We start from the raw sequence: 53,428 nt of genomic DNA on the forward strand, positions 1-53,428 counted from the left end.
TAAGGCGGCGCGGCGAAGGTCGGCAGGAAGGTGAGGTTCACGCCGAACGGCTTGTCGGTCATATCGCGACAGCGTGCGATCTCTTTTGCCAGCAGCTCCGGCGTCTTCTGTGTGAGACCGGTGATGATGCCGAGCCCGCCGGCATTGGAGACGGCAGCCGCCAGCTCGGCAAAGCCGACGAAATGCATGCCGCCCTGGATGATGGGGTGCTCGATGCCGAACAGTTCGGTGATCGCGGTCTTCACTTAAATTACCTCCCGGGCTTTTGCTTGACGCTCGGAGCAGTCTAGCCGGACTTTTGCGCCGCGGTCACCATTTCTCTCCGAACGGCCGTTGGCTCAATGCCCCCGCGCGGGAGCGCCCAGCTTGATCGGGCGCAGCACCGCGGCGGTCGGGATCATCAGCACCGCGATGATCGCCAGCGTCCAGAACACGTCGATATAAGCGAGCAAATCGACTTGGTGCTGCAAAGTGCGGCCGACCCAGGCGACCGCCTGCGCGGCCGCATCGCTGGCATTCGAGCCCTGAGCCTGAAAGAAGCGGGTCATCGTCTCGATGGTCTGCTGATAGCCGAGATCCGACGGCGCGGCGTGCTCGATCAGGCGGCTCTGGTGGAATTGCTGGCGCTGCGCCAGAATTGTCTGCGCCAGCGCGACGCCCATGGAGCCGCCGATATTGCGTGCGACGTTGATCAGCGCCGAGGCCTGGTTGGTCTTGTCGGGCGGCACGCCGTCATAGGACGCGGTCGTGACCGGCAGGAACAGGAAAGGCAGACCGAGGGCGAGAAAGATGCGCGACATCGCGGCGTAGCCATAGGTGATGTCGCCGGTGAGACCCGTGAGATGCCACATCGAGAACGCGACGATGGCGGCACCGAACATGATGAGGTATTTCGGCTGCACGCTGCTGACGAGACGCCCCACCACCGGCATCAGCACCAGGGTCGCGATTCCGCCCGGTGACAGCGCGAGACCCGCCAGCATCGCGGTGTAGTTCAAATCGCTCTGGAGCAGCTGCGGCAAAAGCTGCGTCGTCGAGATCAGCACCGCGCCGGTCGCAAGCATGACCAGAAAGCAGGCGGCGAACTGGCGGCGGCCGAGCAGGCGGAGATCGACGATGGGATCCTCGCGCGTCAGCTCCCACGGGATCAGCGCAAGCAGGGAGACGGCCGAAAGCACCGCGAAGAACACGATCATGTTCGAGCCGAACCAGTCGCTGCGCTGGCCTTCGTCGAGCACGTATTCGAGCGAGCCGAGCCCGATCGCGACCAGCAGGAAGCCGACATAGTCGATGCGCAGGCCCTTGCTCAGCAGCTTCTCCCTCTCCTCCTCCGCGCCCGACGGCTCCTTGACCAGCGTGCCGACCAGGAACAGCGACAGCAATCCCATGGGAACGTTGATCAGGAACACCCAGTGCCAGGTGTAGGTGTCGGTGATCCAGCCACCGAGCGTCGGACCGACCACGGGCGCGACCACGACCGCGACGCCATAGATTGCGAAGGCCTGGCCGCGCTTGTGCGGCGGGAAGGAGTCGGCGAGGATCGCCTGCTCGCTGGTCGCCATGCCGCCGCCGCCAAGGCCCTGAAGGATGCGGAACAGCACCAGCGCCTGCAAATTCCAGGCGAAGCCGCACAAAAGCGAGGAGACCGTGAAGATCGCAACGCAGATCATGTAGAAGCGCTTGCGACCGATCACGGTCGACAGCCAGCCCGAGATCGACAGCACGATGGCGTTGGCGACGAGATAGCTGGTGATGACGTAGGTGCTCTCGTCGATGCCGACGGCGAGCCCACCGGCGATGTGGCGCAAGGCGACGTTGGCGATGGTGGTGTCGAGCACCTCCATGAAGGTCGCGATCGAGACGACGAATGCGATGAGGTAGGGATTATGACCGCCCGCCGCCGAGCGCTCGGGCGACCAGCCGCCCGCGGACGCGCCGCCCTGCGCCGTGTCGGTCATCGCACCCTGGTCCAGGGTACGACCGACATGCCGGGACCAACGGGCAAATCGGCCGGCCAGCTGTCGACCACGATCTTCACCGGCACGCGCTGTACCACCTTGACGTAATTGCCGGTGGCGTTCTCCGCCGGCAGCAGGCTGAACGCGGTGCCGGAGCCCGGCTGCACGGACTCCACATGGCCGGTGAGCTTGCGCCCGGGATAGGCGTCGATGCGGATCTCGACCGACTGGCCCGGCCGCATGTCGTTGAGCTGCGTCTCCTTGTAGTTTGCGACGATCCAGACCTCGTCGGGCACGAACATCATCAGGCTCTGGCCCGCATTGACGAAGGTGCCCTTCGCGCCGCTGAGTTTGACGACGCGGCCGGACTGCGCCGCAACGACACTGGTGTATTGCAGGTTCAGCTTGGCCTGATCGAGCTGCGCCTGCGACTGCTCGAGCTGCGCCCGGGCGCCCTCAAGCTGCGCCTGCAGCGTCTTGATGCCGACTTGCGCGGCCGTTACCGCAGTCTTCGCGCGTTCAGTGTTGGCCTGCTGCGCCTGAAGATCGGAGCGGGTCTGCTGCTGGCGCTGCACTGTGCCGGCGCCCTTCTCGACCAAATCCTGGGCGCGCGCGAATTCTTCCTGCGAGAACTGAAGCTGGGCCTGGGCCTGTTCGAGCTGCGCCTCCGCCTGCTTGATCTGCTCCTGCTGCGAAACAATCTGCGCCTCGACATTGGCGATGTTCGCCCTGGCGACCGCGACCTGCGCATTGGCTTGATCGATGGCGATGCGATAATCGCGCTCGTCGATCTTGGCGAGAAGGTCCCCGGCTTTGACGTGCTGGTTGTCCGTGACCGGGATGTCGGTCACGTAGCCGCCGACCTTGGAGGCAACGGAAAAGCTGCGCGCGGCGACGAAGGCATCGTCGGTGGATTCATAGTGGCGTATCTGAAGCCAATAGAGCAATCCGCCGATCAGCGCCGCGAACAAGACGATCGCGCCAACGCTTGCCACCAACCAATGCTCGCGAATCCGGTCTCGCAGCGACGGCGCCTGCGCCGGCTTCGCGTCCTGGGCGTCGGGGGCCTGATCAGGAGATGTCTTCGGAGCTTGCTTCGCCCTCTGCGGCTGCTCCGCGGACGGTCCACGCTCCCGTGTTTGAGCATCCACGGTGAACACCTTTCTCGGGGATCAAACTGGCGGCAGAGCCGCCAAAGCCGGCACACGCGCCGCGAGCCCAACTGCAACTCCTGATCATGGTTCCGCTTGTGTTGCGAGCACCATCGCGTTCGTGAACGCCTGCTCAACAAGCGAGCGCGGCACACTGGGTGCCGCGCACGCCTCTCACGGGAAATGCACCGGGAGTCAGTACGTCTTCGTCGCGTGCCACTTCTCGAGATCGGGCTTCACCTCGTCCGATCCCTGCTCCTTTTCCGGAGTGCCCTTCCAAGGCTTGTCCGTCTGCTTGTGCGAACCCCAGTCGCTCTGCTGCCGAGGATCGTCGTTAGGCCGTTCCTTGCTCATCGAGCTTCCTTTCGGCGGAAACGCTTACGCGAAGGGGACGCCGTAATACGAGTTGATGCCGCGAACCGCGGCGTCATCACCCCAGTTCCAATCACTCCGTTCGCCGTATTTCGGCGCGCCTTCCAGTTCCTTGGTGGTGATGCCCGTGACGTAACCGCCGAGCTCCGTGTCGTATTTCAGCGACTGCCACGGCAGCGGATAATGGTCGTTGCCGAGGCCCAGAAATCCGCCGAAGCCGAGTACGGCGTAGGACACCTTGCCGCTGACCTTGTCGATCATCACGCGTTCGATCGAGCCGATTTTGTTGCGATCGGCGCCGTAGACCGATGTTCCCTCGACCTTGTCGCTACCGATCAACCGACCCATTTCGTCTCGGTCCAGTTCACCCCGATTCAACATCTCAATTCTCCACTCAACCAGTGTGGAGACAACCCGATGAGGTGCGCGATCGTTCCGGCATGTTCCGTCAGACTTGAGGAACATCGCCGGAAACGGGCGGTTCTCTCAGCTTAAAATCCCGGAAACCAAATACCGGAAAACGAAGGGCCGCCCTCGATGTCCCAGACCGTCTCCGACTTCATCGTTCAACGTCTGCATCAATGGGGCGTGCGCCACCTCTTTGGCTATCCCGGCGACGGCATCAACGGCGTATTCGGCGCCCTTCAGCGCGCTGAGGGCAAGATCGGCTTTGTCCAGGCGCGGCACGAGGAAATGGCCGCCTTCATGGCGACGGCCTATGCGAAGTTCTCGGGCCAACTCGGGGTCTGTATCGCAACTTCGGGCCCGGGCGCCTCGCATCTGATCACCGGGCTCTATGATGCCCTGCTGGATCACCAACCGGTGCTCGCGATCGTCGGTCAGCAGGCACGCAATGCGCTCGGCGGGCACTATCAGCAGGAACTCGACCTCGTCTCGATGTTCAAGGACGTGGCTGGCGCCTACGTCATGCAAGCATCCTCGCCGGCGCAGATCCGGCATCTGATCGATCGGTCGATCCGGATCGCGTTGGCTCGGCGGACGCCAACGGTGATCATCCTGCCCAACGATATCCAGGAGGAGCCCTACGAGGATCCGCCGCGCGCTCACGGCACCCTGCACTCCGGCATCGGCTATAGCGCGCCAAGCATCAAGCCTCGTGACGCTGACCTCGACCGCGCCGCCGAGGTGCTCAACGCCGGCAAGAAGGTCGCGATGCTCATCGGCGCCGGCGCGCTCCACGCCACCGAGGAGGTAATCGCGGTCGCCGACCGCTTGTCCGCCGGCTGCGCCAAGGCGCTGCTCGGCAAGGCAGCGCTCCCCGACGATCTGCCGTGGGTCACCGGCTCGATCGGCCTGCTCGGCACCGAGCCCAGCTACAACATGATGCTGGAATGCGACACGCTGCTGATGGTCGGCTCCGCCTTTCCCTATGCCGAATTCCTGCCAAAGGAAGACGCGGCGCGCGGCGTGCAGATCGACATCGACGCCAGCATGATGTCGATCCGCTTTCCCATGGAGGTCGGCCTCGTCGGCGATGCCGCCGAGACGCTGCGCGCCCTTCTGCCGCGACTAAAACCCAAGAGCGACGGCGACTGGCGTCAGGGTATCCAGGACGACGTCGCGAAATGGTGGAAGACGCTCGATGATCGGGCACATCAGCCCGCAGCACCGGTCAATCCGCAGCTCGTCGCCTGGGAGCTGTCTCCGCGCCTGCCGGACCGTGCCGTCATCACCAGCGATTCCGGCTCCTGCGCCAACTGGTTCGCGCGCGACCTGAAGATGCGCCGCGGCATGACGGCCTCGCTCTCAGGCGGCCTCGCCTCGATGGGTGCCGCGGTGCCCTATGCGCTCGCCGCGAAATACGCCCATTCCGACCGGCCGGTGATCGCCCTCGTCGGCGACGGCGCGATGCAGATGAACAACATGGCGGAGCTGATTACCGCCGCCAAGTATTGGCGCGACTGGACGGATCCGCGCTTCATCGTCTGCGTCTTCAACAACGAAGACCTCAACCAGGTGACCTGGGAGCAACGCATCATCAACGGCGATCCGAAATTCGAGGCATCGCAGCGCATCCCGAACGTGTCCTATTCGCGGTTTGCCGAGCTGATCGGCCTCTCCGGCATCTACGTCGACAGCCCGCAGCTACTAGGCTCGGCTTGGGACCAAGCGCTCGCGAGCCAGATGCCGGTGGTGCTGGAGGTGAAGACCGACCCCGAAGTGCCGCCGCTGCCGCCGCACATCACCTTGCAGCAGGCCAAGAACTTCTCTCTTGCGCTGATGAAGGGCGATCCCAACGAGAGCGGAGTGATCAAGGGCGCGGCGCGGCAAGTGCTGGAAAAGATCCTGCCTGGAAGCGAATGAGGTGAAGCATGAGCGATTTCCGCGATATCCAGCACGGCGTCAACGATCCCGTCGATGGCCTCGACGTGAAGCGACAGATCAACGACAACCGGACGCCGCATGAACGGGCACAAAGCCATGCAGACGTACGTGCCGAGGCCACCGCCACCCCGACCGAGCCGTTTCTGCCCGAACGACTTCGGCGCAAGCCGACCGATCCGATCAATCCACGGACCGGGCGGAGACCGACGGATTAACCGTTAGGAACTCCGGCCCCTGCAGCGTGTTGGTGGGCGCAACGTCGCGCGGCCAGAGGCTGCGCGCCCATTCAAAGGGATCGGACCATGAAACGTACCATCATCGCAGCTGCCTGCGTGCTGCTCGCAGGCCCCGCACTCGCCCAGTCGCTCGGCGAGAAAACCGGCGTCAACTCGGCGCTCGGCGTCGCGCCTGCCACCGCCGACTTCGTCAAGGAAGTCGCCATCAGCGACATGTTCGAGATCGAATCGAGCAAACTTGCCGAGCAGAAGGGCAACGCGCAGGAGAAGACTTTTGCGCAGCAGATGGTGACTGACCACACCAAGACCAGCAGCGAACTGAAGGGCCTCGTCAGCGGCGGCAAGGTGCAGGCGACCCTGCCGACAGCGCTCGACAGCTCGCATCAGAGCAAGCTCGACAAGCTCAAGAGCGCGAATGGCAAGGACTTCAGCTCGGATTACAACTCGTACCAGGTCAGTGCCCACGAGGACGCGGTCTCGCTGTTCGAGCGTTACGCCAAGGGCGGCGACAATTCCGACCTGAAGGATTGGGCCGGCAAGACGCTGCCCGCGCTCAAGCACCATCTCGACATGGCCAAGGAGCTCGGCAAGGCGCCGAGCGTCGGCCAGACCAAGTAAACATCTTCCGAGGACGCCGGCCTCCTGGTCGGCGTCCTCCCGTTTGCAACGATGCCTCTCTCCGCGCATTGAGATCGCGATATCGCGGAGACCGTCATGACGCATCCAGACAAGACTTCAGTATCCCGCCGGCACGTCGTCCAAGCGGCGAGCGCAACGCTTGCTGCTGCTTCGCTGGCCTCTTCGACAGCGAAAGGAGACGCCTCCATGGCCGAGCAGAAAATGGCCGAGCAGAAACTGGTCGATCCCGTCACCCGCTTTCCAAAGCCGCCGTTCAAAAAACAATCGCAGCCCTGGCCTGGCCTCGCCGGCAAGATGGAGCCGCCTCCGGATCACGGCGAGACCAGCTACAAGGGCTCCGGCCGGCTCGCCGGCCGTAAAGCGCTGATCACCGGTGGTGATTCAGGTATGGGCCGCGCCGCTGCGATAGCCTACGCGCGCGAAGGCGCCGACGTCGCCATCAACTATCTGCCGGCGGAAGAGCCCGATGCGCAGGACGTTATCGCGCTGATCAAGAAGGAAGGGCGTATCGGGCTCGCGATCCCCGGCGACCTCAAGGATGAGGCTTTCTGCAAGAAGCTGGTCGAGCAGGCCACGCAGGGGCTAGGCGGCCTCGATATCATCGTCTGCAACGCCGCACGCCAGCAGAGCCGCGAATCGATCCTCGACGTCTCCTCCGAAGATTTCGATGCGACGATGAAGACCAATATCTACGCGCCGTTCTGGATCATCAAGGCGGCGCTGCCGCATTTGAAGCCCGGTTCGTGCATCATCGGCACGACATCGGAGCAGGCGTACGACCCGTCACCGGAGCTCTACGACTACGCGCAGACCAAGGCAGCGACGATGAACTATGTCAAATCGCTGGCAAAGCAGTTGGGTCCGAAGGGCATCCGCGTCAATGGCGTCGCACCGGGACCGATCTGGACGCCGCTCCAGGTCTCCGGCGGCGCCACCATGGAGAAGCTCGAAAAATTCGGCGGCATGACGCCGCTCGGCCGTCCCGGCCAGCCCGCCGAACTGGCCTCGATTTACGTGCAGCTTGCCGCAGCCGACGCGAGCTATGCGACCGGCCAGGTGTATGGGTCCGCGGGTGGATCGGGACAGCCGTAGTCCGGCGCTGCAGGTTGATGCCACGAGGCAAAGCCCAGGAACCTTCTTTGTCTCCCGGCTTTACAAAACTGTCACAAAGGACATCACGCTTGCAGACCGATGGCATTGGTAGAGGTCAAACCCAGCCGGATCGATACCGCGATCGCGGATACAATCGCTGATCACACCAATTCAGGCGTCGAGCACACGGCGCAGACATTGACCTGGGCCGCCGACGAGCACGTGCTGCTCGCGCTGGCCGCAATAGGGTGGCTGTACACTCACATTCGGCAGCCGCAACAGCGGCCCGTGGCAAATCACATTCTGGCCGTGTCGCTGGCGACGGCCGTCCTGCCGCATGTCCTGAAATCCGTATTCGATCAGACCAGGCCAGACCGGCTGACCATACGCGGACACCGACATGGAGTACCCATCTCAGGACAGGCGCGCGATGCCTTCCCGTCCGGTCACGCGGTTCATATGGGCGCACTTGCCTCGGCGGCGGGCTTGCTGCCAAAGACGCCGCGCCGATTGCTGCGCACGGCAGCGATCGCGCTGTCGCTGACACGGATTGCGGTGCTCGCGCACTGGGCAAGCGACGTGGTCGCAGGCTTCGCGCTTGGCGCCGCCGTAGAGAGACTCGTGCGGCCATGGACACTGACGCAATCGTTCCGCAAGCAAGTCAATCGGCGAGAAAAGCCGTGACCGAATATATCGTGCGCTTCATCGCCGGTGGCATCATCGTCTCGGCTTTTGCGATCTTGGGGGATATGCTCAAACCCAAAAGCTTTGCGGGGTTGCTCGGCGCGGCACCGTCGGTCGCATTGGCGACGCTCGGCATCGCCGTTGTCCAGCACGGCCTGCAATATGCTGCGGCCGAAAGCTGGACGATGATCTATGGCGCGGTCGCGCTCGGCTGCTACAGCGTCGTCGTCTGCCATCTGCTGATCAGATACCGTGTGTCCGCGCTGCCCGCGACCGTCCTCGCTGTGATCGTGTGGTTGGCGGTTGCCTTCGGCCTGCTCGCCGGCTTCGGAGGTGCGGCCTGATGCCGGTCAAGCTGTCATTCGCAGCGCTCAAGCAGACACGCTGGTACGAATACGGCATTCGTTTCCTGCTCGGTGGCCTGGCGACCGTGCTCACGGGGGTTCTGGGAGCGCGCTTCGGCGTGTCCGTCGGCGGACTGTTCCTTGCGCTTCCCGCCATCTTCTGCGCGAGCGCGACGCTGGTCGAAAGCCATGAGCGCCGCACCAAGGAGAAGGCCGGCCTCAGCGGCACGCGCCGCGGGCAAGAGGCTGCCGCGCTCGACGCAGCTGGCGCCGCCTGGGGAAGCATCGGCCTCGTCGCATTCGCCGCCGTCTTTCATTGCACCGTGGCCGCGAGCGTTCCGGGCGCTTTCGCTGCCGCGTTGATAGCCTGGGCCGTCGTTTCGGTGTTGGCCTGGTGGCTCAGGCGCAAGCTGCGCATCGTCTCCCGCAAACCGCACCGGTCAGCCCATTCGCTATCGGCCAAGGGCTCTTCCCTTGCGAAGCGCTAGCCCGCCTTGGCATGCGTTGACGGCTGCAATCTCGGCGGTTGAAGGCCCGGGCTGTTGGCCCAGCGCTCGACCTGCTCGATGACCTTCTGGTGGCTGAGGCGCACCGGCTTGGGTGCCTCGCTGTCTTCGATATGTATGCGGGGCAATCTGACTTCGCTCGTCATGACGTCTCTCCCATTTGCCGGGAGCATACACCTGCCCAATGGCCTTTGCATCATATAACTTATTGATTTTGTTGCATTTTTTTGCTAACTTGGCGCCATAGCCGCATCTTGTGGAACCGCGGCCGAATGAGTTCGTTGAGTAAACTACTCAACTTGCTCATTTTGGGTGATTGATCATGAACGACCTTCGCGCCGAGCGGCTCCAGGTCATGCTATCACCGGAAGAACTGGCCGCGGTGGATGACTTCCGGTTCAAACATCGCATGCCGACGCGAGCCGCAGCCGTGCGCGAGCTCCTGAAGCTCGGACTCGCCACCGCAGCGGTCGATGCAGGGGCGAATGTCAAATCGAGCAGGTTCGGAGTTTTCGGCCGCGGCCCGGACGGCCATACGCAACCCCATTCGCAGCGCGATGCCGAGGATTAGTCCAGCCTGATGCTCAAGCAAACGGCCCCGGCACGGGGTGCCGGGGCCGTCCTTGGAGATTACTTCCGGATCACCGGGGGCATGACAACCGGAAGCAATCTCTCGACTCTTTGCGGGCGGTTTCGTTCCTGATGGATTAGCCGCTCGGCGCGTCGCCGGAATCATCCGGCGCCATGCCGGAGCCGGGCGTCTTGCTATTGTCGTTCAGCTTGGGATCGCGCGTGGCCTCACGAGAGGGCGAGCCCTTTGGCTCCGACTTGTGTACGGTCTGCGCGCGCTGCTTGTCCCGCGGCTGCTGTTCACCGCGCTGATCTCTGATGATGCCTTGGTCGGAATGGGCCATGATAGCTCTCGCCTCTTTGCTGTCTCGAAGCGCTTACGCGCCTGAGCGTCGAAGGTTCCGACCCGCGAGATCAGACTGCTAACTGTGCGCTGAGTGCACCGGGGCCGATGCATTTTCATGATGCACCTGCCGCACCGTCGTCACGGTGGCGAACGCGACCGACACGCCAAAGGCGAGAATGAGCGAGAGTAGAGCCAGACGTGGAGCCATTGCAAAAACCTCCCGGAATAGGAAATCAACGCGATCGACTGTTACGAATGATCCTGCTTGCCGTCCGTGAGCAGTCTCACACGCATATCCACGAAACGAGAGCGTTACGCATCCTGCTTTTGACGGATGCGGGCTGGAACGGGCGGCACCTCGCCATCGAGCCAATCCTGCTCGTTGGCGAGTGCCGTCCACGCGTTCGCCATGCGCAGAAAACGATTGTGTGACGGCTGTCCTTCAGCGCGCTCAGCGAGCTGGAGGCAGTTGTCGGCGTTATCTCTGAAGATCTCGGACTGTTTCATGAACATGAATTGGGGACGGAACCGTCGCGTCGCAACTGCCCTTACCGGATCGTAACATCTGCGGAACTTTCGCCCGCCATCCGCCATTGGATATCCATGCGGATTCTTCTCGCGGTAGTTTTGGCGTTCATCAGCACTGCAGCGCTTGCCGACAGCACCGGGGAGCGAAGGCCGGCTGGCCGCACGCCGACCGCAACCGAGACCATCAGCGACCTCTACAGCTTCAGCCGCTTCCAGCAGGGTCTGCTGGAGAGCACCGACCTCAAGGGTAATGCCGAGGTCAAGAACCTCGCCGCCGTGCGCGCCGAAGAAGCGGCCCGGCGGGACAAGGCCCTGAAGGAGATTCAGGAGGCGATCGGCACCGAACCGCGCGTCCCAAAGACGACTCCGGCGAGCGCGAGCCTGGTCGAACCCGAAACCTCGGACGGACCGACTTTCGTCAGAAGCTTCTATGCCGCGCAAATTCCCGAATATGAATCGGTGATCGACCTGCTCGAGCGCTATCTGAAGGGGCCCGACAATGCCGCGCTTGCAGCCTTCGCGCGCGAGCAGCTCCCGATGTTGCGCTCGCAGGTCAAGGACGCCGAGCGCACCATGGCGGACAAGTAGGGCTGCCAAGCAATCCGTTACTTTTGCCGGCCCTCCGGCCGCGCGCTGCGGTTGCCCTCCAGCATCTTGTCTCGGCCGGCATCCCCATTGTCATCCTTGCCGCCCGAACTCGACGTGCCGCTACCGCTGGGATTAGACCGGGTCGACGTACCCGTGGTTGGTGTGTCCGCGCGTGGGGTGGCGGAGCTTGCGGCTGGATCGCCGGTCACGGCACCACGGCCGCTGGGCGCGCCGCCCTGCGCCAACGCCGATCCGGCCAACAACATCACTGTGCCGATGACGGCAAACCCTGCTTTCATGTGCGCTCTCCCTGTATCTGCGGGCTAACGGCACGCCCGGCGCTCCGTTCCGGAAGGCAGATGACGGTGGCCCGAAAGCGGCCTCGTATCTTCTCTTCCGCCCGGAAAAAACTGGGAACCGGATGGAACCATTCCGAGGGATCGCACTTGTGTTAATCGGGCTGAGCAAGCAGGTTCCACTTCCTGGCGCCGTCACGTTGGCGCTTGATTTCGAATTTGGCTGACGCTCTATTTTGACAATCGCGTCTTGCCTGGGAATCGGCCGACGCCTGCGGGGGACAAATTATGAGCGACCTCGATCCCGGATCTGCATCACGTTCCGGTCGTCGCGTTCCAAAGCCAAAAACCAACGGCATGTCGGAGCCCGATTCCCGGGCAGAATTGCTGCTCGTCCTGCAGGCCATGCGCAACGGCGATTTCTCCGTGCGCATGAGCGGCGACTATCTCGGCATCGACGGCAAGCTCGCCGACACTTTCAACGACATCATCGCCGCCAATCAGCGCATGGCGCAGCAGCTCGAGCTGGTCGGCCAGGTGGTGGGCCGCGAGGGCAAGACGCGCCAGCGCGTGAAGTTCGGGCTGGCCTCCGGCTCCTGGGCCGACATGGAAGGCTCCGTCAACACGCTGATCGACGATTTGCTGTGGCCGACCCGCGAGGTGACGCGCGCGGTCGCAGCCGTGGCACAGGGCGACCTGCTCCAGACCGTCAAGCTCGACGTCGATGGGCGTCCCCTGCGCGGCGAATTCCTGCAGTCGGCGACCATCGTCAACACCATGATCAAGCAACTCGGCGTGTTCACCTCCGAAGTGACGCGCGTGGCGCGCGAGGTCGGCACCGAAGGCAAGCTCGGCGGCCAGGCCCAGGTGCCGGAAGTGACCGGCGTCTGGAAGGATCTGACCGAGAGCGTCAACTCGATGGCGAACAACCTGACCAACCAGGTTCGCAACATCGCCGAGGTGACGATCGCAGTTGCGAACGGCGACCTCTCGAAGAAGATCACGGTCGACGTCCGCGGCGAGATCCTTCAGCTCAAGGAAGCCATCAACACGATGGTGGACCAGCTCCGTTCCTTTGCCTCGGAAGTGACGCGCGTGGCGCGCGAGGTCGGCACCGACGGCAAGCTTGGCGGCCAGGCCATCGTGCCCGGCGTCGCCGGCACCTGGAAGGATCTCACCGACAGCGTCAACGCGATGTGCGGCAACCTCACCGCGCAGGTGCGCAACATCGCCAACGTCACCACCGCCGTGGCGCGCGGCGACCTGTCGCGCAAGATCACGGTGGACGTACGAGGCGAAATCCTGGAGCTGAAAGACACCATCAACACCATGGTGGACCAGCTCAACTCGTTCGCCTCGGAAGTGACGCGCGTCGCGCGCGAGGTCGGCACCGAAGGCAAGCTCGGCGGCCAGGCCCAGGTGCCGGGCGTGGCCGGTACCTGGAAGGACCTCACCGACAACGTCAACTTCATGGCGTCGAACCTCACCGCGCAGGTCCGCAACATCGCCGACGTTGCCACCGCCATCGCGAGCGGCGATCTGTCGAAGAAGATCACGGTGAACGTCTCGGGCGAAATCCTTCAGTTGAAGGAAACGCTCAACACCATGGTCGACCAGCTCAACGCCTTCGCCGGCGAAGTCACGCGCGTCGCGCGCGAGGTCGGCACCGAGGGCCGGCTCGGCGGTCAGGCCAACGTGCTCGGCGTCGCCGGCACCTGGAAGGACTTGACCGAGAGCGTCAACTCGATGGCCTCGAACCTCACCGCGCAGGTCCGCAACATCGCCGAGGTGACGACCGCGGTCGCGGGCGGCGATTTGTCGAAAAAGATCACCGTCGATGTCCGCGGCGAGATCCTGGAGCTGAAAGACACCATCAACACCATGGTGGACCAGCTCAACGCCTTTGCCGGTGAAGTCACGCGCGTCGCCCGCGAGGTCGGCACCGAAGGCAAGCTCGGCGGCCAGGCCCAGGTGCGCGGCGTCGCCGGCACCTGGAAGGATCTCACCGACAGCGTCAACTCGATGGCCTCGAACCTGACCGGCCAGGTCCGCAACATCGCCGAAGTCGCGACCGCGGTCGCCAAGGGCGATTTGTCGAAGAAGATCACCGTCAACGTGTCGGGCGAAATCCTTCAGCTGAAGGAAACGCTCAACACCATGGTCGACCAGCTCAACGCCTTCGCCGGCGAAGTCACACGCGTCGCGCGCGAGGTCGGCACCGAAGGCAAGCTCGGCGGCCAGGCCGAAGTCCCCGGCGTCGCCGGCACCTGGAAGGACCTCACCGACAGCGTCAACTCGATGGCGGGCAACCTCACCGCCCAGGTCCGCAACATCGCCGAAGTCGCGACTGCGATCGCCGGTGGCGACTTGTCGCGCAAGATCACCGTGGACGTGCGCGGCGAGATCCTTCAGCTCAAGGACACGCTGAACACGATGGTCGACCAGCTCAACCGCTTCGCGGGCGAGGTGACGCGCGTCGCGCGCGAGGTCGGCACCGAAGGCCGGCTCGGCGGCCAGGCCAACGTGCCCGGCGTCGCCGGCACCTGGAAAGACCTCACCGACAGCGTCAACTCGATGGCGGGCAACCTCACCGCCCAGGTCCGCAACATCGCCGAAGTGACCACTGCCGTGGCGCGCGGCGACCTCTCGCGCAAGATCACCGTCGACGTCCGTGGTGAGATTTTGGAGCTGAAGAACACCATCAACACCATGGTGGACCAGCTCAACGGCTTTGCCGGTGAAGTCACGCGCGTCGCCCGCGAGGTCGGCACCGAGGGCAAGCTTGGCGGCCAGGCCGAAGTGCCCGGCGTTGCCGGCACCTGGAAGGATCTCACCGACAACGTCAACTTCATGGCATCGAACCTCACCGCGCAGGTCCGCAACATCGCCGAGGTCGCAACCGCGATCGCCGGCGGCGACCTGTCGAAGAAGATCACGGTGGACGTGCGCGGCGAAATTCTGCTGCTCAAGGATACCTTGAACACCATGGTCGAGCAGCTCCGCTCCTTCGCCGCGGAAGTGACGCGCGTCGCACGTGAGGTCGGCACCGAGGGGCGGCTCGGCGGCCAGGCCGTCGTGCCCGGCGTCGGCGGCACTTGGAAGGACCTCACCGACAACGTCAACCTGCTGGCCGCGAACCTCACCACCCAGGTCCGCAACATCGCCGAAGTCACCACCGCGGTGGCGCGCGGCGACCTGTCGCGCAAGATCACCGTCGACGTGAAGGGCGAAATCCTCGAGCTCAAAAACACCATCAACACCATGGTGGACCAGCTCAATGCGTTCGCCGGCGAAGTCACGCGTGTTGCCCGCGAAGTCGGCACCGAAGGCGAACTCGGCGGCCAGGCCCAGGTGCCCGGCGTCGCCGGCACCTGGAAGGATCTCACCGACACCGTCAATTTCATGGCGGCGAACCTGACCGAGCAGGTCCGCGGCATCGTCAAGGTGGTGACCGCGGTCGCCAACGGCGATCTCAAGCAGAACCTCACCGTGAAATCGAAGGGCGAGGTCGCGGCGCTGGCCGACACCATCAACAACATGACCGAGACGCTCGCGACCTTCGCCGACCAGGTGACGTCGGTGGCGCGCGAGGTCGGCGTCGAGGGCCGGCTCGGCGGTCAGGCCGACGTGCCCGGCGCCGCCGGCACCTGGAAGGATCTCACCGGCAACGTCAATTTGCTGGCGGCCAACCTCACCTCGCAGGTGCGCGCGATCGCGGAAGTGGCGACCGCCGTGACCAAGGGCGACCTGACGCGGTCGATCCAGGTCGACGCCCGCGGCGAGGTCGCGGAGCTGAAAGACAACATCAACACGATGATCACGAACCTCCGTCTCACGACGGACGTGAACACCGAGCAGGACTGGCTGAAGACCAATCTGGCGAAATTCACCAACATGCTTCAGGGCCAGCGCGACCTCACCACCGTCGGTCGCCTGCTGCTGACCGAATTGTCGCCGCTGGTGAATGCGCATACCGGCGTGATCTATCAGGTCGAGAACGAAGACAGTCCGCGGCTCCTGCTGCTTGCCTCCTACGCCGGCGATGGCGTCTATCCGTATCCGCGCGTGCTGCCATTAGGCGACGGCCTGATCGGCCAATGCGCGCTCGACCGGCGCCCGCGCGTGATTGCGGACATTCCGCCCGACGTGGTGCCAATCAATTCGGCATTGCTTCGCGTCGCGCCGAAGAACCTCGTGGTGCTGCCGGTGCTGTTCGAAGGCCAGGTCAAGGCGGTCATCGAGCTCGCCTCGCTGACCTCCTTCACGACCTCACAGATGACCTTCCTGGAGCAGCTCACGGACTCGATCGGCATCGTGCTCAACTCGATCGAGGCGACGATGCAGACCGAAGGCCTGCTCAAGCAGTCGCAGCAGCTCGCTGGCGAGCTCCAGACCCAGCAGCGCGAATTGCAGCAGACCAACGATCAGCTCGAACAGAAGGCGCAGCAGCTCGCCGAGCGCAACGTCGAAGTCGAGCGCAAGAACCAGGAGATCGAGCAGGCCCGCCGCGCACTGGAGGAAAAGGCGACCGAGCTCGCGCTGACCTCGAAGTACAAGTCCGAATTCCTGGCCAATATGAGCCACGAGCTGCGCACGCCGCTGAACTCGATCCTGATCCTCGGCCAGCAGCTCACCGACAATCCGGACGGCAATCTTACCGGCAAGCAGGTCGAATTCGCCCGCACCATCCACGGCGCCGGCACCGACCTGCTCAATCTCATCAGCGACATTCTCGATCTCTCCAAGATCGAATCCGGTACGGTGACGGTCGACGCCGAGGAAATCCTGACCGCGAACCTGCTCGAGACGGTCGGGCGGCCGTTCCGTCACGAGGCGGAGAACCGCAACCTTTCGTTCAAGATCGACGTCGATCCGAACCTCGCGCGCAGCCTCGTCACCGACTCCAAGCGCCTGCAGCAGGTTTTGAAGAACCTGCTCTCCAACGCCTTCAAGTTCACCGCCGAGGGCGAGGTGCGCCTGAAGGTCGCCGCCGCGGTCGGCGGCTGGGGCACGGATCATCCCGTGCTGAACTCTGCGCCGGCGGTGATCGCATTCGAAGTGTCCGACACCGGCATCGGCATTCCCCTGGAGAAGCAGAAGCTGATCTTCGAGGCGTTCCAGCAAGCGGATGCCGGCACCAGCCGCAAATATGGCGGCACCGGCCTCGGCCTTGCGATCAGCCGCGAGCTCGCAAGCCTGCTCGGCGGCGAGATCCACCTGCGCAGCTTGCCGGGCAAGGGCTCGTGCTTCACGCTTTACCTGCCGCTGAAATATTCCGGACCGACGCTCGCGCCCCGCGCGACGCCTCAACAGAGCCAGCCGCCGGCGCTGCAGCCCGCGACAGCCGAACCGCAGCGCGTGATCGAGCAGCTTCCCGACGACCGGCTCAACCTCGAACCCGGCGACAGCATCCTCCTGATCGTCGAGGACGACCCGCACTACGCGCGTGTGCTGGTCGATCTCGCGCGCGACAAGGGCTTCAAGGTGCTGGTCGCCGCCCGCGGCGCGGAGGCGCTGGAGCTTGCAAAGCAGTACCAGCCGAGGGCTGTCTCCCTCGACGTATTCCTGCCCGATATGCTCGGCTGGACCGTGCTGAGCCAGCTCAAGCACAATCCGCTGACCCGCCACATCCCCGTGCAGATCATCACGCTCGACGAGGACCGCCAGCATGCGCTGGCGCGCGGCGCCTTCTCCTTCGTCAACAAGCCGACGACGACCGAGGGCGTCTCGGCCGCGCTGACGCAGATCAAGGAATATGCGCGGCCGCGGCGCAAGCGGCTGCTGATCGTCGAGGACAACGAGGCCGAGCAGCTCTCGATCCGCGAGCTCCTGCACCACGACGACATCGAGATCGTGACGACCGGCACCGGTGCCGACGCGCTCTCGATGCTGCGTGAGAACCCCTGTGATTGCGTCGTGCTCGACCTGCGCCTGCCCGACATGACCGGCTTCGAGGTGCTGGACCAGATCCGCAACGACGAGGCGCTGTCGAATGTCCCGGTCGTCGTTTTCACCGGCCGCGAGTTGTCGGCCGAGGAAGATGCGGAGCTCCACACCATGGCGCGAAGCATCGTGGTTAAGGGTGTGGAATCGCCGGAGCGCCTTCTTGACGAGACCGCGCTGTTCCTGCACCGCGTCATCACGGAGTTGCCGGTCGAGAAGCAGCGCATGCTCGAGAAGCTGAACAGTTCCGACGAAGACCTGATTGGCAAGACCGCCCTGCTCGTCGACGACGACGCCCGCAACATCTTCGCGCTGTCGAGCGTGCTGGAGCGGCGCGGCATGAAGGTGCTGACGGCCACGACCGGCAACGAGGCGGTGGCCCTGGTTGAATCCAATCCGGAGATCGCCATCGTGCTGATGGACATCATGATGCCGCAGATGGATGGCTATCAAACCATCGGCGTCATTCGTGAAAATCCGACCTTCGCCCGTCTTCCGATCATTGCGTTGACGGCCAAGGCCATGAAAGGCGACCGCGAGAAATGCCTCGAGGCCGGCGCGTCCGACTACCTCGCCAAACCCGTCAACACCGATCAATTGCTGCTTGCAATCCGCATGTGGCTGCACCGCTGAGTTGGATGCCCGTATGGACCACGAAAAGGTCAACATCCTCCTCGTCGACGACCAGCCGGCCAAGCTGCTCGCCTATGAGGTGATCCTGAAGGATCTCGGCCAGAACCTCGTGATCGCCTCGTCCGGTCGCGAGGCTCTGGAGGTGCTGCTCAAGACCGAGATCGCGGTGATCCTGGTCGACGTCTGCATGCCCGAGCTCGACGGCTTCGAGCTCGCCGCGATGATCCGCGAGCACCCGCGCTTCCAGAAGACCGCGATGATCTTCATCTCGGCCATTCAAGTCAGCGACATCGACCGCCTGCGCGGCTACGAGATGGGCGCTGTCGACTACGTCCCGGTGCCGGTCGTGCCGGAGGTGCTGCGCGCCAAGGTCAAGGTGTTTGCAGAGCTCTATCGCAAGACGCGCGAACTCGAACGGCTGAACCAGGATCTCGAGGACCGCGTGCGTGCACGCACCGCCGAGCTGGAGAATTCCACCGCAAAGCTCCGCGAGAGCGAAGAGCGGCGCAGCATGGCGATCGCCGCCGGCAAGATGGGTTCGTGGGACTGGGACTGGATCACCGGCGACTGGATGTGGGACGAGGGGCAATACCGCATCTTTGGTGTTGGCCCGGAGAGCTTCGAGGTGAATCCGGCCAACGTTCAGGCGCTGTTGCATCCAGACGACGTCGATCAGTTGCGCAAGGCGATCGCCGAATTCAACAAGGGCACACGCTCCTATGAAACGGAGTTCCGCATCGTGCGGCCCGACGGCGATGTGCGCTGGTGTGTCGGCACGGCCGCCGCCACGGTTGACGAGAGCGGTCGGGTGATGCGCGTCAGCGGCGTGACGGTGGACATCACCGAACGCAAGCGCGCCGAGGAACGGCAGACTCTCCTGGCGCGGGAAGTCGATCATCGCGCCAAGAATGCGCTTGCGCTGGCGCAATCGATCGTGCGCCTCACCCGCGCCGACGAAGTCAAAGCCTATGTCAGCGCCGTCGAGGGACGCATCAATGCACTGGCGCGCGTGCATACGATCTTGTCGCTGTCGAGCTGGCAGGGCGCCGAACTCTCGAAGCTGATCGACGAGGAGCTTGCGCCCTATTCCCTCGGCGGCCAGATCAAATTGGCGGGGTCCGAAGTTCAGTTGCTGCCGGCAACCGCCCAGACGCTGGCGCTGGCGCTGCATGAGCTTTTCACCAACTCGGCGAAGTATGGCGCGCTCTCGACGCGAACGGGACGGCTCGCGATCGGTTGGCAGGTCGAGGATGAGCTGCTCACGCTGACCTGGGAGGAGTCCGGCGGCCCGCTCGTCATGACGCCGAAATCCCGCGGCTTTGGTACGCGGAGCCTGCTTGCGAGCGTCGAGTCCCAGCTCGGCGGGCAGGCGCGATTCGATTGGCGCGCCGAGGGTCTGTTGTGCCGGCTCGATGTGCCGTTGGTCCGCAAGACTGCCGCGACGACCGCGCCCGGCAACTTCGAAGCCGCCAGCTCCGCCGAATTGCAGCGCGCGTCCGGTTAACCGGAGGCCGCACTCTTCCTGCGCTGCGTCGTTTGCGGCTCGCGCGCGACCCGTCCTTCGAGCCAGGCTTCCGTTTGGGCGAGATCGCGCAGAGCCTTGGCATAGCGGCACGCCGCGCTTCGCTCCGCGCCGCGGGGCAGCTTGCGCGCTTTGCGGAGGATGTCCGCGGCGGCGTTGCGATAAGCCAGAGAGCGATAGAGAAAGACCACCTTACCCATATCGAATGTTCCCGTGTTGCGCGGTCATTCTCGCCCACCCGGCATGAACGTCGGATGAAGCGGGCAATAACGATTCCTTCATGCGGGTGGAACCGGCGCGTGTCGCAGGCGTTGCTTGCGAGATCGGGATAGAGTTCCATGCGCGCGAAAAAGTCGTCGGACCTGATCTCTCCGAGCGGGCTCGTCAAGCTGATGACGCACGCCATGATGGGCGCAGCCTTAGGGCTCGCTTTCAGCCTCTTGCTCGTGCTGTCCAATCCAGCCGTCGCCAATTTGCTGAGTCACGGCGGAAGCCAGGCCGTTGTCGTTTTCGCCCTCACATTGGTGACGACGTTCGCGATCGGGGCGACACTCACCGGCGTCGTATTCATCCTCGCAGAAGACAAGCAATCTTGAAGGATGCGAGATTTACCGGAACTTCTTTGTTCGGAACTCCTGCGACGAATAGCAGTTGGCTGCCTGCGTCAATTCAACTCAGGGAGTTCCCGCACATGAAGACCACCAAGCTCGCTCTTGCCGTGATGTTGGCCACCGGCCTCACCGCCGCGCCGTTCGCGGTGCAGGCTAAGTCGCACAAGGCAAAACACGGATCCTCGATGTCATCGTCGCAAACCACCACAGGCGCCAACACCAAGTCCTCCAAGGGTGCTGATCCCTCCGGTCAGGGCGGCTCCGGTCCCGGCTCCGATCAGGGCGGCACCATGACGAACAACAAGGGCGGCATGAGCAACACCAAGTAGGTTTTGTTCGCCCAACTCATAGAGGCCCCGCGATCGCGGGGCCTTTTTGCTTATGGTGTTCGAACAAACTTTTCTCGGGCCGCGTTGCGCGCAGGCTTCAGCTCCGATGGCTTCCCAGGATGTCAGGATGGACGCTGCCGGAATCAGCTCTCACCAGATGATCGAGTCGTGCGCGCTTGCGCGCGATCAAGAGCTGGGCCGCGGCGTCGTCGAGCCCCTCCCGTTGCAGCTGCCGGATGGCAGAGCCCAGTTCGAGAATCTCGGCGCGCAGCTTTAGAATCCGGTACGCATCCGGGTCTTCCTCCACCGTGCGCTCCCAAAGCTTTCAGCGGCGCGCGATCACGCGCAGAGGACTACCTAATGCCTTCGCGGAACGAAGGCTCATCCTGTCGCGGACATTCGGCAGGACATCGCCGCCACCTGCAGCCTTCCATTCGCCGATCAGCAGATTGATTTTTCGGCGCAGATCCATCTGCGCCAAGGCCTTCTCTGTGCAGTCGCGATCGCGCTCGACGAGCTCGCGCACGGACGCCTCGACATCGGCCATTTCAAGCCTCAAGGCGCTGATTTTACGTCGAATTTCATTAATTCTGTTGTCCATGACTTGTTAGAACAAAATAAGAACATATAGTCAAGTCACGATTTCAGAAGGGAGAAGCGACATGCAGGTTCAGGGTAAATACGACGCCAAGACTCTCCTCACCGCCAAGACTTTCCTCACCGAGCAGATGACGCGGGCGCAGGGCCTCCGGCTGAAACGGCTGAGCGAAGAGGCGTATCAGCCCGCGCAATATGCGCGGGATCTGTCCTCCAGCGAGGCAGCACGGCGCATTCAGGTGCTGGAAGCCGAGATCGAGCTGGCGGATTCGTTCTAGACTAAGCCGCGTATCCGGGACGTGCATGCGCGCTTTCGGAACCATGCCTGTCTCGGATTGTTTTCCCAGGCCAAGGGAGAACATGCATGGCACGCAAGGCAAAGAAGCGCCGCTACTCGCGCAGCTCCGGCAGCGACGTCGAAGGCGAGATGAAGCGCTACAAGAAAGGTACCGCGAAAAGCGGACCGGGCGGTCGAGGCGGACGCGTGAAGAGCCGCAAGCAGGCAATCGCGATCGGCCTGTCGAAAGCGCGCAAGAAGGGCAAGAAGGTCCCGAAGAAAGCCGCGAAGCGAAAGACGTCAAAGAAGACATCTCGGAAAACATCCAAGAAGACTTCGAGAAAGACTTCGAAGAAGACGTCGAAGCGCAAATCCTCCAAACGGTCGCGCTGACCTCCGTCAGATCATGCTGCCCGGCATGAAGCAGCGGATCGAAACGCCGAACGCGGTCTTCACCGGCCACACCATGGTGCGGCCGGCCCGGTTCGGCTCGGTGATCACGGCTTCGTCCGGGACGTCGACCCACTCGCCGTCGAGCCGCACGCGATAATGTCCATTGTGCGAGTCCCAATCGGGATCGGCGACGGCAAACCCATCCGCATCTGAGCAGCACGGACCGAGATGGCTGCGCAGACCGTCGAACCATGGCTTGAGGGGAGAATCCGCGTAGCGGCCGTCGTCACGCCCGAGAGCGATTCCGCCCCACAGCACGAATGGCGCCACGAGCAGCGCAGTCCTCAGCGAGAGCTTCAATCGATCCATGTCGGCACCGATCAAATGCGAATTGCCGGCCGGCTCAGCGGCGGCAAGTTCGAAGTTCCACGCTTGCAATCGTCCCGGCGGCTTCATTGCCGCCGAGTCCCTACGAGATCCGAAATTGTGATGAGCGAACACGGCTTTTTCGGACGAACCGGGTCATCCTCCCTGCCGTTAACGAGAATGTTATCGGCGGACATCCGGAATCCTGAAGGCGAACAGGAAAGGCGGCCCGGGGGGCCGCCTTTTTGGAGTTGCGCCGATCGACGTTCGCCTTATGCGAGCGGCACCGCGACGAAACGGGTCGCCTGCGCGCTTCTGACCTGCAGCAGCACGCTACGCTTGCCGGACGATTTCGCCTGCGCCAGCTCCGAACGGACATCGCCGATATTGGCGACAGCCTTGCCGCCCACATTGAGGATGACGTCGCCGGTCTGGATGCCGCGTTGCGCGGCCGGCCCTTGCGGATCGACTTCAGTGACGACGACGCCCTTCTGGCCGGCGCCCTGCACGTCGCCGGCCGGAGCCAGGCTGAGTCCGAGACGCGGCGGCATGCCGGCATCCGGCTGCGACTTGCCCTCGTCGGCTCTGGCCTGCCGCTCGTTCGGCAACTCGCCGAGCGCCAGTGTCACCGTCTTGCTGTCGCCCTTGTGGACGACGTCGAGCTTCACAGACGTGCCCGGCGCCAGGGTGGCGATGGTGCGAGCGAGATCGCGGGAATCCTTGATCGCGGTGCCATTGACGGCGGTGATGACGTCGCCCGCCTCGATGCCCGCCTTCGCCGCCGGGCTGCCGTCCTGCGGATTGTCGACGATCGCGCCGCGCGCCTCCTTGAGGCCGAGGCTGTCGGCGATATCCGACGTCACCGGCTGCACCTGCACGCCGAGCCAGCCGCGAGTGACCGCGCCCTTGTCCTTCAACTGTGCGACGACGAGCTTTGCAGTCGAGGCCGGAATGTCGAAGCCGATGCCGACAGAGCCACCGGAGGGCGAGAAGATCGCGGTGTTCACGCCGATCACGTTGCCGTTCATGTCGAAGGCCGGGCCGCCGGAATTGCCCTTGTTGATCGGCGCGTCGATCTGGATGAAGTCGTCATAGGGACCGTTGCCGATGTCGCGGCCGCTGGCCGAGACGATGCCGGCGGTCACGGTGCCCCCGAGGCCGAAGGGATTGCCGACCGCGACGACCCAGTCGCCGATACGCGGCTTCTGGTCCGAGAATTTGACGAACGGAAAATCCTTCTTACCCTCGACCTTGATCAGCGCGAGATCGGTCTTCGGATCGGTGCCGACCACTTTCGCGCTGTAGATCGTGCCGTCGTCCATCGTCACTTGCACAGACTCGGCGTGATCGACGACGTGGTTGTTGGTCACGGCATAGCCGTCGGCGGAGATGAAGAAGCCGGAGCCCTCACCCGTGATCATCTGGCGGTGCTGGCGCGGCATGCCCTCCATGCCACCCGGGCCGCGGAAGCCGAATTGCCGCGAGAACTGGTCGAACGGCGTCGCCTCGTCCGAATCCATCCGGTTCTGTTGCAGCATCGCGCTCTTGTCGTTGTCCTGGTCGATCCTGACCCGCACCGAGATGACGGCGGGTTTGACCTTGCTGACGAGGTCGCCGAAGCCCGGCGGTGTCGCGGTGGGCTCCGCGGCCTGGGCGGGCGCGATGAAGGAGTTCGCGCTGAACGGCGAAGAGCCAGGTGCAGTCGCCAGCACGGCCACGCCAAGCGCGGCCACGGTGCCGAGCAGCGCGAGCCGGCGCGGCCTCAGGACCTTGCGGGACGTTGTGGTGTCGGAATTGACGTGATCGCTCATGTCGATATGTCCATGTTGGGTAAGTCGCCTTGCACCCAACATGGCGGTCGCCACCTTACGGCGTCCCGTCCGCGCGGTTAAATCTTGGCAAAGTAGCCGGGGCCGGCGAAGGTCCAAAACTCGAGGCTGCACGTTTGATGCAGCTCAACGCGGCCCCTGCGCACCGTGTAAGACTGCCGCCACCGGACGATGTCCGTCGGAGTCGCGTCATGTACAAAGACATTCTCGTCCACATCCCTACCGAGCGCCCGATGCGCCCGGTGATCGACGGCTCGATCTCGCTCGCGGCGGGCCTCAACGCCCATCTCGATGCAGTCGCGGTTGGCTATGTGGCAACCAGCGCGGCCTATATCATGGAGGGCGGCGCCGCAGTGGCGGCGGTGTTCGAGATGGAGCGCGAGAGCGCAGTGGAGCGGGCCGAGGCGGCGCTCGCGGTATTCAAGAACGAAGCGATGAACGCCGGCATTTCCTACACATGCCACCCGCTCGGGGCGATGCCGGGGGATGCGGTCGGCTTGCTCGGCGAGATGGCGCGGCTGCACGATCTCAGCATCGTGCTCCAGCCGGACCCGGCGCAAGGCTCACTCGACAACGATGTACCCCGCGAGATCCTGTTCCAGGCGGGTGGCCCGGTGCTTTTCCTGCCCTACACTTTCCATGGAGCGTTCAAGGCGAAACGGATCGGCATCTGCTGGGACGGCAGCCGCCTCGCCGCGCGCGCCATGCGCGACGCCGCACCATTCCTGGCCCGCGCCGAGGAAATCGTGATTATTGCGATCAACGAAACAGACATGGTTCCCGACGAGGTCTCGACGCGCAATCTGGCAAGGCACCTCGGCCGGCGCGGACTGTCGACCCGCACCGTCAACCTGTCGGCCGCGCGCTCTGACATTCAGCCGACCATGCTGTCGCTTGCAGCCGATGAGCGCCTCGATCTTCTGGTCATGGGCGGCTACGGCCATTCGCGATTGCAGGAACGGTTCCTCGGCGGCGTCACCCGCGCCATGTTGGAAGCCATGACCGTCCCGACGTTGATGTCGCATTAATCGAGGGTTGATCCAGGACGGGCCGGTCGCAAGCCTCGTCGTTCGGGCTGATAACCGCGTCCTTGAGCGGTGCCGGCCTCGGCAAGTTCAGGTCCTATTCGAACAAGTTGGACCGTCACGCCGCGGCGGGCCTCTCCCACGCCGTGGCCTCGACGCCGTCCTCGTCGTGTGGCGCATTGCACGCGTCGAAATGCGCCTTGAGTTCGACTTCGGCGAGATATTCGAAATGTTCGGCCTGGCCGAGCAGTTCCCAGCTCTGGAGCGGCCGGTAGGCGGCCTGCTGACGACAGAGGGACGCCAGCGCGCGGTAGCGACGTACGTTATCCATGAGACCCTCCCTCGCATTCACAGAGCTTATTGCCCTTATTTGCGTCAGGGCGATGGCGGTTGTGCAAAAGATTTGCTGCGCCCGCCGCGCGCGTGACGCGCGTGATTCTAGGCAAACGCGTGTTCGGGCGAAAGTTCCAATCACCGCGGCCTCAACGCCTCGGAACCCTGCCGCGGGCCAATGTGTACCCGGCGGCAGTCTACCGGATGAGCGCGGGCTCACCGGCTCGCATCGTCCGCTCCGAACTATGTTGCAGGTTCGGAACTCTGCCCGCTTCCGCAGCCGCGCGGATGGCCGCAATGTTGCCGGCATAGTCCGCGCTGCTCCTGCCGCGAAACACGGCGGAACCCGCCACAAGCGTATCGGCGCCCGCAGCGGCCACGGCTGCGGCATTGTCGCGCGTGATGCCGCCGTCAACCTCGAGCCGGATCGGCCGGTCGCCGATCATGCTTCGGATGCGCGCGATCTTCTCGAGCTGGGACTCGAGGAAGGACTGGCCGCCAAAACCCGGATTGACCGTCATCACCAGGACGAGATCGAGACGATCGAGCACATACTCGATCGCGCTTTCGGGAGTGGCGGGACACAGGCTGACGCCGGCTTTCTTGCCGAGCGCGCGGATGGCCTGAAGCGAGCGATCGAGGTGCGGACCCGCTTCGGCATGCACCGTAATGAGATCCGCGCCGGCCTTCGCAAACGCCTCGAGATAAGGATCGGTCGGCGCGATCATGAGATGCACGTCGAATATTTTCTTCGTCAGCGGCCGGATCGCCTTGATGACGTCCGCGCCATAACTGATGTTCGGGACGAAATGCCCGTCCATGACATCGCAATGAACCCAGTCGGCGCCCGCCGCGTCGATCGCTGCGATCTCCTCGCCGAGGCGGGCAAAATCCGCAGCCAAGATCGACGGCGCGATGAGGATTTCTCGGGTCATGGCTTCGCACTCCCCTGCGCGTCGGCACCGCCGCTGAAGACGCGGCTCGCCAGGACGTCCATGGGATCGATCGTTTCGAGGTCGGCGATGTCGAGCATGCGATCGAGATCGGATACCAGGCGATCGGCCTGCCGCAGGCGGATGCGGTCGACGGCGTTGCGGATAGATCGCGCATTGGAGAAGAACGGTTGGGTCCGACGCAGCGCAATATATTTCTCGAACGCCTCACGCGCCGCCGCCGAGAGGCGATAACCCCGTTCCTTCAGCATCAGCTCGGCGATGACGAGCAGCTCGGCTTCCGCATAGTCCGGAAAGTCGATGTGGTGGGCGATGCGCGAACGGAAGCCGGGATTGGAGGCGAAGAAGCTCGTCATCCGCTCGCCATAGCCGGCAAGGATCACGACGAGGTCCTCGCGCTGATTTTCCATCACCTGCAGCAGAATCTCGATCGCCTCCTGGCCGTAGTCGCGCTCGTTGTCCGGCCGATGGAGATAATAGGCCTCGTCGATGAACAGCACGCCGCCCATCGCCTTCTTCAGGATCTCCTTCGTCTTGGGCGCGGTGTGGCCGATATACTGGCCGACGAGATCGTCGCGCGTCACCGAGATCACCTGCCCGCGCCGCACGAAGCCGAGGCCGTGCAGGATCTTTGCCATGCGCAACGCGACGGTCGTCTTGCCGGTGCCGGGATTGCCGGTGAACGACATGTGCAGCGTCGGCGGCGACGAAGCCAGTCCCGCACGCTGCCGGATACGTTCGATCAGCAAGAGCGACGCGATCTGGCGCACGCGGCTCTTCACCGGCTTCAATCCGATCAGCTCCTGCTCGAGCTGTTGCAGCGTGCCGGGGATTCCAGCCTCTTCGGCCTCCTTGCGGAGATCGAAACTGGTCTCGCCGGGCTCAGTTGTCATTGCATGGGGAACATCCAGCATCGGCACCTCGAAGAAAAGGGCTTCGCCGCGGGAGAGCGGCGAAGCAGTGGTCCGCCAAGGAAACGGAGCAGGGAGTGCTCCGCGCGGAGGAGAATGAGTTAGGTTGGCGCGTGCGCGGGCTGCCGACGCACGGTGGTGTAGCGGATCGCGCGTCCGCCCACCTCCTGCCGCACCAGCTCGAACTCGGCTTCCTGCGGCGGGCGGTTGACGATGAACGAGATCCGCACCGATTCCCAGCCATGGCTGGAGTCGAAGCCGCTGAGGCGGATGTAGCGGTCGCCATGCACTCTGCGGCATTCGGCGAGCTCCATCATCACGCCGGCGGCGTCCTGGAGATCGAACATCGGCAGGCCCCACATCTCCCAATAGGTGTTGCGGGGATGCGGATCGTCGGTGAACTCGATGTTCACCGCCCAGCCGTTGGTCAGGCAATACTGCACCTGTTTGGTGATCTGGTCGTCGGTCAGATCGGGCAGGAACGAGAAGCAGCCTTGGGTCAGCTTCATGTCAAATCTCCTCAAACGGTTTCGAGCGCGGTCGGCACGAAGTCAGGCGTGTCGGTGGATTCATAATTGAAGGAGACGTCCTTCCAGACCTCGAGTGCAGCTTTCAGCGGCGTGCAGGTCTCGGCCGCCCTGGCCAGGATCTCCGGACCTTCGTGGACATAGTCGCGGCCCTCGTTGCGGGCGAGGATCATCGCTTCCAGCGCCACACGATTGGCGATCGCGCCGGCCGCGATGCCCATGGGATGGCCGATGGTACCGCCGCCGAACTGCAGCACGACGTCCTCGCCGAGCAGGTCGAGCAGCTGATGCATCTGGCCGGCATGGATGCCGCCGGAGGCAACCGGCATCATCTTGTTCAGGCTCGCCCAGGACTGGTCGAAGAACAGTCCGTGTTCGAGCCTGGTCGGGTTGAAGTCTTCGCGGCAGACATCGTAATAGCCGCGCGTGGTGTTCGGGTCACCTTCGAGCTTGCCGACCACCGTGCCGGCATGGATGTGGTCGACGCCGGCAAGCCGCATCCACTTGGCGATGACGCGGAACGACACGCCGTGGCTCTTCTGCCGCGTGTAGGTCGAGTGACCGGCGCGATGCAGATGCAGGATCATGTCGTTGCGCCGCGCCCATTTCGCCATCGACTGGATCGCGGTGTAGCCGATCACGAGGTCGATCATGACGATGCACGATCCGAGCTCCTTCGCGAACTCGGCGCGCTCGTACATGTCCTCCATCGTTCCCGCGGTGATGTTCAGGTAAGTGCCCTTCGCCTCGCCGGAGGCCGCCTGTGCACGGTTCACCGCCTCCATGCAATAGAGGAAGCGGTCGCGCCAGTGCATGAAGGGCTGCGAGTTGATGTTCTCGTCATCCTTGGTGAAGTCGAGCCCGCCCTTCAGCGCCTCGTAGACCACGCGGCCGTAATTGCGGCCCGAGAGGCCGAGCTTCGGCTTGACGGTGGCGCCGAGCAGCGGCCGGCCGAACTTGTCGAGCCGCTCGCGCTCGACCACGATGCCGGTTGCCGGCCCCTGGAACGTCTTCACATAAGCGACCGGGAAGCGCATGTCTTCCAGACGCAGCGCCTTCAGCGGCTTGAAGCCGAACACGTTGCCGATGATCGAGGCCGAGAGGTTGGCGATCGAACCAGGCTCGAACAGGTCGAGGTCGTAGGCGATGTAGGCGAAATACGAGCCCGGCGTGCCCGGCACCGGATCGACGCGATAGCATTTTGCGCGATACTTCTCGGCAGCGGTCAGGCGATCGGTCCACACCACCGTCCAGGTCGCGGTCGAAGATTCGCCGGCGACTGCGGCCGACGCCTCGATCGGGTCGACGCCCTCTTGCGGCGTGACGCGGAACAGCGCGATGACATCGGTGTCCTTTGGCACGTAATCAGGCTCCCAATAGCCCATGCGCTTGTATTCCATCACGCCCGATCGATATCTTTCCTTGCCGCGGACGGTTCCTGCATGTGCATTCATGGCTCTCTCCTGCTCTTCTCTCTCTGAATGATTAGGCCGCGACGGGCTCGCGGGCGTCGATGCTGGGATCGAGTTCTCCGGCGCGGTAGCGCCGCGCCATCTCGCTCAAGGGAACGACCTTGATCCGGCTGGCGTGGCCTGCAGTCCCGAACTGCTCGAAGCGCTCGCGGCAGAGCTCGCGCATCGCATCCATCGCGGGCTTGAGGAATTTGCGCGGATCGAACTCGGAGCGCGTTTGCGCGGCGACCTTGCGGAACACCGCGGTCATCGCCAGCCGGCAGTCGGTGTCGATATTGACCTTGCGCACGCCGCTCTTGATGCCGCGGACGATCTCCTCGACCGGCACGCCCCAGGTCTGCGGCATCTCGCCGCCGAACTGATTGAACATGTCCTGGAGCGGCTGCGGCACCGAGGAAGAGCCGTGCATCACGAGATGCGTGTTCGGCAGACGGCGATGAATCTCCTCGACCACCCGCATCGCCAGAATGTCGCCGTCCGGCTTGCGGCTGAACTTGTAGGCGCCGTGCGAGGTGCCCATCGCGATCGCGAGCGCATCGACCTTGGTGGCGCGGACGAAGTCGACCGCCTGGTCGGGATCCGTCAGCAACTGATCGTGGCTGATCGTGCCTTCGACGCCGTGACCATCCTCCTGTTCGCCGCCGCCATGCTCGAGCGAGCCGAGCACGCCGAGCTCGCCTTCGACGGAGGCACCGACCCAATGGGCGAGATCGACGACGCGGCTGGTGATCGCAACGTTGTAGTCGTAATCGGCCGCGGTCTTGGCGTCTGCCTTGAGCGAGCCGTCCATCATCACCGAGGTGAAGCCGTGGGCGATCGCGGAGGCGCAGGTCGCTTCGTCGTTGCCATGGTCCTGGTGCATGCAGAGCGGGATGTCCGGATAGGTCCGCTCCAGCGCGTCGATCATGTGCGAGAGCATGAGGTCGCCGGCATAGCTGCGCGCGCCGCGCGAAGCCTGGATGATCACCGGCGCGTCGACCTCGGCCGCCGCCTGCATGATCGCGATGCCCTGCTCCATGTTGTTGATGTTGAATGCCGGCACCGCGTAGCCGTGACTGGCGGCGTGGTCGAGCAGCTGACGAAGGGTGATACGGGCCACGACAATTCCTCCTGTTATTGCTTGCTTGTGCGGGCAATCGCCCGCCGGGCGGCTTCCGCGACGCTTTGCGGCGTGATGCCGAATTCGCGGTAGAGCACTGGCGCGGGCGCCGAGGCACCGAAGCCGCGCATGCCGACGAATTCGCCGTCAGTGCCGATCCATCGATGCCAATCGCCGGCGACTGCCGCCTCGATGCCGATCCGTGGCGCCGTGCCGAGCACGGCAGCGCGGTAGTCCTCCGGCTGCTCCTCGAACAACGCGAAGCAGGGCGCGGAGACTACGGCCCCGCGGACGTGCTCGGTGGCGAGCAGGCGGGCCGCTTCCAGCGCAATAGACACTTCCGAACCCGTTGCGATGAGCGTCACGTCGCGGCCGCCGTCCGGCGAAACGATCAGATAGGCGCCCCGTGCGACGCGGTTTCTACCGCGCACGTCGCTGCGGAAGGTCGGCAGCGCCTGACGGGACAGGCACAGCACGGACGGACGATTTTCAGCTTGGAGCGCGCAATCCCATGCTTCCAGCGTCTCAACCGCGTCGGCCGGCCGGAAAACAAGCAGGTTCGGAATGACGCGAAGCGCTGCGAGATGCTCGACCGGCTGATGCGTCGGGCCGTCCTCACCGAGGCCGATGGAGTCATGGGTCATCACATGAATGACGCGGATCCGCATCAAGGCCGCAAGGCGGATCGCCGGCCGGCTGTAATCGGAGAACGCGAGGAAGGTGCCGCCATAGGGAATGAAGCCGCCGTGCAGCGCGAGGCCGTTCATCGCGGCCGCCATGCCGTGCTCGCGGATGCCGTAATGGATGTAATCGCCGGCGAACGCGCCGCGCTTGACCGGGGTCTGCGCCTTGGCATGCGTCAGGTTCGAATGCGTGAGGTCCGCCGAGCCACCGACAAATCCGGGAATCGTCCCTGCGATTCCGTCGAGCACCTGTTGCGACGCCTGCCGCGTCGCGAGCTTCGGACGCTCGGTGGCAAAGCGCTCGCGCAACTTCGCCGAGGCCAGGGCATAGGCGTTCGGCAGGGCAACCGCCTTGCCCTCGACAAACAGATCGCGCTGCTCAGGCGTCGCGCATTCATAGCGATCGAGCCAGGCGAGACGCTCGACCTGCCCGCGCTGCCCGATCATCCGCCATGCTTTCAGGACCGTGACAGGCACCACGAAGGGCTGATAGTCCCAGCCGAGCGCTCGCCGCGCCGCCGCGGTCTGCTCGGTGCCGAGCGGCGCGCCGTGCGCCTTCTCGGTGCCCTGACGATCCGGCGCGCCATAGCCGATGATGGTGCGGCAGGCGATCAGCGACGGTCTTTGGCTCTCACGCTCCTCCGCAATCGCCTGCGCAACTGCTTCGGAATCGTGCCCATCGACACGGCGCACCGACCAGCCTGAGGCGGCGAAGCGCGCGAGCTGGTCGTCAGAGGTCGCAAGCGAGGTCGGCCCGTCAATGGAGATGCCGTTGTCGTCGAACAGCAAGATCAGGCGGCCGAGCCCGAGATGGCCGGCGAGCGAAATCGCTTCCTGGCTGATGCCTTCCATCAGGCAGCCGTCGCCGGCGATCACATACGTAAAGTGATCGACGAGGCCATCGCCATGCCGCGCATTGCCCATCCGCTCGGCGAGCGCCATGCCCACCGCGGTCGCAATCCCCTGCCCCAGCGGACCGGTCGTCGTCTCGACGCCCGGCGTATGGCCATATTCCGGATGGCCCGGCGTCTTCGAGCCCCATTGCCTGAAGGCCTTGATGTCATCGAGGCTGACGTCGCCGCCGGTGAGATGGAGCAATGCATAGAGCAGCATCGAGCCGTGGCCTGCCGACAGCACGAAGCGATCACGGTCCGGCCAGTGGGGGTGAGCCGAGTCGAATTTCAGAAATCGCGAGAACAGCACGGTGGCGACATCGGCCATGCCCATGGGCAGTCCGGGGTGGCCGGACTGCGAGGTCTCGATGGCGTCGACCGCGAGGAAGCGGACGGCGTTGGCGAGATCATTGTGTGTGACCGCGGTAAGGTCTGCGGCGGCGTGGACGGAGATGTTCATCGGATCCTCCCCTCGTTCACTTCAGGTTTCGCTTGCGCTCGATGAGCTGCATGATCAGCGGCGTCAGGATCAGCTGCATGGCAAGATCGAGCTTCGCGCCGGGGCACACGATCGAATTGGCGCGCGACATCCAGCTTTGCGGCAGCATCGAGAGCAGGTAGGGGAAGTCGATGCCGCGCGGGTTCTTGAAGCGGATCACGACCATCGATTCGTCCGGCGTTGGGATCCAGCGCGCGATGAATGGATTGGAGGTGTCCACCGTCGGCACGCGCTGGAAGTTGATGTCGGTCTCGGAAAATTGCGGACAGATGTAGTGGATGTAGTCGGGCATCCTTCGCAGAACGGTGTCGGTGACGGCCTCGGTCGAATAGCCTCGCGCACTGCGGTCGCGGTGCAGCTTCTGGATCCATTCGAGATTGATGACGGGCACGACGCCGATCTTGAGGTCGGCATAACGCGCGACGTTGACCTTGTCGGTGACGACCGCGCCATGCAGGCCCTCGTAGAACAGCAGGTCGGAGCTCTCCGGCAGCCGTTTCCATTCGGTGAAGGTGCCGGGTGCGGCACCATGCAGCGCGGATTCCTCGGCATCGTGGACATAGTGCCGCGTCGTCGCCGTACCGGTCTCGCCATAGTCGCGGAACGCCCGCTCCAGCTCCTCGAACAGATTGGTCTCGGGGCTGAAATGGCTGAAATGCCTGTTGCCGCGATCGGCCTCCTTCGCCATCTGCGTGCGCATTTCCACGCGATCGTAACGATGGAAGGCGTCGCCTTCGATGTAGGCGGCGTTGACCTTCTCGCGGAAGAATATCTGTTCGAACGTCTTCTTGACCGACGTGGTGCCGGCGCCGGAAGAGCCGGTGATGGAGATGATCGGATGCTTCCTGGACATGGGATGCCTCGCTTACAGCCGGAAGAAGCCGCGCCGCGCGAACAGCGGTGCGGAGACGCTGGCGACCAGCAAGGGATCGCAATGCAGGTCCTCGACGCGCTGCACCTCGTTGTTCGAACCCATGATCAGCGGCACGCGCTGGTGCAGGCTCTGCGCTGAAAGCTCAAGGATGCGTTCGCGCCCGGTCGACGCGGAGCCGCCGGCCTGCTCGACGATGTAAGCCATCGGGTGCGCCTCGTAGACGAGGCGCAGGCGGCCGTCACCATAGCCCGGCCGTGCATCAGAGGGATAGAGGAACACGCCACCGCGGGTGAGGATACGGTAGGCCTCGGCAACCAGCGAGCCGACCCAGCGCATGTTGAAATTGTGGTTGGCCTGCCCTTCCACACCGGCGAGGCATTCGTCGACGAAGGCGCGCACCGGCTGTTCCCAATGCCGGCGGTTCGAGGCGTTGATCGCGAACTCCTCGCAGGTCTCGGAGATCTGCACGGCGCTACGCGCGAGACGGAAGCAACCGGACTTGCGATCCAGCGTGAAGATATCGACGCCCTCGCCAAGCGTCAGCACCAGCGAGGTCTGCGGGCCGTAGGTGACGAACCCCGCCGCGAGCTGCGCCGAGCCGCGCTGATGGAAGGCGAGCGCGAGATCATCAGGCGCGGGCAGGATCGAAAAGATCGTGCCTACGGTCATGTTGATGTCGATGTTGGAGGAGCCGTCGAGCGGATCGATCGCGACGCAGATCTTGGCCTTGCGGTCGCCGATCTGAGGTTCGCGCATCTCCTCCGACGCCAGTGCCGCGATCGGCAGCTTGCCGAGACAGCGGCGCAGGATCGCATCCGCCTGCACGTCGAGATCGCGCTGGACGTCACCGTCGCTATTGCGGCCGGTGATCAGGCCGGAGGCGTCCGCAAGGTCTCCGGTGGCGATGAGATCGGCGATTTCGATCGCGGCCGCCGCGATGGCATCGACCGCGGACGCCACGGCCAGCGCATGCGGCGCTCGCGGCGCTCGCGGCCAAGGGCAGCGTCACGGCAGCCTCGACCCAGCTCGGCCTGACGCAGCCGGCCGTGACCCAGCAACTGCGCCAGCTTCAGGATCTCGCCGGCCTGCCGCTGCTGCAGCGGACCGGCGACGGCATGCTGCTGACGGAGGCGGGCAAGGAGGTGCTTACCCTCGCCGAGCGCGTCGAAGCCGCAATCACCGACTGCCAGGGCGCGCTCGACCTGCTCGCCGGGCGAACCGGCGGCACGGTGCATCTCGGCGCTGTCTCGACCGCAAAATATTTCGTGCCGCACGCGATCGCGGCATTCTCGAAGCGGTATCCGAAGATCGAGCTCAAGCTCACGGTCGGCAATCGCGAGGAGATCCGCGAGGCCATGCACGGCTACGACCTCGATTTCGCAGTGATGGGTCGGCCACCGGCCGATGTCAGCGTCGACGTCCGTCAGCTCGGGCGGAATCCGCACATCATCGTCGCACGCAAGGGGCACTGGCTGGAGAAAGATTCCGGCCTCAACCTGACCGACCTCGTGCACGAGACCTTCCTCACCCGCGAGCCTGGCTCGGGCACGCGGACGCTGATGGAAGGCATGTTCCAGAGGTCGGATCTCGAGCCGATCATCGGCATGGAGATGAGCAGCAACGAGACCATCAAGCAGGCTGTCATCGCCGGGCTCGGCATCGCCTTCATCTCGGCCCACACCGTGGCGCACGAGCTCACCGAGGGCCGGCTGATCGTGCTCGACGTCGCGGGCCTGCCGATCGTGCGGCAATGGTACGTGATCCGCCGCAGCGACAAGGTGCTGTTGCCGCCGGCGCAGGCGATGTTCGATTTTCTCGGCTCGGAGGGGGCGAACTATCTGCCCGAATTGCCCGAATTCGGCGCGCGATAGCCTGCCGGAATTCAGCCCATCAGCTTCATCGCGACCGTGGCCGCGAGAATGACGATGATCTGGAGCAGGCGCTCGGTCGTGAAGATGCGGTTGAAGGTGATCATCGCTTGCCCCGGCCGAATTGGGATGTCTCGGTCGGGACGTTGCTAGCACAGGCGGGCGTCGAGATAACTCCGTAATCGCCCCGTGTTTTCCGTGCGCGACCCGATGACCGACGCGGGCCTGCGCAAGGCCGCGCCGATGGTTAACGATCAGGCCGCACGCGTAGCAGCGTAATCCATCCGCGCGGCGAAATAGGCTTCCAGCTCCAGCAGCGCCCGTGCTTCCCAATCCTTCGCCTGCTCGAGCAGCGACCAGCTCTGGCCCGGGCGGAATGCAGCGGTCTGGCGATAGAGCGATGCGATGCCGCGATAGCGGCGCACGTTCTCCAAGATGGCGTGACCGGTTATTTGGCCGTTCATGTCCGAAAACTCCCTCGTCATTCCCGGGGGAGAAATTGCGGCCAAATCTTTTTTGAAAAGTTAGCGCCGCGCGGCAAGCGCGCGAATGGTTTCCGGACTGTTGCCCGCGCGCAACGTGCGCGGCCGTACAAGGCCGATCTATTGCGAATTCGTTGCCGCGCTCTCGCTGCGCGGCTTCAATCCACCGCGGCTGATGATCTCGCGGCAGAGATCGGCAAGTCCGATCACCAGCACCGCGAACAGGCAGAACAGCTTGATGGAATCGGCATGCGCGCTGGTCAGAGAATTGAACTCGAAGAAGGGCGGAATGAACGCCCACCACACCAGCGGAATGGTGAGCAGTGCGGCGAACGCCGCAACTGGCACGCCCGCGATAATGCCGAGCACGAACAGGCTGGGCAGGAACGCTGCGAAATAGAGTTTTGCGCCGAGCGCGACACAGACGCCTTGGAGCGCAGCCGACATTGCGACAACGACGAATCCAAGCAGAAACGCCTGCCACGACCATGGTCGTACCCGCGGTACGCCAACCAGCCCCGCACGCCTCATCAGCCTCCCCCTGCCGCCCGTTAACCAGGCTCGCTTGCGACCAAAGTACTACAGCGGCAGGGAAACTGCGAGGTGGAAATTGCCGGCCGGACGGCCTTGGTAAACGGGCCGAATCGCACAATCTGGACCCACCGCGGCCCTACTCGGTGGCCGCATAGACCAGGCCTGCGACGAGCAGCGCGAGGCCAATGGCCGATGCCAGCGTCCAGCCGCCTTGCGCAAACGCCCAGGCGCCGACCGCCGAGCCCGCCGCGCCCGCGGTGAAGAACGTCGCCATGTAGAGGCCGTTGAGGCGGCTGCGGTGCTCATGCCCCAGCGCGAAGATCGCGCGGAAGCCGAGCACGACGTTGCCCTGCACGCCGATGTCGATCGCGATCGCGGCCACGACCAGGCAGGCGAGGTTCAGCACCGATCCGGGCGCGCCGACATGCGTGATCAGGAAGCCTACGGCCGCGAGCAGCAGCGCGACCAGTGTTGCCATGCGGCTGTAGCCGCGATCGGCAAGCCGCCCCGCGATCGGCGCCGCGAACACGCCGGCGACACCGGCGAGCGCGAACAGCGCAATGCCGCGCTGGGTGAAGCCGAACTCGCTCGCGAGCAGCAGCGGCGTCACGGTCCAGAACAGGCTGAAGGCGCCGAACAGGCTGGCCTGGTACAGCGCGCGGCGGCGCAGCAGCGGCGTGGTCCGCGCCAGATGCGGCATCGACAGCAGCAACTCGCCGTAATGCATCCGCGCGACCGGCTTGCGCTTCGGCAGCGTCATCCAGAGTACCCCTGCGAGCACGATCATCAGTGCGGCCGAGCAGAAGAACACCGCGTGCCACGACAGCATCGCCGTGACGAAGCTCGACACCGGTCGCGCCAGCATGATGCCGAGCATCAAGCCGGTCGAGACGTTGCCGACGACACGGCCGCGAATGGCTGCCGGCGCAAGGTGCGCCGCATAGGGAATGATGATCTGCACCGCGACCGAGCCGAGCCCGATGAACAGTGCGGCCATCAGGAACGGTAGCGCATGGGACGCGGCCCCCGCGGCGAGCAGGGCTGCCGCGCCGAGCGTGATGACGGAGCAGATCAGGGTGCGGTTCTCGACGAGGTCGCCGAGCGGCACTATGAAGAGAAGCCCCACGCCGTAGCCGATCTGCGTCATGGTGACGATCAGTCCCGCCGCTTCATGCGACAGGCCGAGCGCGGCGCTGATCGGGGCGATCAGCGGCTGGGCGTAATAGATGTTGGCGGCGACCATGCCACAGGCCGCGGCAAGCACGAAGGTCAGGCGCTGCGACACCGCATCCGGCTCGGGGGCTGTCTCGATCGTGGCATTCATCGTCATTCACATAGTCTCCAGATATAGGAAACGCTTGTTTCCTAATAGACAAAAACTTCAGGCGAGCAGCTTCATCGCGACGGCGACCAGGCGCTTGCCGTCGAGCGAAAGGCGCGCCTTGCCGACGACGCGCAGACCCTGCGTGATGCAGATCATCAGCCGCGCGGTGTCGTCGGCGGCGACATGGCGGGGAATCGAGCCGTCAGCCTGCCCCTCGCGAATGAGGCCAGCGATGAAGCCTTCGTTGGTCTCGAGCCGCGCGCTGACGAGGGCGCCCACCACCGGATCGACCGCGCACAATTCGACCGCGCTGCCGACCACGAGACAGCCACGCCGCCCCTCGCTGCCCTGGGAATGCTCTACATACGACAATAGCATGTTGCGCAGCCGCTCGCGGCCGTTGGCGCCTTTCGCCGCGGCGCTACGCGTCTGCTCCTGGCGCAGAGCGACATAGCGCTCGAAGGCGGCGAGAAACACCGCATGCTTGTCGCGAAACGCCTTGTAGACGCTGCCGGTCGCCAGCCGCATCGCCGCGGTGAGATCGCCAATCGAGGTCGCATGATAACCGCGCTCGGAAAACACGCGCACGGCCCCGTCGAGGGCAATGTCCATGTCGAACTCCCGGGGACGGCCGGGCGGACGCGCGACGGAGCGGGATTTGCGGGCGGCTTTTTGCATTGCGGGATAATAGGGAATGATTGTTTCCGAATAAAGACACGTGGTTGTGATGGGGTGTGGGTCACACTGATCGCCACCAACTCCTGGGTCGTCCTGGCGAAGGCCAGGACCCATTACCCCAGGGAGGAGTTTGGCGGACATTCGCTCTAGATCGTCATTGCGAGCGCAGCGAAGCAATCCAGAATCCCTCCGCGGCGGCAGACTGGATTGCTTCGCTGCGCTCGCAATGACGGAGTATGAGGCGGCAGCGCCAATTTTCCGGCTCGCATCTTTAAGTGCAGACACGCCTTCGCAGCCTCGCGGCTGATTTCGCCCGAGCTTTGCTTCGTCACTCCACCCTCAAAGCCAAGAGGGCGCAGGGAAGGCCGGGTGCCGGCTGGCACCCGCGGTCCGCCGCGCGAAAAGCACACGCAGGAAAACCGCACAGCAGCATACAGGTGTAGCCAATCACTCGGCCTTCCCTGCGCGATGGTTGGACGGCTTATGCCGTGCTCTCCCGGGAGCCGAGTTCCTGCTGGCCTCCCTCGCCTTCACAGAAGTCGCCGACACCGCGCCGGTTGACGCAGATGCCGCATCCGCAAGAGCTTGACCGTAGCAACGACGGCCAGGACCACACGGTTTTGCCGTACGCACGGCCCGCCATTTCGCCACCGGTTTCGGCGGCGTTGTGCACGTTGCCGCCGACCTGATGACGAGACGAAGCCTAGCAGCGCCGCTCGTCGGAACGAAGCGTTGGGCTCACGGAGAGCAATCCGCCCTGCCCCACGCCTCTCGCACCCGAACGCTGCCGCGTCCACCGCAAGCCCGACTCGCGAACGTGACGACCACAAGATCGCCCCTCAAGGATGAGCCGGGATGGGCGACACATACGTCAAAACCGAATTTCGGTAAAGTGGAATATTTTGCAGGAAGGGGTTGACGGAGTGCGGGTGTTTTGCCCGACCGCAAGTCTTGTAGCCCGGATGAGCGAAGCGACATCCGGGACTCTCGCAGCGGTCCCGGGTATCGCTTCGCTCACCCGGGCTACAGGAGCTCACCCTGTCGTTCGCACCGGCGTTCTGTCCGCCATCAGGGTCACGCCCTTCCGTTCGACAATCATCCGGTAGGCCTGCGGCTGACGGTGAACGTCGAAATTAAAGGTGGTGCGCTTGTAGGAGTTGCAGAGATCGAGATCGCAGCGAGCGAGCGCGATCTCGTCGCCCTTGGTCGTGCATCGCGCGATGATCTCGCCGGAGGGCGCGATGACGCAGCTTCCGCCGATGTGGTCGACGCCCTCCTCGACACCGGCCTTGGCGACGCCGACCACGAAGGTGCCGTTCTGGTAGGCGCCGGCCTGCATTACCAGATGATTGTGGAACAGCGAGAGATCGTCATGCTCGGGCGCGGGCGGATTGTGCACCGGCGTGTTGTAGCCGATCATCACCATCTCGACGCCCTGCAGCCCCATCACCCGATAGGTCTCGCTCCAACGGCGATCGTTGCAGATCGCCATCCCCATCACGCCGCCAAAGGCCTCGGTCACGCCGAAACTACTGCCAGGATCGAAATAGCGCTTTTCCAGATGCTGGAATTCGCGCCAAGGCTCGTGCTCGGCATGCCCGGGCAAATGCACCTTGCGATATCTCGCGACAATCTCGCCACTCTTCTCGACCAGGATGGAGGTGTTGTAGCGCCTGACAATTCCGGCCTCGACCGTCAGCTCGGCATAGCCAAGATAAAATCCGATGCCGATCTCGCGCGCGAGATCGAACAGGCCTCTCGTCTCCAGCCCCGGCATCTCACGCTCGAAGAAGCTGTCTATCTCCGCCTGATCCTCGAAATACCAGCGCGGAAAGAACGTGGTCAGCGCGAGCTCGGGATAGACGATCAGGTCGCAACCGTTGGCGTGCGCCTGGCGCATCAAGGCCATCAGGCGCGCCACGACCGCGGTTCTCGTCTCTGTCCGCGCGACAGGGCCAAGCTGGCCGGCCGCGATCGTCACAAATCTCGTCACGAATCTTTCCCTCGTCCGCTTCCTGGGTCAGGTCGCGGCAGAGACTATCGTGCGATGCGTCGCGCGCACAGCCTCGCTGTCCGGCACGGTGCCCAACCGAGAGGCAGTTCGACCGTCACGCGGGGGGCGCCGAGGATGAATGGCGATCGACCGCATCCACGTCGCGCGAAAACACCCTCGCAGAGCGGCACTCACCATTCTGCGGCGACGGGCTCGTTGAAGAACTGACTGCGCGCCGCCATGCGCGACGGCTGGCGGCGACGATGCCGCTCCGCGACGCGTTTGTTCAGAGCGGCCGCCTTGGCCTGCCTGGGCTCCGCGGCCTTGGAGAGCTCCGCGGCGGGCTGCGCCGCCATGGCAAATGCCTGGCGCGTACCGTCCGGCGCGACTGGCGCCGCCGCGTCTGACGTTGACGCCACAGTTTTGGTCAACGGAATCTGGCGCACGTTGGTGTCGAAGATGATCTTCTCCGGCCAGGTCTGTGCAGAATGAATTCGGGCGATCGAGAGGTCCGGCCCGGTTTCGGCGGCCGCACTCACGGGGCCGGCCAGGTAGTAATCAGCAAGGTACAGGAGGGCGAGCAGAGCGCCGCCGGTGAAGACGAAATAGCGGATGAGCGGCATGGGTCCCTCGATCGCCTCGTTATCGAGGCCCCTGCAGCAACGGGAAAGAGTGGTAATCGTTCCGGTGCGCCGTGGAGCAATTGCGGAAGACGCTCAGCCGCCCACTGGCATTGTGCTTGCTGGACGGCAGTCAATCCCTCAGACCCGCAGTGGGTCTGTTTCATCGTGAGGCGATCATGCACCCGACGTCCCGTTTCGAAGCGACCATGCCGACACAGCTCCACGCATTGATCTCCGATCTGCGCTGGCGCATGCAAATGATCGACGCCGACATTCTGGAGGAAGAGCGGAAGGCTGGAATCTCCGATCCCCAGAACGTCGCCTACCCCATGCTCGCGCAGAACCTGCGGGCCCGGCGCGACAATATCCGGGTGAGCATCGCCATTCTCGAAAGCCGGCTTGAAAAGCAATCGACCGAGTGGCCGCGCGCGGCCTGATGCGGTGACGGGCCGAGTTCCAGACGCACGCTAACGCGAGGGAACTCCCGTTGCTGATCTGCAACGGTTCCCGTCCGTCTGAAGCCGGACAAAAGAAACTCCCATTGCGGCCACGAACCCCTCTCACAACGCCGTGAGACGAGCAGGGGAACTCCGATGCGTGCGCAACGAGTCTGGGTGGTGAATGGGGCCGCCAGCGTCGAACAATTGCAAACCAGATTGGACGATCTGAACAAGCGGCTCGGTCAACTCGAGACCCAGCACCCCGAGAGCTGGAAAGTCGAAGAGCTCAGATCGAGCGCACTCAACCTGTCGCGCGAGATCGACGACATCCGCTGCGCCGAGGCGACGGCGGCGCTGAGCGAGCTGCTGCGGAAATAGCCCGCGTTCGCGATTCGCCCGTCGCGGCTGGAACCAACGCCGCCTCCCCGCCATTGCCATGCCGAGCATGGAGCAAAATCATGACCAGGCACCTGACGCGGACCGATCTCGCGCGCGGCGTGGCCGGCGCGGTATCCACGCTGGTCCTGTGCGCGACGATGGCCTTCACCATCGCGCGCCACTTCGCGTTGTAAGGCATTTGGCCCTGTGAGGGATTTCCGATGACGTCCGACCCCGAGGAATCGGTCAGGCTGCAAGGTTACGGCGAGATGACCCTGCGTACGGCCGTCACGACGATGATGCTGCTTGCGCCGCGCGAGCGCGCGGACGCCGCCATCTTCCGCGTCCGCGACGGCGTGCGGCTCGCCTCAAGCGAGATTGCCGAACTCGCCTCCGAATGGGGCATCACGCCAACACCGGAGATCAGGTCTCCGAACCTCGTCCCGGAGCAAAATTGGACACATGTCGTTCGCGGCATGGTACGCGAGGCGCCGCTGCCGGCACTGATGATTGCGTTTATGGTCGGCGTTCTGGTGGCGCGGCGATAGTCTCGCAACAACCGCCGGCGACAGCTGGGTTGATTACTTCTGCTCGTTCGCGCGCATGTCTTCAGCATAAGGACGCAACGCCTCAGACATGCCGTCGAGTCGTTTTTGCCACTCAGCGCCAGTCAGGAAAGCGATCACCGGCTCGTCGCCAGGCGAATTCGTCAGGTACTCAGGATTGCGCAGGCCTTCCGCAATCCCGGCTTCCAGCTTCTTGACGATGTCGTCCGGAACGCCCTTCGGCACCGCGAAGCCGCGTTCTGCCGTCGTCGTGATCGGAAAGCCCACTTCCTCTGCTGTCGGAACTTCGGGCAGCGATGGAAAGCGCTTCTTCGACAGGATCGCGATGACGCGAAGTGGCCCCTTGTTGGTCCCATGTAATTCGGGAATCTCGCTGAGAGTGACCATCCCGACTTCCAGATGCCCGCCCAATAGATCGGTCCGCTGCGCGGCAGTTCCTCTGTAAGAGATTTCGTTGGGCTCGACCTTCGCGGCTGCTGCCAGCATGCGAATGGCCAAATGACCGTTCGTGCCGGCACCGTTGTGACCAAACGTCACCGAGCCCGGCTTGCTGCGAAGTGCGGCAATGACATCCGGCAAATTCTTGAATCTGCTGTCCGCGGGAACCACCATCACGTTCGGATCTTCAACGATCCGTGCGACCAGCCGGATTTCATCCGTAGTGTATTGGGTTTTGCGCGTCATCGGCAGAAAGTTGTAGCCCGGCACGTTGACGACGCCGATCGAATAGGCGTCAGGCGCCGCGCGCGCGATCGCAGCAAACGCGATCTCTCCACCAGCGCCAGGCTTGTTCAGGACGACAAACTTCGCCTTACCGCCTAGCGCGCGCTCAACAAAGGGAAGAAGTTTGCGAGCCATGACATCGGTACCGCCGCCGGGCGCAAAGCCGACGACGACTTCGATCGGCTTGTCTTCCGGCCACGCGGCCCATGCCGATCCGCAAGCAGCGAAGGTAAAAGCTGCAACAAGCGCGACGATTTTCTTGTTCATGATTCCTGCCCTGTTTTTTGTTATTGGCGGATTGCGCTGCTTGAAGCTGCGATCGACTGCAGGTTCATCTAACCGTCGGTCTGACCGGATGGCAACCGACCGTCCCGAGCGCGAGCGCTTGATGAGTTACGGCGGTTTTCGAGGCAATTGCGGAAGCGTCAGAGGAGGCCTCGTGGGAGCCGCGCCTGGTGGTGATTTGATTGGCTCGCTCGCGGCGAGACGGTAATTCTCTGACCTACCGTGCAACGCCGGATCAGGGATGCCGGCGAAAAGAAAGCCATGCCGCTGCGGCACACGCCTCTGCCCGGCCAAATCGGCCGTGGACCCGCGCCCTAAATCGTTGCAATAAGGCGCTTCCGAGGCCCCGGCGACCGGTCCGCCGAGCCTCTAGAACGTCGACTTTTGGAAGAATGGTCGGAGTGGCAGGATTCGAACCTGCGACCCCTGCGTCCCGAACGCAGTGCTCTACCGGGCTGAGCCACACTCCGACAAGAGGCCGGCTTATAGCGTCGGGTTTGGCGCACCGCAAGCGGCCGAGCTGAGGAATCTTATCCCTGTGAAAACGGGTCTTGAAACGCTGATTTTACCGGCCGGCGAGGCCGGCGCGGAAGCTGCCGCCCGGACATTGGCCGCCGGCGGGCTGGTCGCGTTCCCGACCGAGACGGTCTACGGGCTCGGGGCGGACGCCGGAAATGCCGGCGCGATCGCCCATCTTTACGCCGCCAAGGGGCGGCCGGCATTCAATCCGCTGATCGCGCATGTCGCCGACCTCGCGGCCGCGCGGAGGATCGGACGATTCGACGCCTGCGCCTTGCGCCTCGCGGAGGCGTTCTGGCCGGGGCCGCTGACGCTGGTGGTGAGGAAGACGGAAAACTGCCCGGTGGCCGAGCTTGCCACCGCGGGCCTCGATACGGTCGCGATCCGCATTCCGGCCCATCCGGTGGCGCAGGCGATCCTGCGCGCCTTCGGCGGGGCGGTGGTGGCGCCGTCCGCCAACCTCTCCGGCCACGTCTCGCCGACGCTGGCGGCCCATGTCGAGGGCGACCTTGTGGGGCGGATCGACCTGATCGTCGACGGCGGACCCGTTACGGTCGGCGTCGAATCGACCATCGTCGGCTGCTTTGCGGCGCCGATGCTGCTGCGGCCCGGCGGGCTGTCACGCGAACGGATCGAGACCGTGCTCGGTGCACCGCTGGCGCGACTGCCCGCGGAGGCCGAAAGCGACGACAGCCAGCCGCTGGCGCCGGGCATGCTGGCCTCGCATTACGCGCCGCGCGCCAATGTGCGGCTCAATGCGCGGGACGTCGCGCCGGGCGAAGCGCTGCTGGCGTTCGGCCCCGCGCGCCTGCCCGGACTGGAGGCCGCCACGGCGGTCATGAATTTGTCGCCCAGCGGCGATCTCGATGAAGCCGCCGCCAATCTGTTCGGCTATCTTCGCGCCCTCGATGCCAGCGGGCCGCGGGCGATCGCGGTGATGGCGATCCCCGAACAAGATCTGGGCGAAGCGATCAACGACCGGCTGCGCCGGGCGGCCGTGGCGCGATAAGAGCGAAGCAAGAGACAAGACAATGAACGTTAATCATTCCGCGACCCCACCGCTTGCGCCCGAGCTGATCGAACAATTCCGCAGAATCGTCGGCGAGAGGCACGCCATCACCGATGCGGCCGACATCGAGGCCTATGTCACCGAGGAGCGCAATCTGTTCCACGGCCGCTCGCCGCTGGTGCTGCGCCCCGGCTCGACCGCCGAGGTCGCCGCAATCTGCAAGCTCGCCTCCGAGCACAAATTCGCGCTGGTGCCACAGGGTGGCAACACCGGGCTGGTCGGCGGCCAGACCCCGCACAATGGCGAGGTGGTGGTGTCGCTGCGGCGGCTCGACAAGATCCGCGAGGTCGATACTGCGTCGAACACCATGACCTGCGAGGCCGGCGTGGTGCTGCAGATCGCACAGCAAAAGGCCGCCGAAATGGACCGGCTGTTCCCGCTCTCGCTCGGCGCGGAAGGGAGCTGCACCATCGGCGGCAATCTCTCGACCAATGCCGGCGGCACGGCCGCGCTCGCCTATGGCGTCGCGCGCGAGATGGCGCTGGGGCTCGAGGTGGTGCTGGCGGACGGGCGCGTGCTCAACGTGCTCTCGAAGCTGAAGAAGGACAACACCGGCTACAATCTGCACAATCTCTTCATCGGCGCCGAAGGCACGCTCGGCATCATCACGGCGGCGACGCTGAAACTGTTTCCGAAGCCGCGGTCGATCGAGACCGCCTTCGTCGGGCTGAAGTCGCCGGACGCCGCCCTGAAACTGCTGGCGATCGCGCAAAGCGAGGCCGCCAATGCGCTGACGAGCTTCGAGCTGCTCTCGGAGATGGCGGTCGATTTCTCGATCCGCCACGGCATCGACGTGCGCGATCCGCTCGCGCAAAAGCATGCCTGGTACGTGCTGTTGGAATTGTCGTCGCCCGGCGACGACGCCCGCACGCCACTGGAAACGATCCTCGGCCGCGCCATGGAGGACGAGATCGTGGACGACGCGGTGATCGCGGCCAATCTGACCCAGCGCGCCGGCTTCTGGAAGCTGCGCGACGAGATGTCGTCGGCGCAGAAGCCGGAGGGCGGCTCGATCAAGCACGACATTTCCGTGCCGGTGGCCACCGTACCCGCCTTCATCGCCGAGGCCAATGAAGCCGTGGTGAAACTGATCCCCGGCGCGCGGCCGGTTCCGTTCGGCCATCTGGGCGACGGCAATCTGCACTACAATGTCAGCCAGCCGATCGGCGCCAATACCGCGGATTATCTGGCGCGCTGGCACGAGATGAACGCGGTGGTGTTCGCGATCGTGCTGCGCATGGGCGGCTCGATCTCGGCGGAGCACGGCATCGGCGTGCTCAAGCGCGACGAGCTTCCCGATGTGAAGGACAAGACTGCAATCGAGCTGATGCGGTCCATCAAGGCGATGCTCGATCCGCTTGGAATCATGAACCCGGGAAAAGTGCTGTGAGTGCGCTCACGATCGACGCGATCACCGAGGCCGATGTCGAGCCCGTGGTCACGCTGTGGCAGCGCTGCGGCTTGACCCGGCCGTGGAACGATCCGCATGCCGACATCGCACTGGCGCGGCGGCGCGATAATTCCACCATCCTGCTCGGCCGCGACGCCGGCGCCATCGTCGCCACCGTCATGGTCGGCCATGACGGCCATCGCGGCTGGGTCTATTACGTCGCGGTCGACCCGGATAGCCAGAAGCGTGGCCACGGCCGCGTCGTCATGGCGGCGGCCGAGGACTGGCTGCGCGCGGCCGGCATCGCAAAGCTCCAGCTCCTGGTCCGGCGCGGCAATGAGCAGGCCAATGCGTTCTACCAGTCGTTGGGTTTCGAGGAATCGACCTCGGTGATGTTCCAGAAGTGGCTCGACGGCCGCACCACAACGCCAAGCAATTGAGATCGAGCCATGACGATTTCCGACCGCGTCCGCATCAAGGACGTCCGCGTGCTCTCGGACGGCTGGACCACGCTGAAGAACACCACGTTCGACTACCGGCGCGCCAATGGCGAATGGCAGACCCAGCACCGCGAGACCTATGAGCGCGATAACGCCGCCGCCGTGCTGCCGTATAATCTCGCTCGGCGTACGGTGATCCTGGTGAAGCAATTCCGCCTGCCGGCCTTCATCCGCGGTTACCACGATCTGCTGATCGAGGCGGCCGCCGGCGTGCTCGACGATGCCTCGCCCGAAATGCGCATCCGCGCCGAAGCGGAGGAAGAAACCGGCTATCGCCTGCACCACGTCCACAAGGTGTTCGAGGCGTTCATGAGCCCCGGCGCCATCACGGAGAAGCTGCATTTCTTTGTCGCCGAGTACGAGCCGGAGATGCGGGTCAGCGACGGCGGCGGCCTCGAACACGAAGGCGAGGACATCGAGGTGCTGGAGCTCGGCATCGACGAAGCGCTGGCGATGATCGCGGACGGGCGCATCATCGACGCCAAGGCGATCATGCTGCTGCAGCATGTGGCGCTGCATGTGTTTCGGTGAACTTGCTTACTCTTGAGCTCACCCCCGACTATCTCTAGTCTGTCGCCAACGAGAACCAGGAGACGCGCCCATGTCCGCTTCGCGCGACGACGAATTCGGCTTTGCGCCCGACTATGACGCCCCCGTGCCCTATATGCAGCGCACGCGGGACTATTACGCCGCGATTGGCTACACCACCGCGTATCGCTGGGCCCACTACACCGAGGCGCCGTTCCAGCCGCTGAAGAAGCCGCTGTCGCAGTCGCGCGTCACCATCATCACGACGGCCGCGCCGTACGATCCAGCCAAGGGCGACCAGGGTCCGGGCGCGGCGTATAATGGCGGTGCGAAATTCTACCAGGTCTATGACGGCGACACGGCGAAGCCGCACGACCTTCGCATCTCGCATATCGGCTACGACCGCAAGCACACCACGGCCACCGACAACGGCACCTGGTTTCCGCTGCCGCAGCTTTTGAAGGCGAGTGCTGCGGAGCGCATCGGCGAGGTGGCCCCGCGCTTCTTCGGCGCGCCGACCAACCGCAGCCATCGCGTTACCCTCGACACCGACGCGCCGGAGATTCTGGCGCGCTGCCTTGCCGACAAGGTCGATGTCGCCGTGCTGGTGCCGAACTGCCCGGTCTGTCACCAGACCACGGCGCTGGTGGCGCGGCATCTCGAGGCAGGCGGCATTCCGACCGTGATCCTGGGCTGCGCCAAGGACATCATCGAGCACGCTGCGGTGCCGCGCTTCCTGTTCTCGGATTTTCCGCTCGGCAATTCCGCCGGCAAGCCGCACGACGTCGCCTCGCAGGCGCAGACGCTCGAGCTGGCGCTCAGATTGCTGGAGAACGCGAGCGGCCCGCAGACCACCATGCAGTCACCGCTGCGCTGGAGCGAGGACGCCTCCTGGAAGCTCGACTACAACAACGTCGCGCAGCTCTCAGCCGAAGAGCTGGCGCGCCGCCGTGCCGAATTCGATAAGCAGAAGGAGATCGCGCGCGGCAATCGCGCCGCCTGACGTCCTCCGACAACCAAAACAAAAAGGGAGAGCGACGTGACGCGACCGTTCGAGGGCGTGAAGATCCTGGACTTCACGCAAGTGCTGGCTGGCCCCTATGCGAGCTACCAGCTCGCGCTCCTGGGCGCCGAGGTCATCAAGGTCGAGCGGCGCGAGGGCGAGGACATGCGCCGCACGCCGCTCTCGCGCGAATGGGCCGACCGCGGTCTCGCGCCAGCGTTCCAGGCCATTAACGGCAACAAGCGCAGCCTGACGCTCGATCTGCAAAAGCCCGATGCGGTCGCGATCGTGAAGAAGCTCGCCGCGCAGGTCGACGTGGTCATGGAGAATTTTCGCCCCGGCGTGATGGACAAGCTCGGCATCGGCTACGAGGCGCTGTCCGCGATCAATCCGAAGCTGATCTACTGCGCGGTATCAGGCTTCGGCCAGACCGGTCCGGATCGGCTGCGCCCCGGTTATGACGGCAAGATGCAGGCGCTGTCCGGCATCATGGCGATCACGGGTCATCCCGAAACCGGCCCGACGCGCGCGGGGTTTGCGGTGTGCGACGTGCTCTCGGGCGCGACCGCCGCGTTCGGCGTGTCGAGCGCGCTGTACCAGCGCGATCGCACCGGCAAGGGCCAGCTCATCGACGTCTCCATGCTGGAGGCGACGATGGCGTGTCTGTCGGGGCAGATCGCGGACTGGTCGGTCGCCGGCCATCGCCAGCAGCTGTCAGGCAATCAGGCTGTCAGCCGCAGGACCACGGCGAATTTGTTCAGATGCGGCGACGGTCACATCCTGCTCGCCGTCAACAACGAGAAGCAATATCGCGCGCTGATGTCTGCACTGGGCCGCGCGGATACGTTCAGCGACCCGCGCTTTGCCGACTGGTTTGCCCGCAACGAGAACGAGCCGGCGCTGCGCGCCATCATCGAAGAGGCGCTCGCGGCAAGGCCGGCGCGCGAATGGGAGACCATTCTGGAAGATGCCGGCGCGCCCTGCGCCAGCATCTGGAAGGTCGAGGAAGTGATCGACCATCCGCAGATCAAGGCACGCGGCGCGATCCAGGAGCTCGACACACCCTATGGGCGGCTTCGTTTCGCCGGCAGCGGATTCAAGCTCGCGCATGGCGGCGGCAGGCTGGACCGGATGGCGCCGGAGCTCGGCTCGGATACGGACGCGGTGCTGGGCGAACTGGGATTCGACGCGGCGGAGATCGCGGCGTTGAGGGCGAGGGAAATCGTGTAAGGGCTGCCGCCTAAAACTCCACCGTCGTCCCGGCCCCTCGTGCGCAATTGCGCACTAGGCCGGGACGACAGTTGTTTTGTGGTTCGCAGCTAGAACAACGACCCCTGCCCGTCATCGGCTGAGCCGGCCGCCGCTTTCCGCACCACCTTCTTCTTCGGCGCTTCCGCTTCCATGTCCTCCGCACTGATCGGAAGCAGCAACTGGTCGTCGTCATTGGCGACGCGGTTGACGCGGGTGGAGACCGGGTGCCAGGCGAATTCGCCGATGCGCGGGGCGGTCATCAGCGGCAACACGGCATCGACGTCATCGCTGCGGCTGTCGAGCCAGCGCTCGAAATCGCGCGGGCTGATGGTGACGGGCACGCGGTCATGCAGCGTGGCGAGGTCCTCGCCTGCCGCCGCCGTGACGATCGCGACCGTGTCGAGCTCCTCGCCGTTCGGCCCAACCCAGGTCTCGAACAATGCGGCAAAGCCGAGCGGCGCGCCGTCGGCGCGATGGATGAAGAAGGGCTGCTTGCGGCCATCCTCCGTCTTCCATTCGTAATAGCCGTCGGCCGGAATCAGGCCGCGCCGCCGGCGAATCGCGCGTTTGAAGGCGGGCTTCTCCAGCACCGTCTCGGAACGGGCATTGATCAGGAGCGTAAATCCCTTGGGATCCTTGACCCAGCCCGGCAGCAAACCCCAGCGCATCAGTCGGAAATGGCGCGCGCCGTTCTCGGCCAGCACGACCGGAATCGGTTGTGTCGGGGCCACGTTGAACCGGGGCGGGAAATTCGGCTGCTCAATGTAGCCGAACAGTTGCCGCAAAGCCGCGGGGGCCGAAGTTATGACGAAGCGTCCACACATCCTTGAGGGCCTATATAGGGTCCGTTCAGGTCCTTTTAACCCCGAACGTTAACACTGCGGCAGATGAGCTCAACGGTCTCCCAGCCGGCGCGAATGCATGGACAGACGGCGCCCGAGGCCGCGGCCTGGGCCGAGCGGCTGCGCGTGGCCAACATCAACCCGCGGACCGGGCTTGCCACCGACTATCTCAACCATTTCAATGAAGCCGTGATGCTGCTGGAAATGGTCCCCGACATGCCGGAATGCGCGGAAGATTTTCTGACCTGGTCGCCGCTGTCCTATGCCGAGCATTTCACGGCGTCGAATTTCAAGGCCCGGGATCTGGCGATCGAGGCCTATGAAAAAGCCGACCCGAACGTGCGCGCCCAGTTCGACCACCTCACCGACACCATGACCTCGATCCTGACGGCGGTCGGCTCGGCCATGCGCGAGGTCGAGAAGGACACGACCCGCGTTCGCCTCGCCGAGCAGGCCGCCCACTGGGTCAAGCCGCTGATCGCGGCCTGCGGCGGCATCATCAATGGCGGCGCGGAAGCCGACGTCGACAACATCATGGCGAACTAGGCCCGAGCAGGTGAAGTCATGGCTGCGATCGTTCAGCCCACCCGTCCCCAAATCGCGGTCAGTGCCGCGATTTTTCGTGACGGCAAGGTGCTTCTGACCCGTCGCGCACGCTCGCCGGCAAAGGGGTTCTATTCGCTGCCGGGCGGTCGGGTCGAGTTCGGCGAATCGCTGCACCAGGCGCTGGCGCGCGAGATCGACGAGGAGACCGGGCTCGATATCGACATCATCGGCCTCGCGGGCTGGCGCGAAGTGCTCCCGGCCGCGGCCGGCGCCGGCCACTACCTGATCATGTCCTTTGCTGCCCGATGGGTGGCCCGGGAGCCGGTTCTCAACGACGAGCTCGACGACTACCGCTGGATCGCCCCGGAGGCCCTAGCGGGCCTTGGCGACCTCAAGCTGACCGGCGGGCTGGAAGAGGTCATCAAGTCGGCCCACCGGCTGATCGGCCCCTGACAGCCCCCGCCTTGCGTCCACCGCCCCGAGGAGGCATACACCCGGCCGATGTCGACGCGATTTCTGGCCATTTTTGCCCTGATTCTCGCCTGTGCCTCGGTGCCCACGAGGGCTCAGGACGGGGCAGCGCCGTTTGACGGCGATTTGCAGCGGCTGGCGGAGATCCTCGGTGGGCTGCACTATCTGCGCGGCATCTGCGGGTCCAACGAGGGCAACAAATGGCGCAGCGAGATGCAGGCGCTGATCGATGCCGAAACCCCCGCGGGCGAACGCCGCACCCGCATGATCGCCGGCTTCAACCGCGGCTATAACGGTTTCCAGCAGACCTACCGGAGCTGCACGCCGGCCGCGACGGTGGCGATCCGCCGCTACATCGAGGAAGGCGCGAAGATCTCGCGCGATCTCACGGCGCGTTACGCGAACTGATTCCTGTCGGCTTCATCCTGCAACGCAAATTCCTCATCCTGAGGAGCCCGCCAAAGCGGGCGTCTCGAAGGATGAAAGGCCCGGCTCTAGCGGGGCCTGCATGGTTCGAGACGCGCGCGAAGAACGCGCTCCTCACCATGAGGATTGGGCTGTCGGACGCGCGGCGGGGAACCCCGTCGTCGAGTTTGTACACAGCCGTTAACCGTTCCTAAAGATGTGGCCTAGCGGGCGTTAACGCGCGTGCTACACCCCTCGCACAGCGCATCGCCGTGGATCGCGCCCCAGCCCTGATCGAGTTTCATGAGCCATCCAGTGTCCTACGCCCCCGCACGCGCGCCGCTGCCCGATCACGAGCAGAAGCAGGCCGCACTGAGCTATCTCAATGAGGCCTGGGCCGAAGCGCGCCATGATGGCGTCGACGGCGACTGCCTGGCGCAGGCGAGCCTGTTTGCGGCCCTTGCCGAGCTCGTCGGCACCTATGGCGAGGACGCGGTGGCGAAGTTCGTCGAAGGCTTTCCCGGCCGCATCCGCAACGGCGAATTCTCGGTCGACATTTCCAGACAGTAAGTCTTCCTCGAGGCAGTAAGCCTTGCCGTAAATGCCCCCGCCACGCGGGCGGGGCCAGTTTCCGCTGCCGTCAGGAATACGCTCCCCAGCGTTACGGCTCGATCTTGAGCGTCGCTTTCATGTTGGGATGATAGCGGCAGTAATAATCGATCGTGCCCGCCTTCTTGAGAACCAGCGTCCCTGATTTTTTCGCAGGCAAGTTCACGTCGAAATCGCCGTTCCCGGCAGTCGCGGTGTGGGCGAAGACGTCCTTGTTGATCCATTCAATGGTGTCGCCGACCTTGGCCGAAGCGTCTTTCGGCGACACTTCGAGATTCTCCATCGTGATCTCGATGGTCGCAGCGTGCGCCGGGACGGCCAACGCCACGAGCAGGACCGCTGACACGATCGCAGACAATCGTCCCGGCATCATTGCCTCCCTATTTCAGCTCCGCCGCGACATGCTCGGCATGCTGCTGATGCCCCTGGAAGATTTTCAGGCCGGTCTGCAGCAGGCTCTTCAGCTCGGCATTGCTGGCGGATGGAATGAGCTGGGTTTCCAGCGCGCCGTTGACCGTCTTGTGGTAGGCGACCTCGTTTGCGACATAGGCCTTGTCGAAGGCCGCACCATTTAGCTTGTCGAGTTCGGCGAGCTTATCGCTCGCCTGCTTTGACAGCGCCTTGCTGGTGTCGTTGTCTTCAGGCGTGACGTTCAGCTTCTTGACCAGCGCGAGCGCCTGCTTGTTGACGGCCTCATGGTCGCGCAGCATGTCCTCGGCAAATGCCTTCACGTCCTTGTTCTTGGCCTTCTTCTGCGCCTGCTTGGCTGCGTTGATGTCGATCACGCCTGCGGTGTAGGCGATGTGGGCGATCTGCGGATCGGTCGGCTTGTCGGCTGCTCTGGCGTCTTGCAGCAGCGCAGGGCTCGACAACAAAATTGCAGCGGCGATCGCCGCGCTCCAATGAACGAACATGGTTTGACACTCCTGTGGTGCCGGACGCTTTGCCGGCGCGTTGCTTCACAGGCGTTGGATGG

General features: G+C 64.3%; 62 protein-coding genes, 1 tRNA gene and 1 pseudogene (1 of these 64 cut by a window edge). 30 read left to right on the forward strand and 34 right to left on the reverse strand.

Annotation, left to right across the window (positions count from 1 at the left end; all coding sequences use genetic code 11):
- The 5 genes from IVB40_RS26925 to IVB40_RS26945 all read right to left on the reverse strand — a co-directional run.
- Positions 1-245: the 5' end (the start) of a nitronate monooxygenase family protein gene (locus tag IVB40_RS26925; protein ID WP_247816811.1), read on the reverse strand. 775 nt of this gene lie to the left of the window's left edge; only the first 245 of its 1,020 coding nucleotides appear in the window; its start codon is at positions 243-245; the stop codon falls past the left edge of the window.
- 93 nt (positions 246-338) lie between these two features.
- A complete protein-coding gene (locus tag IVB40_RS26930) occupies positions 339-1,958 on the reverse strand; it encodes a DHA2 family efflux MFS transporter permease subunit (RefSeq protein WP_247816812.1) in 1,620 nt (539 codons plus the stop codon).
- Entirely contained in the window at positions 1,955-3,109 is a 1,155-nt protein-coding gene (locus IVB40_RS26935) for an HlyD family secretion protein (RefSeq protein ID WP_247816813.1), read from the reverse strand. Before IVB40_RS26935 ends, IVB40_RS26930 begins: the two co-directional genes overlap by 4 nt.
- Before the next feature lie 195 nt (positions 3,110-3,304).
- Entirely contained in the window at positions 3,305-3,463 is a 159-nt protein-coding gene (locus IVB40_RS26940; protein WP_247816814.1) for a hypothetical protein, read from the reverse strand.
- Between the two features lie 24 nt (positions 3,464-3,487).
- The gene (locus IVB40_RS26945) at positions 3,488-3,862 is read right to left on the reverse strand and encodes a PRC-barrel domain-containing protein (RefSeq protein ID WP_247816815.1); all 375 of its coding nucleotides are present in this window, start codon (positions 3,860-3,862) and stop codon (positions 3,488-3,490) included.
- 156 nt (positions 3,863-4,018) lie between these two features.
- Between IVB40_RS26945 and IVB40_RS26950 the strand changes: the two genes are divergently transcribed.
- From IVB40_RS26950 to IVB40_RS26980, 7 genes are all read left to right on the forward strand, one after another.
- Positions 4,019-5,806, forward strand: a complete 1,788-nt coding sequence (locus IVB40_RS26950) for a thiamine pyrophosphate-requiring protein (protein WP_247816816.1) — start codon at positions 4,019-4,021, stop codon at positions 5,804-5,806.
- Positions 5,807-5,814: 8 nt separating this feature from the next.
- Entirely contained in the window at positions 5,815-6,042 is a 228-nt protein-coding gene (locus IVB40_RS26955; protein ID WP_247816817.1) for a hypothetical protein, read from the forward strand.
- 87 nt (positions 6,043-6,129) lie between these two features.
- On the forward strand, positions 6,130-6,681 hold the full coding sequence (locus IVB40_RS26960; RefSeq protein WP_027516522.1) for a DUF4142 domain-containing protein: 552 nt from the start codon (positions 6,130-6,132) through the stop codon (positions 6,679-6,681).
- 222 nt (positions 6,682-6,903) lie between these two features.
- Positions 6,904-7,794: an SDR family oxidoreductase gene (locus IVB40_RS26965; protein WP_247291424.1), complete on the forward strand. Its 891-nt coding sequence runs from the start codon at positions 6,904-6,906 to the stop codon at positions 7,792-7,794.
- 99 nt (positions 7,795-7,893) lie between these two features.
- Positions 7,894-8,478, forward strand: a complete 585-nt coding sequence (locus IVB40_RS26970; protein WP_247291037.1) for a phosphatase PAP2 family protein — start codon at positions 7,894-7,896, stop codon at positions 8,476-8,478.
- Positions 8,475-8,822, forward strand: coding sequence for a DUF3147 family protein (locus IVB40_RS26975; protein WP_247356930.1), 348 nt, complete (start codon positions 8,475-8,477; stop codon positions 8,820-8,822). The genes IVB40_RS26970 and IVB40_RS26975 overlap by 4 nt, the downstream gene beginning before the upstream one ends.
- The gene (locus IVB40_RS26980; RefSeq protein ID WP_247816818.1) at positions 8,822-9,310 is read left to right on the forward strand and encodes a DUF3147 family protein; all 489 of its coding nucleotides are present in this window, start codon (positions 8,822-8,824) and stop codon (positions 9,308-9,310) included. The genes IVB40_RS26975 and IVB40_RS26980 overlap by 1 nt, the downstream gene beginning before the upstream one ends.
- On the opposite strand, the gene IVB40_RS26985 is transcribed toward IVB40_RS26980, so the two are convergent.
- The gene (locus tag IVB40_RS26985) at positions 9,307-9,474 is read right to left on the reverse strand and encodes a hypothetical protein (protein WP_247291039.1); all 168 of its coding nucleotides are present in this window, start codon (positions 9,472-9,474) and stop codon (positions 9,307-9,309) included. The two genes, IVB40_RS26980 and IVB40_RS26985, sit on opposite strands and share 4 nt — an antisense overlap.
- A 176-nt stretch (positions 9,475-9,650) precedes the next feature.
- Between IVB40_RS26985 and IVB40_RS26990 the strand changes: the two genes are divergently transcribed.
- Positions 9,651-9,899 (forward strand): hypothetical protein, encoded by a 249-nt coding sequence (locus tag IVB40_RS26990; protein WP_247356933.1) that lies wholly within the window; start codon positions 9,651-9,653, stop codon positions 9,897-9,899.
- Positions 9,900-10,035: 136 nt separating this feature from the next.
- Here the strand turns inward: IVB40_RS26990 and IVB40_RS26995 are convergent, their stop codons facing one another.
- Positions 10,036-10,242 (reverse strand): hypothetical protein, encoded by a 207-nt coding sequence (locus IVB40_RS26995; protein WP_007594775.1) that lies wholly within the window; start codon positions 10,240-10,242, stop codon positions 10,036-10,038.
- Positions 10,243-10,556: 314 nt separating this feature from the next.
- Positions 10,557-10,751 (reverse strand): hypothetical protein, encoded by a 195-nt coding sequence (locus IVB40_RS27000; protein WP_027516515.1) that lies wholly within the window; start codon positions 10,749-10,751, stop codon positions 10,557-10,559.
- A 96-nt stretch (positions 10,752-10,847) separates the two neighbouring features.
- Between IVB40_RS27000 and IVB40_RS27005 the strand changes: the two genes are divergently transcribed.
- Positions 10,848-11,360 carry a DUF4142 domain-containing protein gene (locus tag IVB40_RS27005; protein ID WP_247816819.1) on the forward strand — a complete coding sequence of 171 codons (513 nt, stop codon included), beginning with the start codon at positions 10,848-10,850 and terminating at the stop codon, positions 11,358-11,360.
- A 17-nt stretch (positions 11,361-11,377) separates the two neighbouring features.
- Here IVB40_RS27005 and IVB40_RS27010 read toward each other — a convergent pair whose 3' ends face one another.
- The gene (locus tag IVB40_RS27010; protein ID WP_247816820.1) at positions 11,378-11,659 is read right to left on the reverse strand and encodes a hypothetical protein; all 282 of its coding nucleotides are present in this window, start codon (positions 11,657-11,659) and stop codon (positions 11,378-11,380) included.
- 285 nt (positions 11,660-11,944) lie between these two features.
- On the opposite strand from IVB40_RS27010, the gene IVB40_RS27015 reads away from it, so the two are divergent.
- Positions 11,945-18,232 (forward strand): HAMP domain-containing protein, encoded by a 6,288-nt coding sequence (locus tag IVB40_RS27015; RefSeq protein ID WP_247816821.1) that lies wholly within the window; start codon positions 11,945-11,947, stop codon positions 18,230-18,232.
- Between the two features lie 13 nt (positions 18,233-18,245).
- Complete coding sequence (locus IVB40_RS27020) at positions 18,246-19,736, forward strand: HWE histidine kinase domain-containing protein (RefSeq protein WP_247466726.1); 1,491 nt, start codon at positions 18,246-18,248, stop codon at positions 19,734-19,736.
- Here IVB40_RS27020 and IVB40_RS27025 read toward each other — a convergent pair.
- Positions 19,733-19,954 (reverse strand): hypothetical protein, encoded by a 222-nt coding sequence (locus tag IVB40_RS27025; RefSeq protein WP_018456200.1) that lies wholly within the window; start codon positions 19,952-19,954, stop codon positions 19,733-19,735. The genes IVB40_RS27020 and IVB40_RS27025 overlap by 4 nt on opposite strands.
- Positions 19,955-20,092: 138 nt before the next feature.
- Here IVB40_RS27025 and IVB40_RS27030 point away from each other — a divergent pair, with 138 nt between their 5' ends.
- Both IVB40_RS27030 and IVB40_RS27035 read left to right on the forward strand, forming a co-directional pair.
- On the forward strand, positions 20,093-20,350 hold the full coding sequence (locus tag IVB40_RS27030; protein ID WP_247466721.1) for a hypothetical protein: 258 nt from the start codon (positions 20,093-20,095) through the stop codon (positions 20,348-20,350).
- 95 nt (positions 20,351-20,445) lie between these two features.
- Complete coding sequence (locus IVB40_RS27035; protein WP_247438972.1) at positions 20,446-20,694, forward strand: hypothetical protein; 249 nt, start codon at positions 20,446-20,448, stop codon at positions 20,692-20,694.
- Between the two features lie 97 nt (positions 20,695-20,791).
- On the opposite strand, the gene IVB40_RS27040 is transcribed toward IVB40_RS27035, so the two are convergent.
- Positions 20,792-21,001 (reverse strand): hypothetical protein, encoded by a 210-nt coding sequence (locus tag IVB40_RS27040; RefSeq protein ID WP_247438969.1) that lies wholly within the window; start codon positions 20,999-21,001, stop codon positions 20,792-20,794.
- An 18-nt stretch (positions 21,002-21,019) separates the two neighbouring features.
- Positions 21,020-21,241, reverse strand: a complete 222-nt coding sequence (locus tag IVB40_RS27045) for a hypothetical protein (RefSeq protein ID WP_247819601.1) — start codon at positions 21,239-21,241, stop codon at positions 21,020-21,022.
- 115 nt (positions 21,242-21,356) lie between these two features.
- Here IVB40_RS27045 and IVB40_RS27050 point away from each other — a divergent pair, with 115 nt between their 5' ends.
- Positions 21,357-21,569, forward strand: coding sequence for a DUF3072 domain-containing protein (locus tag IVB40_RS27050; protein ID WP_027568672.1), 213 nt, complete (start codon positions 21,357-21,359; stop codon positions 21,567-21,569).
- An 86-nt stretch (positions 21,570-21,655) separates the two neighbouring features.
- Entirely contained in the window at positions 21,656-21,961 is a 306-nt protein-coding gene (locus tag IVB40_RS27055; protein WP_247466718.1) for a DUF6496 domain-containing protein, read from the forward strand.
- Between the two features lie 6 nt (positions 21,962-21,967).
- Here IVB40_RS27055 and IVB40_RS27060 read toward each other — a convergent pair whose 3' ends face one another.
- Entirely contained in the window at positions 21,968-22,330 is a 363-nt protein-coding gene (locus IVB40_RS27060) for a hypothetical protein (protein ID WP_027568670.1), read from the reverse strand.
- A 269-nt stretch (positions 22,331-22,599) separates the two neighbouring features.
- The gene (locus IVB40_RS27065; RefSeq protein WP_247816822.1) at positions 22,600-24,138 is read right to left on the reverse strand and encodes a Do family serine endopeptidase; all 1,539 of its coding nucleotides are present in this window, start codon (positions 24,136-24,138) and stop codon (positions 22,600-22,602) included.
- 209 nt (positions 24,139-24,347) lie between these two features.
- On the opposite strand from IVB40_RS27065, the gene IVB40_RS27070 reads away from it, so the two are divergent.
- Positions 24,348-25,184 carry a universal stress protein gene (locus tag IVB40_RS27070; protein WP_247816823.1) on the forward strand — a complete coding sequence of 279 codons (837 nt, stop codon included), beginning with the start codon at positions 24,348-24,350 and terminating at the stop codon, positions 25,182-25,184.
- 115 nt (positions 25,185-25,299) lie between these two features.
- Here IVB40_RS27070 and IVB40_RS27075 read toward each other — a convergent pair whose 3' ends face one another.
- From IVB40_RS27075 to IVB40_RS27115, 9 genes are all read right to left on the reverse strand, one after another.
- Positions 25,300-25,512, reverse strand: coding sequence for a hypothetical protein (locus tag IVB40_RS27075; protein ID WP_063993392.1), 213 nt, complete (start codon positions 25,510-25,512; stop codon positions 25,300-25,302).
- A 199-nt stretch (positions 25,513-25,711) separates the two neighbouring features.
- The gene (gene rpe / locus IVB40_RS27080; protein ID WP_247291061.1) at positions 25,712-26,449 is read right to left on the reverse strand and encodes a ribulose-phosphate 3-epimerase; all 738 of its coding nucleotides are present in this window, start codon (positions 26,447-26,449) and stop codon (positions 25,712-25,714) included.
- The gene (gene cbbX / locus IVB40_RS27085) at positions 26,446-27,381 is read right to left on the reverse strand and encodes a CbbX protein (protein ID WP_247816824.1); all 936 of its coding nucleotides are present in this window, start codon (positions 27,379-27,381) and stop codon (positions 26,446-26,448) included. The genes rpe and cbbX overlap by 4 nt, the downstream gene beginning before the upstream one ends.
- 98 nt (positions 27,382-27,479) lie before the next feature.
- Positions 27,480-27,887, reverse strand: coding sequence for a ribulose bisphosphate carboxylase small subunit (locus IVB40_RS27090; RefSeq protein WP_247816825.1), 408 nt, complete (start codon positions 27,885-27,887; stop codon positions 27,480-27,482).
- 11 nt (positions 27,888-27,898) lie between these two features.
- On the reverse strand, positions 27,899-29,359 hold the full coding sequence (locus tag IVB40_RS27095; protein WP_247356948.1) for a form I ribulose bisphosphate carboxylase large subunit: 1,461 nt from the start codon (positions 29,357-29,359) through the stop codon (positions 27,899-27,901).
- Positions 29,360-29,390: 31 nt separating this feature from the next.
- Entirely contained in the window at positions 29,391-30,476 is a 1,086-nt protein-coding gene (gene fba / locus IVB40_RS27100) for a class II fructose-bisphosphate aldolase (RefSeq protein ID WP_247399790.1), read from the reverse strand.
- 14 nt (positions 30,477-30,490) lie between these two features.
- Positions 30,491-32,512, reverse strand: coding sequence for a transketolase (gene tkt, locus IVB40_RS27105; protein WP_247816826.1), 2,022 nt, complete (start codon positions 32,510-32,512; stop codon positions 30,491-30,493).
- Positions 32,513-32,528: 16 nt separating this feature from the next.
- A complete protein-coding gene (locus tag IVB40_RS27110; RefSeq protein WP_027516497.1) occupies positions 32,529-33,404 on the reverse strand; it encodes a phosphoribulokinase in 876 nt (291 codons plus the stop codon).
- A 12-nt stretch (positions 33,405-33,416) separates the two neighbouring features.
- Positions 33,417-34,391, reverse strand: coding sequence for a class 1 fructose-bisphosphatase (locus IVB40_RS27115; RefSeq protein WP_247819602.1), 975 nt, complete (start codon positions 34,389-34,391; stop codon positions 33,417-33,419).
- 11 nt (positions 34,392-34,402) lie between these two features.
- Here IVB40_RS27115 and IVB40_RS27120 point away from each other — a divergent pair.
- A pseudogene (locus IVB40_RS27120) lies at positions 34,403-35,296 on the forward strand (LysR family transcriptional regulator); the annotation flags it as partial.
- Between the two features lie 251 nt (positions 35,297-35,547).
- Here IVB40_RS27120 and IVB40_RS27125 read toward each other — a convergent pair.
- The 6 genes from IVB40_RS27125 to IVB40_RS27150 form a co-directional block, all read right to left on the reverse strand.
- Positions 35,548-35,757, reverse strand: coding sequence for a hypothetical protein (locus IVB40_RS27125; RefSeq protein ID WP_007594851.1), 210 nt, complete (start codon positions 35,755-35,757; stop codon positions 35,548-35,550).
- 138 nt (positions 35,758-35,895) lie between these two features.
- The gene (locus tag IVB40_RS27130; RefSeq protein WP_247356956.1) at positions 35,896-36,306 is read right to left on the reverse strand and encodes a DUF4118 domain-containing protein; all 411 of its coding nucleotides are present in this window, start codon (positions 36,304-36,306) and stop codon (positions 35,896-35,898) included.
- A 139-nt stretch (positions 36,307-36,445) separates the two neighbouring features.
- Positions 36,446-37,639, reverse strand: coding sequence for an MFS transporter (locus tag IVB40_RS27135; protein WP_247816827.1), 1,194 nt, complete (start codon positions 37,637-37,639; stop codon positions 36,446-36,448).
- A 51-nt stretch (positions 37,640-37,690) separates the two neighbouring features.
- Positions 37,691-38,245, reverse strand: coding sequence for a TetR/AcrR family transcriptional regulator (locus tag IVB40_RS27140; RefSeq protein WP_247816828.1), 555 nt, complete (start codon positions 38,243-38,245; stop codon positions 37,691-37,693).
- 1,099 nt (positions 38,246-39,344) lie between these two features.
- A complete protein-coding gene (locus tag IVB40_RS27145) occupies positions 39,345-40,304 on the reverse strand; it encodes an N-carbamoyl-D-amino-acid hydrolase (protein ID WP_247399802.1) in 960 nt (319 codons plus the stop codon).
- A gap of 191 nt (positions 40,305-40,495) precedes the next feature.
- Positions 40,496-40,927, reverse strand: a complete 432-nt coding sequence (locus IVB40_RS27150) for a hypothetical protein (RefSeq protein ID WP_247816829.1) — start codon at positions 40,925-40,927, stop codon at positions 40,496-40,498.
- A gap of 176 nt (positions 40,928-41,103) precedes the next feature.
- On the opposite strand from IVB40_RS27150, the gene IVB40_RS27155 reads away from it, so the two are divergent.
- The 3 genes from IVB40_RS27155 (at position 41,104) to IVB40_RS27165 (ending at position 42,293) form a co-directional block, all read left to right on the forward strand.
- Complete coding sequence (locus tag IVB40_RS27155; RefSeq protein ID WP_247356963.1) at positions 41,104-41,364, forward strand: hypothetical protein; 261 nt, start codon at positions 41,104-41,106, stop codon at positions 41,362-41,364.
- Between the two features lie 156 nt (positions 41,365-41,520).
- Entirely contained in the window at positions 41,521-41,745 is a 225-nt protein-coding gene (locus IVB40_RS27160) for a hypothetical protein (RefSeq protein WP_027568652.1), read from the forward strand.
- Between the two features lie 221 nt (positions 41,746-41,966).
- On the forward strand, positions 41,967-42,293 hold the full coding sequence (locus IVB40_RS27165; protein WP_027568651.1) for a hypothetical protein: 327 nt from the start codon (positions 41,967-41,969) through the stop codon (positions 42,291-42,293).
- 33 nt (positions 42,294-42,326) lie between these two features.
- On the opposite strand, the gene IVB40_RS27170 is transcribed toward IVB40_RS27165, so the two are convergent.
- Both IVB40_RS27170 and IVB40_RS27175 read right to left on the reverse strand, forming a co-directional pair.
- Positions 42,327-43,301, reverse strand: coding sequence for a tripartite tricarboxylate transporter substrate binding protein (locus IVB40_RS27170; RefSeq protein ID WP_247816830.1), 975 nt, complete (start codon positions 43,299-43,301; stop codon positions 42,327-42,329).
- Positions 43,302-43,712: 411 nt separating this feature from the next.
- Positions 43,713-43,789, reverse strand: a tRNA-Pro gene (locus IVB40_RS27175).
- 68 nt (positions 43,790-43,857) lie between these two features.
- On the opposite strand from IVB40_RS27175, the gene IVB40_RS27180 reads away from it, so the two are divergent.
- From IVB40_RS27180 to IVB40_RS27205, 6 genes are all read left to right on the forward strand, one after another.
- Positions 43,858-44,847: an L-threonylcarbamoyladenylate synthase gene (locus IVB40_RS27180; protein ID WP_247816831.1), complete on the forward strand. Its 990-nt coding sequence runs from the start codon at positions 43,858-43,860 to the stop codon at positions 44,845-44,847.
- Between the two features lie 22 nt (positions 44,848-44,869).
- Positions 44,870-46,297: an FAD-binding oxidoreductase gene (locus IVB40_RS27185; RefSeq protein WP_247816832.1), complete on the forward strand. Its 1,428-nt coding sequence runs from the start codon at positions 44,870-44,872 to the stop codon at positions 46,295-46,297.
- Positions 46,294-46,737, forward strand: a complete 444-nt coding sequence (locus IVB40_RS27190) for a GNAT family acetyltransferase (RefSeq protein ID WP_247816833.1) — start codon at positions 46,294-46,296, stop codon at positions 46,735-46,737. Before IVB40_RS27185 ends, IVB40_RS27190 begins: the two co-directional genes overlap by 4 nt.
- A 9-nt stretch (positions 46,738-46,746) precedes the next feature.
- A complete protein-coding gene (locus tag IVB40_RS27195; protein WP_247816834.1) occupies positions 46,747-47,328 on the forward strand; it encodes a GDP-mannose pyrophosphatase in 582 nt (193 codons plus the stop codon).
- A 70-nt stretch (positions 47,329-47,398) separates the two neighbouring features.
- Positions 47,399-48,328: a glycine reductase gene (locus tag IVB40_RS27200; RefSeq protein ID WP_247816835.1), complete on the forward strand. Its 930-nt coding sequence runs from the start codon at positions 47,399-47,401 to the stop codon at positions 48,326-48,328.
- A gap of 36 nt (positions 48,329-48,364) precedes the next feature.
- A complete protein-coding gene (locus IVB40_RS27205) occupies positions 48,365-49,558 on the forward strand; it encodes a CoA transferase (protein ID WP_247816836.1) in 1,194 nt (397 codons plus the stop codon).
- Positions 49,559-49,647: 89 nt separating this feature from the next.
- On the opposite strand, the gene IVB40_RS27210 is transcribed toward IVB40_RS27205, so the two are convergent.
- On the reverse strand, positions 49,648-50,403 hold the full coding sequence (locus IVB40_RS27210; RefSeq protein WP_027568644.1) for an SOS response-associated peptidase: 756 nt from the start codon (positions 50,401-50,403) through the stop codon (positions 49,648-49,650).
- A 63-nt stretch (positions 50,404-50,466) separates the two neighbouring features.
- Here IVB40_RS27210 and IVB40_RS27215 point away from each other — a divergent pair, with 63 nt between their 5' ends.
- The 4 genes from IVB40_RS27215 to IVB40_RS27230 all read left to right on the forward strand — a co-directional run bounded on the left by IVB40_RS27215 (position 50,467) and on the right by IVB40_RS27230 (position 52,413).
- Positions 50,467-50,967 (forward strand): hypothetical protein, encoded by a 501-nt coding sequence (locus tag IVB40_RS27215; protein ID WP_027516476.1) that lies wholly within the window; start codon positions 50,467-50,469, stop codon positions 50,965-50,967.
- Positions 50,968-50,985: 18 nt separating this feature from the next.
- Positions 50,986-51,420: an NUDIX hydrolase gene (locus IVB40_RS27220; RefSeq protein WP_247816837.1), complete on the forward strand. Its 435-nt coding sequence runs from the start codon at positions 50,986-50,988 to the stop codon at positions 51,418-51,420.
- 48 nt (positions 51,421-51,468) lie between these two features.
- Positions 51,469-51,846: a TIGR02301 family protein gene (locus tag IVB40_RS27225; protein ID WP_007607220.1), complete on the forward strand. Its 378-nt coding sequence runs from the start codon at positions 51,469-51,471 to the stop codon at positions 51,844-51,846.
- A 300-nt stretch (positions 51,847-52,146) separates the two neighbouring features.
- On the forward strand, positions 52,147-52,413 hold the full coding sequence (locus IVB40_RS27230; RefSeq protein ID WP_007594892.1) for a hypothetical protein: 267 nt from the start codon (positions 52,147-52,149) through the stop codon (positions 52,411-52,413).
- 91 nt (positions 52,414-52,504) lie between these two features.
- Here IVB40_RS27230 and IVB40_RS27235 read toward each other — a convergent pair whose 3' ends face one another.
- Both IVB40_RS27235 and IVB40_RS27240 read right to left on the reverse strand, forming a co-directional pair.
- Entirely contained in the window at positions 52,505-52,822 is a 318-nt protein-coding gene (locus tag IVB40_RS27235; protein ID WP_247816838.1) for a cupredoxin domain-containing protein, read from the reverse strand.
- Between the two features lie 10 nt (positions 52,823-52,832).
- Positions 52,833-53,366: a DUF4142 domain-containing protein gene (locus IVB40_RS27240; protein WP_247816839.1), complete on the reverse strand. Its 534-nt coding sequence runs from the start codon at positions 53,364-53,366 to the stop codon at positions 52,833-52,835.
- Between the last annotated feature and the right edge of the window lie 62 nt (positions 53,367-53,428).

It is taken from the genome of Bradyrhizobium sp. 40, from assembly GCF_023100925.1.
In the GTDB taxonomy this organism is placed as follows: domain Bacteria; phylum Pseudomonadota; class Alphaproteobacteria; order Rhizobiales; family Xanthobacteraceae; genus Bradyrhizobium.

What these genes read in the sequence shown, in the direction of transcription:
- IVB40_RS27090 (WP_247816825.1), bottom strand. Translation starts at nt 27,887, where the DNA reads ATGAAGCTGACCCAAGGCTGCTTCTCGTTCCTGCCCGATCTGACCGAC.
- cbbX (WP_247816824.1), bottom strand. Translation starts at nt 27,381, where the DNA reads ATGCTGGATGTTCCCCATGCAATGACAACTGAGCCCGGCGAGACCAGT.
- IVB40_RS26985 (WP_247291039.1), bottom strand. Translation starts at nt 9,474, where the DNA reads ATGACGAGCGAAGTCAGATTGCCCCGCATACATATCGAAGACAGCGAG.
- IVB40_RS26940 (WP_247816814.1), bottom strand. Translation starts at nt 3,463, where the DNA reads ATGAGCAAGGAACGGCCTAACGACGATCCTCGGCAGCAGAGCGACTGG.
- IVB40_RS27075 (WP_063993392.1), bottom strand. Translation starts at nt 25,512, where the DNA reads ATGGATAACGTACGTCGCTACCGCGCGCTGGCGTCCCTCTGTCGTCAG.
- IVB40_RS27010 (WP_247816820.1), bottom strand. Translation starts at nt 11,659, where the DNA reads ATGAAAGCAGGGTTTGCCGTCATCGGCACAGTGATGTTGTTGGCCGGA.
- IVB40_RS27215 (WP_027516476.1), top strand. Translation starts at nt 50,467, where the DNA reads ATGAGCTCAACGGTCTCCCAGCCGGCGCGAATGCATGGACAGACGGCG.
- IVB40_RS27185 (WP_247816832.1), top strand. Translation starts at nt 44,870, where the DNA reads ATGAACGTTAATCATTCCGCGACCCCACCGCTTGCGCCCGAGCTGATC.
- IVB40_RS27005 (WP_247816819.1), top strand. Translation starts at nt 10,848, where the DNA reads ATGCGGATTCTTCTCGCGGTAGTTTTGGCGTTCATCAGCACTGCAGCG.
- rpe (WP_247291061.1), bottom strand. Translation starts at nt 26,449, where the DNA reads ATGACCCGAGAAATCCTCATCGCGCCGTCGATCTTGGCTGCGGATTTT.
- IVB40_RS26980 (WP_247816818.1), top strand. Translation starts at nt 8,822, where the DNA reads ATGCCGGTCAAGCTGTCATTCGCAGCGCTCAAGCAGACACGCTGGTAC.
- IVB40_RS26950 (WP_247816816.1), top strand. Translation starts at nt 4,019, where the DNA reads ATGTCCCAGACCGTCTCCGACTTCATCGTTCAACGTCTGCATCAATGG.
- IVB40_RS27050 (WP_027568672.1), top strand. Translation starts at nt 21,357, where the DNA reads ATGCAGGTTCAGGGTAAATACGACGCCAAGACTCTCCTCACCGCCAAG.
- IVB40_RS26955 (WP_247816817.1), top strand. Translation starts at nt 5,815, where the DNA reads ATGAGCGATTTCCGCGATATCCAGCACGGCGTCAACGATCCCGTCGAT.
- IVB40_RS27015 (WP_247816821.1), top strand. Translation starts at nt 11,945, where the DNA reads ATGAGCGACCTCGATCCCGGATCTGCATCACGTTCCGGTCGTCGCGTT.
- IVB40_RS27210 (WP_027568644.1), bottom strand. Translation starts at nt 50,403, where the DNA reads ATGTGTGGACGCTTCGTCATAACTTCGGCCCCCGCGGCTTTGCGGCAA.
- IVB40_RS27230 (WP_007594892.1), top strand. Translation starts at nt 52,147, where the DNA reads ATGAGCCATCCAGTGTCCTACGCCCCCGCACGCGCGCCGCTGCCCGAT.
- IVB40_RS26990 (WP_247356933.1), top strand. Translation starts at nt 9,651, where the DNA reads ATGAACGACCTTCGCGCCGAGCGGCTCCAGGTCATGCTATCACCGGAA.
- IVB40_RS26995 (WP_007594775.1), bottom strand. Translation starts at nt 10,242, where the DNA reads ATGGCCCATTCCGACCAAGGCATCATCAGAGATCAGCGCGGTGAACAG.
- IVB40_RS27200 (WP_247816835.1), top strand. Translation starts at nt 47,399, where the DNA reads ATGTCCGCTTCGCGCGACGACGAATTCGGCTTTGCGCCCGACTATGAC.
- IVB40_RS27160 (WP_027568652.1), top strand. Translation starts at nt 41,521, where the DNA reads ATGCGTGCGCAACGAGTCTGGGTGGTGAATGGGGCCGCCAGCGTCGAA.
- IVB40_RS27125 (WP_007594851.1), bottom strand. Translation starts at nt 35,757, where the DNA reads ATGAACGGCCAAATAACCGGTCACGCCATCTTGGAGAACGTGCGCCGC.
- IVB40_RS27070 (WP_247816823.1), top strand. Translation starts at nt 24,348, where the DNA reads ATGTACAAAGACATTCTCGTCCACATCCCTACCGAGCGCCCGATGCGC.
- IVB40_RS27025 (WP_018456200.1), bottom strand. Translation starts at nt 19,954, where the DNA reads ATGGGTAAGGTGGTCTTTCTCTATCGCTCTCTGGCTTATCGCAACGCC.
- IVB40_RS27060 (WP_027568670.1), bottom strand. Translation starts at nt 22,330, where the DNA reads ATGGATCGATTGAAGCTCTCGCTGAGGACTGCGCTGCTCGTGGCGCCA.
- IVB40_RS26960 (WP_027516522.1), top strand. Translation starts at nt 6,130, where the DNA reads ATGAAACGTACCATCATCGCAGCTGCCTGCGTGCTGCTCGCAGGCCCC.
- IVB40_RS27155 (WP_247356963.1), top strand. Translation starts at nt 41,104, where the DNA reads ATGCACCCGACGTCCCGTTTCGAAGCGACCATGCCGACACAGCTCCAC.
- IVB40_RS27135 (WP_247816827.1), bottom strand. Translation starts at nt 37,639, where the DNA reads ATGACGATGAATGCCACGATCGAGACAGCCCCCGAGCCGGATGCGGTG.
- IVB40_RS27130 (WP_247356956.1), bottom strand. Translation starts at nt 36,306, where the DNA reads ATGAGGCGTGCGGGGCTGGTTGGCGTACCGCGGGTACGACCATGGTCG.
- IVB40_RS27165 (WP_027568651.1), top strand. Translation starts at nt 41,967, where the DNA reads ATGACGTCCGACCCCGAGGAATCGGTCAGGCTGCAAGGTTACGGCGAG.
- IVB40_RS27140 (WP_247816828.1), bottom strand. Translation starts at nt 38,245, where the DNA reads ATGGACATTGCCCTCGACGGGGCCGTGCGCGTGTTTTCCGAGCGCGGT.
- IVB40_RS27110 (WP_027516497.1), bottom strand. Translation starts at nt 33,404, where the DNA reads ATGTCCAGGAAGCATCCGATCATCTCCATCACCGGCTCTTCCGGCGCC.
- IVB40_RS27150 (WP_247816829.1), bottom strand. Translation starts at nt 40,927, where the DNA reads ATGCCGCTCATCCGCTATTTCGTCTTCACCGGCGGCGCTCTGCTCGCC.
- IVB40_RS27225 (WP_007607220.1), top strand. Translation starts at nt 51,469, where the DNA reads ATGTCGACGCGATTTCTGGCCATTTTTGCCCTGATTCTCGCCTGTGCC.
- IVB40_RS27030 (WP_247466721.1), top strand. Translation starts at nt 20,093, where the DNA reads ATGCGCGCGAAAAAGTCGTCGGACCTGATCTCTCCGAGCGGGCTCGTC.
- IVB40_RS27095 (WP_247356948.1), bottom strand. Translation starts at nt 29,359, where the DNA reads ATGAATGCACATGCAGGAACCGTCCGCGGCAAGGAAAGATATCGATCG.
- IVB40_RS27170 (WP_247816830.1), bottom strand. Translation starts at nt 43,301, where the DNA reads ATGAACAAGAAAATCGTCGCGCTTGTTGCAGCTTTTACCTTCGCTGCT.
- IVB40_RS26945 (WP_247816815.1), bottom strand. Translation starts at nt 3,862, where the DNA reads ATGTTGAATCGGGGTGAACTGGACCGAGACGAAATGGGTCGGTTGATC.
- IVB40_RS27020 (WP_247466726.1), top strand. Translation starts at nt 18,246, where the DNA reads ATGGACCACGAAAAGGTCAACATCCTCCTCGTCGACGACCAGCCGGCC.
- IVB40_RS27045 (WP_247819601.1), bottom strand. Translation starts at nt 21,241, where the DNA reads ATGGCCGATGTCGAGGCGTCCGTGCGCGAGCTCGTCGAGCGCGATCGC.
- IVB40_RS27000 (WP_027516515.1), bottom strand. Translation starts at nt 10,751, where the DNA reads ATGAAACAGTCCGAGATCTTCAGAGATAACGCCGACAACTGCCTCCAG.
- IVB40_RS27240 (WP_247816839.1), bottom strand. Translation starts at nt 53,366, where the DNA reads ATGTTCGTTCATTGGAGCGCGGCGATCGCCGCTGCAATTTTGTTGTCG.
- IVB40_RS27065 (WP_247816822.1), bottom strand. Translation starts at nt 24,138, where the DNA reads ATGAGCGATCACGTCAATTCCGACACCACAACGTCCCGCAAGGTCCTG.
- IVB40_RS27035 (WP_247438972.1), top strand. Translation starts at nt 20,446, where the DNA reads ATGAAGACCACCAAGCTCGCTCTTGCCGTGATGTTGGCCACCGGCCTC.
- IVB40_RS26965 (WP_247291424.1), top strand. Translation starts at nt 6,904, where the DNA reads ATGGCCGAGCAGAAACTGGTCGATCCCGTCACCCGCTTTCCAAAGCCG.
- IVB40_RS27220 (WP_247816837.1), top strand. Translation starts at nt 50,986, where the DNA reads ATGGCTGCGATCGTTCAGCCCACCCGTCCCCAAATCGCGGTCAGTGCC.
- IVB40_RS27195 (WP_247816834.1), top strand. Translation starts at nt 46,747, where the DNA reads ATGACGATTTCCGACCGCGTCCGCATCAAGGACGTCCGCGTGCTCTCG.
- IVB40_RS26930 (WP_247816812.1), bottom strand. Translation starts at nt 1,958, where the DNA reads ATGACCGACACGGCGCAGGGCGGCGCGTCCGCGGGCGGCTGGTCGCCC.
- IVB40_RS27235 (WP_247816838.1), bottom strand. Translation starts at nt 52,822, where the DNA reads ATGCCGGGACGATTGTCTGCGATCGTGTCAGCGGTCCTGCTCGTGGCG.
- IVB40_RS27055 (WP_247466718.1), top strand. Translation starts at nt 21,656, where the DNA reads ATGGCACGCAAGGCAAAGAAGCGCCGCTACTCGCGCAGCTCCGGCAGC.
- tkt (WP_247816826.1), bottom strand. Translation starts at nt 32,512, where the DNA reads ATGAACATCTCCGTCCACGCCGCCGCAGACCTTACCGCGGTCACACAC.
- IVB40_RS26970 (WP_247291037.1), top strand. Translation starts at nt 7,894, where the DNA reads ATGGCATTGGTAGAGGTCAAACCCAGCCGGATCGATACCGCGATCGCG.